56 protein-coding genes (2 of these 56 only partly in view) are annotated in these 56,412 nt (G+C 67.9%); 32 read left to right on the plus strand and 24 right to left on the minus strand.

Annotated elements, in window-relative coordinates:
* Positions 1-777 carry the 3' portion of an aldo/keto reductase family protein gene (locus PJB24_RS08065; protein ID WP_420541911.1) on the plus strand. The gene continues 192 nt to the left of window position 1, outside the view, so 777 of the gene's 969 nt are visible here — the last part of the coding sequence; its start codon lies beyond the left edge, outside the window; the stop codon is at positions 775-777.
* Here PJB24_RS08065 and PJB24_RS08070 read toward each other — a convergent pair.
* Positions 774-1,865, minus strand: coding sequence for a LuxR C-terminal-related transcriptional regulator (locus PJB24_RS08070; RefSeq protein WP_273844623.1), 1,092 nt, complete (start codon positions 1,863-1,865; stop codon positions 774-776). The genes PJB24_RS08065 and PJB24_RS08070 overlap by 4 nt on opposite strands.
* Before the next feature lie 107 nt (positions 1,866-1,972).
* Here PJB24_RS08070 and PJB24_RS08075 point away from each other — a divergent pair, with 107 nt between their 5' ends.
* From PJB24_RS08075 to PJB24_RS08085, 3 genes are all read left to right on the plus strand, one after another.
* Complete coding sequence (locus PJB24_RS08075) at positions 1,973-2,467, plus strand: quercetin 2,3-dioxygenase (RefSeq protein WP_273844626.1); 495 nt, start codon at positions 1,973-1,975, stop codon at positions 2,465-2,467.
* Positions 2,468-2,708: 241 nt separating this feature from the next.
* Positions 2,709-3,557 carry a GNAT family N-acetyltransferase gene (locus PJB24_RS08080; RefSeq protein WP_273844628.1) on the plus strand — a complete coding sequence of 283 codons (849 nt, stop codon included), beginning with the start codon at positions 2,709-2,711 and terminating at the stop codon, positions 3,555-3,557.
* Positions 3,558-3,657: 100 nt separating this feature from the next.
* Entirely contained in the window at positions 3,658-4,719 is a 1,062-nt protein-coding gene (locus tag PJB24_RS08085) for a permease (RefSeq protein ID WP_273844629.1), read from the plus strand.
* A 34-nt stretch (positions 4,720-4,753) separates the two neighbouring features.
* On the opposite strand, the gene PJB24_RS08090 is transcribed toward PJB24_RS08085, so the two are convergent.
* The 4 genes from PJB24_RS08090 to queG are packed head-to-tail and all read right to left on the minus strand — an operon-like array spanning position 4,754 to position 8,803.
* Positions 4,754-5,272: a cupin domain-containing protein gene (locus PJB24_RS08090; RefSeq protein ID WP_273844631.1), complete on the minus strand. Its 519-nt coding sequence runs from the start codon at positions 5,270-5,272 to the stop codon at positions 4,754-4,756.
* A gap of 1 nt (position 5,273) precedes the next feature.
* Complete coding sequence (locus PJB24_RS08095; protein WP_337959011.1) at positions 5,274-6,866, minus strand: M2 family metallopeptidase; 1,593 nt, start codon at positions 6,864-6,866, stop codon at positions 5,274-5,276.
* A gap of 10 nt (positions 6,867-6,876) precedes the next feature.
* Positions 6,877-7,641 carry a J domain-containing protein gene (locus tag PJB24_RS08100; protein WP_273844633.1) on the minus strand — a complete coding sequence of 255 codons (765 nt, stop codon included), beginning with the start codon at positions 7,639-7,641 and terminating at the stop codon, positions 6,877-6,879.
* A gap of 13 nt (positions 7,642-7,654) precedes the next feature.
* Entirely contained in the window at positions 7,655-8,803 is a 1,149-nt protein-coding gene (queG, locus tag PJB24_RS08105; protein ID WP_273844635.1) for a tRNA epoxyqueuosine(34) reductase QueG, read from the minus strand.
* A 126-nt stretch (positions 8,804-8,929) separates the two neighbouring features.
* Between queG and nadA the strand changes: the two genes are divergently transcribed.
* From nadA to PJB24_RS08135, 6 genes are all read left to right on the plus strand, one after another.
* Entirely contained in the window at positions 8,930-9,871 is a 942-nt protein-coding gene (nadA, locus tag PJB24_RS08110; protein WP_273844637.1) for a quinolinate synthase NadA, read from the plus strand.
* Complete coding sequence (gene nadC, locus PJB24_RS08115) at positions 9,868-10,740, plus strand: carboxylating nicotinate-nucleotide diphosphorylase (RefSeq protein WP_273844639.1); 873 nt, start codon at positions 9,868-9,870, stop codon at positions 10,738-10,740. Before nadA ends, nadC begins: the two co-directional genes overlap by 4 nt.
* Complete coding sequence (nadB, locus tag PJB24_RS08120) at positions 10,734-12,206, plus strand: L-aspartate oxidase (RefSeq protein WP_273844640.1); 1,473 nt, start codon at positions 10,734-10,736, stop codon at positions 12,204-12,206. Before nadC ends, nadB begins: the two co-directional genes overlap by 7 nt.
* Positions 12,199-13,344, plus strand: a complete 1,146-nt coding sequence (locus tag PJB24_RS08125) for a cysteine desulfurase family protein (protein ID WP_273844642.1) — start codon at positions 12,199-12,201, stop codon at positions 13,342-13,344. The genes nadB and PJB24_RS08125 overlap by 8 nt, the downstream gene beginning before the upstream one ends.
* A gap of 101 nt (positions 13,345-13,445) precedes the next feature.
* On the plus strand, positions 13,446-14,837 hold the full coding sequence (locus PJB24_RS08130; RefSeq protein ID WP_273844644.1) for an NAD-dependent succinate-semialdehyde dehydrogenase: 1,392 nt from the start codon (positions 13,446-13,448) through the stop codon (positions 14,835-14,837).
* Positions 14,838-14,926: 89 nt separating this feature from the next.
* A complete protein-coding gene (locus tag PJB24_RS08135) occupies positions 14,927-15,487 on the plus strand; it encodes a hypothetical protein (protein WP_273844647.1) in 561 nt (186 codons plus the stop codon).
* Positions 15,488-15,499: 12 nt separating this feature from the next.
* Here PJB24_RS08135 and PJB24_RS08140 read toward each other — a convergent pair whose 3' ends face one another.
* Positions 15,500-15,748: a hypothetical protein gene (locus PJB24_RS08140; protein WP_273844649.1), complete on the minus strand. Its 249-nt coding sequence runs from the start codon at positions 15,746-15,748 to the stop codon at positions 15,500-15,502.
* Between the two features lie 94 nt (positions 15,749-15,842).
* Between PJB24_RS08140 and PJB24_RS08145 the strand changes: the two genes are divergently transcribed.
* The 7 genes from PJB24_RS08145 to PJB24_RS08175 all read left to right on the plus strand — a co-directional run bounded on the left by PJB24_RS08145 (position 15,843) and on the right by PJB24_RS08175 (position 21,576).
* Entirely contained in the window at positions 15,843-16,670 is an 828-nt protein-coding gene (locus tag PJB24_RS08145; protein ID WP_273844651.1) for a M55 family metallopeptidase, read from the plus strand.
* 7 nt (positions 16,671-16,677) lie between these two features.
* Positions 16,678-17,508, plus strand: coding sequence for a PhzF family phenazine biosynthesis protein (locus PJB24_RS08150; protein WP_273844654.1), 831 nt, complete (start codon positions 16,678-16,680; stop codon positions 17,506-17,508).
* 253 nt (positions 17,509-17,761) lie between these two features.
* Positions 17,762-18,913: an FUSC family protein gene (locus tag PJB24_RS08155; protein WP_273844782.1), complete on the plus strand. Its 1,152-nt coding sequence runs from the start codon at positions 17,762-17,764 to the stop codon at positions 18,911-18,913.
* 36 nt (positions 18,914-18,949) lie between these two features.
* On the plus strand, positions 18,950-19,681 hold the full coding sequence (locus PJB24_RS08160; protein WP_273844656.1) for an SDR family oxidoreductase: 732 nt from the start codon (positions 18,950-18,952) through the stop codon (positions 19,679-19,681).
* Positions 19,682-19,696: 15 nt separating this feature from the next.
* Complete coding sequence (locus tag PJB24_RS08165; RefSeq protein WP_273844657.1) at positions 19,697-20,089, plus strand: hypothetical protein; 393 nt, start codon at positions 19,697-19,699, stop codon at positions 20,087-20,089.
* 48 nt (positions 20,090-20,137) lie between these two features.
* Positions 20,138-20,290 carry a hypothetical protein gene (locus tag PJB24_RS08170; RefSeq protein WP_273844658.1) on the plus strand — a complete coding sequence of 51 codons (153 nt, stop codon included), beginning with the start codon at positions 20,138-20,140 and terminating at the stop codon, positions 20,288-20,290.
* 182 nt (positions 20,291-20,472) lie between these two features.
* Complete coding sequence (locus PJB24_RS08175) at positions 20,473-21,576, plus strand: proton-conducting membrane transporter (protein ID WP_273844660.1); 1,104 nt, start codon at positions 20,473-20,475, stop codon at positions 21,574-21,576.
* 52 nt (positions 21,577-21,628) lie between these two features.
* Here the strand turns inward: PJB24_RS08175 and PJB24_RS08180 are convergent, their stop codons facing one another.
* The 4 genes from PJB24_RS08180 to PJB24_RS08195 form a co-directional block, all read right to left on the minus strand.
* Positions 21,629-22,330: an MgtC/SapB family protein gene (locus PJB24_RS08180; RefSeq protein WP_273844662.1), complete on the minus strand. Its 702-nt coding sequence runs from the start codon at positions 22,328-22,330 to the stop codon at positions 21,629-21,631.
* Between the two features lie 21 nt (positions 22,331-22,351).
* Positions 22,352-22,696, minus strand: coding sequence for an HAD family hydrolase (locus PJB24_RS08185; RefSeq protein ID WP_273844664.1), 345 nt, complete (start codon positions 22,694-22,696; stop codon positions 22,352-22,354).
* Between the two features lie 4 nt (positions 22,697-22,700).
* Positions 22,701-23,570, minus strand: a complete 870-nt coding sequence (locus PJB24_RS08190) for an ACP S-malonyltransferase (protein WP_273844667.1) — start codon at positions 23,568-23,570, stop codon at positions 22,701-22,703.
* Between the two features lie 100 nt (positions 23,571-23,670).
* Positions 23,671-24,555, minus strand: a complete 885-nt coding sequence (locus PJB24_RS08195; protein ID WP_273844669.1) for a diacylglycerol/lipid kinase family protein — start codon at positions 24,553-24,555, stop codon at positions 23,671-23,673.
* 121 nt (positions 24,556-24,676) lie between these two features.
* Between PJB24_RS08195 and PJB24_RS08200 the strand changes: the two genes are divergently transcribed.
* On the plus strand, positions 24,677-25,159 hold the full coding sequence (locus PJB24_RS08200; RefSeq protein WP_273844671.1) for a hypothetical protein: 483 nt from the start codon (positions 24,677-24,679) through the stop codon (positions 25,157-25,159).
* A gap of 153 nt (positions 25,160-25,312) precedes the next feature.
* On the opposite strand, the gene thpR is transcribed toward PJB24_RS08200, so the two are convergent.
* Both thpR and larB read right to left on the minus strand, forming a co-directional pair.
* A complete protein-coding gene (thpR, locus tag PJB24_RS08205) occupies positions 25,313-25,867 on the minus strand; it encodes an RNA 2',3'-cyclic phosphodiesterase (protein ID WP_273844672.1) in 555 nt (184 codons plus the stop codon).
* A gap of 2 nt (positions 25,868-25,869) precedes the next feature.
* On the minus strand, positions 25,870-26,649 hold the full coding sequence (gene larB, locus PJB24_RS08210; RefSeq protein ID WP_273844674.1) for a nickel pincer cofactor biosynthesis protein LarB: 780 nt from the start codon (positions 26,647-26,649) through the stop codon (positions 25,870-25,872).
* Between the two features lie 93 nt (positions 26,650-26,742).
* Between larB and PJB24_RS08215 the strand changes: the two genes are divergently transcribed.
* From PJB24_RS08215 to trxB, 4 genes are all read left to right on the plus strand, one after another.
* Entirely contained in the window at positions 26,743-27,762 is a 1,020-nt protein-coding gene (locus PJB24_RS08215; protein ID WP_273844676.1) for a sodium:calcium antiporter, read from the plus strand.
* Between the two features lie 3 nt (positions 27,763-27,765).
* Positions 27,766-28,446 (plus strand): TerC family protein, encoded by a 681-nt coding sequence (locus PJB24_RS08220; RefSeq protein ID WP_273844678.1) that lies wholly within the window; start codon positions 27,766-27,768, stop codon positions 28,444-28,446.
* Between the two features lie 63 nt (positions 28,447-28,509).
* On the plus strand, positions 28,510-29,769 hold the full coding sequence (locus tag PJB24_RS08225; RefSeq protein WP_273844680.1) for an adenosylhomocysteinase: 1,260 nt from the start codon (positions 28,510-28,512) through the stop codon (positions 29,767-29,769).
* A gap of 115 nt (positions 29,770-29,884) precedes the next feature.
* The gene (gene trxB / locus PJB24_RS08230) at positions 29,885-30,883 is read left to right on the plus strand and encodes a thioredoxin-disulfide reductase (protein WP_273844681.1); all 999 of its coding nucleotides are present in this window, start codon (positions 29,885-29,887) and stop codon (positions 30,881-30,883) included.
* Positions 30,884-30,905: 22 nt separating this feature from the next.
* Here trxB and PJB24_RS08235 read toward each other — a convergent pair whose 3' ends face one another.
* The 3 genes from PJB24_RS08235 to PJB24_RS08245 are packed head-to-tail and all read right to left on the minus strand — an operon-like array spanning position 30,906 to position 32,161.
* Positions 30,906-31,343, minus strand: coding sequence for a molybdenum cofactor biosynthesis protein MoaE (locus tag PJB24_RS08235; RefSeq protein ID WP_273844685.1), 438 nt, complete (start codon positions 31,341-31,343; stop codon positions 30,906-30,908).
* Positions 31,344-31,346: 3 nt separating this feature from the next.
* Positions 31,347-31,595 (minus strand): molybdopterin converting factor subunit 1, encoded by a 249-nt coding sequence (gene moaD, locus PJB24_RS08240; protein WP_273844686.1) that lies wholly within the window; start codon positions 31,593-31,595, stop codon positions 31,347-31,349.
* Positions 31,596-31,621: 26 nt separating this feature from the next.
* A complete protein-coding gene (locus tag PJB24_RS08245; protein ID WP_273844688.1) occupies positions 31,622-32,161 on the minus strand; it encodes a hypothetical protein in 540 nt (179 codons plus the stop codon).
* A 143-nt stretch (positions 32,162-32,304) separates the two neighbouring features.
* Here PJB24_RS08245 and PJB24_RS08250 point away from each other — a divergent pair, with 143 nt between their 5' ends.
* The 4 genes from PJB24_RS08250 to PJB24_RS08265 all read left to right on the plus strand — a co-directional run bounded on the left by PJB24_RS08250 (position 32,305) and on the right by PJB24_RS08265 (position 35,850).
* Positions 32,305-33,033, plus strand: coding sequence for an iron-containing redox enzyme family protein (locus PJB24_RS08250; RefSeq protein ID WP_273844690.1), 729 nt, complete (start codon positions 32,305-32,307; stop codon positions 33,031-33,033).
* A gap of 2 nt (positions 33,034-33,035) precedes the next feature.
* Positions 33,036-33,779 carry an Fpg/Nei family DNA glycosylase gene (locus PJB24_RS08255; RefSeq protein WP_273844693.1) on the plus strand — a complete coding sequence of 248 codons (744 nt, stop codon included), beginning with the start codon at positions 33,036-33,038 and terminating at the stop codon, positions 33,777-33,779.
* Positions 33,780-35,195: a dihydrolipoyl dehydrogenase gene (gene lpdA, locus PJB24_RS08260; protein WP_273844696.1), complete on the plus strand. Its 1,416-nt coding sequence runs from the start codon at positions 33,780-33,782 to the stop codon at positions 35,193-35,195.
* A 79-nt stretch (positions 35,196-35,274) separates the two neighbouring features.
* Positions 35,275-35,850 carry a hypothetical protein gene (locus PJB24_RS08265; protein ID WP_273844699.1) on the plus strand — a complete coding sequence of 192 codons (576 nt, stop codon included), beginning with the start codon at positions 35,275-35,277 and terminating at the stop codon, positions 35,848-35,850.
* A gap of 29 nt (positions 35,851-35,879) precedes the next feature.
* Here PJB24_RS08265 and PJB24_RS08270 read toward each other — a convergent pair whose 3' ends face one another.
* Positions 35,880-36,683, minus strand: a complete 804-nt coding sequence (locus tag PJB24_RS08270; RefSeq protein WP_273844701.1) for an SDR family NAD(P)-dependent oxidoreductase — start codon at positions 36,681-36,683, stop codon at positions 35,880-35,882.
* Between the two features lie 81 nt (positions 36,684-36,764).
* On the minus strand, positions 36,765-37,205 hold the full coding sequence (locus PJB24_RS08275; RefSeq protein ID WP_420541913.1) for a TetR/AcrR family transcriptional regulator: 441 nt from the start codon (positions 37,203-37,205) through the stop codon (positions 36,765-36,767).
* Between the two features lie 163 nt (positions 37,206-37,368).
* Here PJB24_RS08275 and PJB24_RS08280 point away from each other — a divergent pair, with 163 nt between their 5' ends.
* The 3 genes from PJB24_RS08280 to lipB all read left to right on the plus strand — a co-directional run bounded on the left by PJB24_RS08280 (position 37,369) and on the right by lipB (position 40,901).
* Positions 37,369-39,054, plus strand: coding sequence for an FAD-binding protein (locus PJB24_RS08280; protein ID WP_273844705.1), 1,686 nt, complete (start codon positions 37,369-37,371; stop codon positions 39,052-39,054).
* Positions 39,055-39,271: 217 nt separating this feature from the next.
* Positions 39,272-40,240 carry a lipoyl synthase gene (gene lipA, locus PJB24_RS08285; RefSeq protein WP_420541917.1) on the plus strand — a complete coding sequence of 323 codons (969 nt, stop codon included), beginning with the start codon at positions 39,272-39,274 and terminating at the stop codon, positions 40,238-40,240.
* Positions 40,241-40,244: 4 nt separating this feature from the next.
* Entirely contained in the window at positions 40,245-40,901 is a 657-nt protein-coding gene (gene lipB / locus PJB24_RS08290) for a lipoyl(octanoyl) transferase LipB (RefSeq protein ID WP_420541918.1), read from the plus strand.
* Here the strand turns inward: lipB and PJB24_RS08295 are convergent.
* From PJB24_RS08295 to PJB24_RS08305, 3 genes are all read right to left on the minus strand, one after another.
* The gene (locus tag PJB24_RS08295) at positions 40,898-41,422 is read right to left on the minus strand and encodes a VIT1/CCC1 transporter family protein (RefSeq protein WP_273844711.1); all 525 of its coding nucleotides are present in this window, start codon (positions 41,420-41,422) and stop codon (positions 40,898-40,900) included. The two genes, lipB and PJB24_RS08295, sit on opposite strands and share 4 nt — an antisense overlap.
* A 112-nt stretch (positions 41,423-41,534) precedes the next feature.
* The gene (locus PJB24_RS08300; RefSeq protein ID WP_273844713.1) at positions 41,535-41,795 is read right to left on the minus strand and encodes a GlsB/YeaQ/YmgE family stress response membrane protein; all 261 of its coding nucleotides are present in this window, start codon (positions 41,793-41,795) and stop codon (positions 41,535-41,537) included.
* Between the two features lie 93 nt (positions 41,796-41,888).
* Positions 41,889-44,627: a bifunctional acetate--CoA ligase family protein/GNAT family N-acetyltransferase gene (locus PJB24_RS08305; RefSeq protein WP_273844715.1), complete on the minus strand. Its 2,739-nt coding sequence runs from the start codon at positions 44,625-44,627 to the stop codon at positions 41,889-41,891.
* 184 nt (positions 44,628-44,811) lie between these two features.
* Between PJB24_RS08305 and PJB24_RS08310 the strand changes: the two genes are divergently transcribed.
* Positions 44,812-45,000: a hypothetical protein gene (locus tag PJB24_RS08310; protein WP_273844716.1), complete on the plus strand. Its 189-nt coding sequence runs from the start codon at positions 44,812-44,814 to the stop codon at positions 44,998-45,000.
* Between the two features lie 55 nt (positions 45,001-45,055).
* Here the strand turns inward: PJB24_RS08310 and PJB24_RS08315 are convergent, their stop codons facing one another.
* Positions 45,056-46,084 carry a class I fructose-bisphosphate aldolase gene (locus PJB24_RS08315; RefSeq protein ID WP_273844718.1) on the minus strand — a complete coding sequence of 343 codons (1,029 nt, stop codon included), beginning with the start codon at positions 46,082-46,084 and terminating at the stop codon, positions 45,056-45,058.
* A gap of 174 nt (positions 46,085-46,258) precedes the next feature.
* On the opposite strand from PJB24_RS08315, the gene PJB24_RS08320 reads away from it, so the two are divergent.
* On the plus strand, positions 46,259-48,310 hold the full coding sequence (locus PJB24_RS08320; RefSeq protein ID WP_273844720.1) for a thioredoxin domain-containing protein: 2,052 nt from the start codon (positions 46,259-46,261) through the stop codon (positions 48,308-48,310).
* A 10-nt stretch (positions 48,311-48,320) separates the two neighbouring features.
* Here PJB24_RS08320 and PJB24_RS08325 read toward each other — a convergent pair whose 3' ends face one another.
* Genes PJB24_RS08325 through PJB24_RS08335 form a run of 3 tightly spaced genes read right to left on the minus strand, consistent with a single transcriptional unit; the run spans position 48,321 to position 53,810 of the window.
* Entirely contained in the window at positions 48,321-49,526 is a 1,206-nt protein-coding gene (locus tag PJB24_RS08325; RefSeq protein ID WP_273844722.1) for a trans-sulfuration enzyme family protein, read from the minus strand.
* 51 nt (positions 49,527-49,577) lie between these two features.
* The gene (locus PJB24_RS08330) at positions 49,578-51,629 is read right to left on the minus strand and encodes a hypothetical protein (RefSeq protein WP_273844724.1); all 2,052 of its coding nucleotides are present in this window, start codon (positions 51,627-51,629) and stop codon (positions 49,578-49,580) included.
* Positions 51,630-51,650: 21 nt separating this feature from the next.
* A complete protein-coding gene (locus tag PJB24_RS08335) occupies positions 51,651-53,810 on the minus strand; it encodes a DUF6077 domain-containing protein (RefSeq protein ID WP_273844726.1) in 2,160 nt (719 codons plus the stop codon).
* Between the two features lie 296 nt (positions 53,811-54,106).
* On the opposite strand from PJB24_RS08335, the gene PJB24_RS08340 reads away from it, so the two are divergent.
* Positions 54,107-56,412 carry the 5' portion of a 2-oxoglutarate dehydrogenase E1 component gene (locus PJB24_RS08340; RefSeq protein ID WP_273844727.1) on the plus strand. The gene runs 535 nt beyond the window's last position, so the window shows 2,306 of its 2,841 coding nt (coding positions 1-2,306); the start codon lies at positions 54,107-54,109; its stop codon lies beyond the right edge, outside the window.

Here is a 56,412-nt window from a genome sequence, read left to right on the forward strand (position 1 = left end):
CGGGCGCTCAAGGGTTTTGCGCGTGAGTCCTACTTCCTGGCCACCAAGGTCTACTTCCCGATGGGGGATGGCCCGAACGACCGGGGGCTCTCGCGCAAGCACATCGTGGAGCAGTGTCACGCTTCCCTGCGGCGGCTCGGGGTGGACTACGTGGACCTCTACCAGTGCCACCGCTACGACACGGAGACCCCGCTCGAGGAGACTTTGCGGGCGCTCGACGATCTCGTGCGGCAGGGGAAGGTGCTCTACGTGGGGGTTTCGGAGTGGAGTGCGGATCAGATCTCCGATGCCCTGAAGATCGCCGACGAGATGGGCTTCGACCGGATCGTCTCGAACCAGCCGCGCTACAACATGATCCAGCGGCACATCGAGCGCCGGGTGATGCCGCTGTGCGAGGTCGAGGGCGTCGGGCAGGTCGTCTTCTCTCCGCTCGGGCAGGGGGTGCTCACGGGCAAGTACCGCCCGGGTGAGGCGCCTGCGGAGGGTACCCGCGCCGCCAACCCCGAGCAGAGCGCCTTCATGCGCGAGCTGATGAACGAGAAGGTCCTCTCGGCGGTCGACGGGCTCAGAGACGTCGCCTCCGACCTCGGGCTCTCGATGAGCCAGCTCGCCCTCGCGTGGGTCTTGCGCCGGGAGAACGTGAGCAGCGCGATCATCGGTGCCTCGCGCCCGGAGCAGGTCGAGGACAACGTGGGGGCCTCGGGCGTCGAGCTCTCCCCGGAGGTGCTGGAGAGGATAGACGGCATCCTCTCCGGCGTCATCCAGACCGGTTCCTAGAGGCCGTCGAGGAAGAGCCGCCGGGTCAGCTCCCTGCGGCTCTTCACCCCCACCTTCTCGAAGGCGTTGCGGAGGTGGTTCTGGACGGTGTACCCGGAGATGTATAGAGAGGCGGAGATCTCACTGGTCGAGGCCCCCTGCGCGGCGAGCGTGGCGACCTCAGCCTCGCGCGGGGTAAGGCCGTAGGCGGCCATGTTGAAGCGAACAACCTCCCCTGGTCCGGCGGGCCCGATGACGATGACCGCCTCTGCGGGCAGCCCCTCGCTCAGGGAGCCGTAGAGCGAGAGCCAGCGCCCCGAGCGCGCCCGGACGTTGAGGCGCGGAAGGAGGTCGAGATCTCCGGAGTTCTCCGGTCTCAGCGCCCGCTTCAGCGCACCCGCCACCATCCGGACCGCCGGAGGCAGATCCTGGCTCTCGGACCAGCCGGGCTTGAGGTCTTCGATCTCCTCCAGCCAGCGTTCGGCCGCTGCGGTGTAATGTGTTACCCGGCCCCGGTGGTCGAGGACCAGCACGCCGGGGGCACCGGTTCCTGTTCGGCCTTCGGCGAGAGCCTGCGAGCGGAGCGCCGCGGCCTTCAGGCCAGCGCCGAGGTGTGGGGCGAGGCGCCTGACGAACGCGACCTCGCGGGGTTCGAAGTCCGGGCGGCCCGCCTCGCGGCTCAGGTCCAGGGTGCCCCAGACATGGCCTCCGGCGGTGAAGACGGCGCGCATCTCGTGCGCCAGACCCAGCGGGCGCAGCATCTCCCTGTAGCGAGGAGACCGGGTGATATCACCTCCGGAGAGCTCGGAGAGCAGCGCAACGGGACGCCTTTCCCGGGTCATTCGCCGGATCTGGTCGAGATCGTGCTCGAAGTAGAGGTGGTCGAGGAAGACGGCGGCCTCCCGCTCCCCTCCCATCTCACCGGTGAGGGCGTGGGTGATCAGGGCGCTCCCCGGGTCCACCGTGGAGGCGCAGTACGCTTCGGAGCTCAACCTCTGCCGCAACCGCTCCGCGACCGCGTGCAGCAGCTCCGGGCCGCCGCGCCCGGAGTGGCACAGGCGTTTTATCTCTGAGAACGCCGGATCCTGTTTGACTCCGCCCGGGCTCATCCTCTCCCGTTCCGGGGGAAAATGACAGGTTTCTGCCATATGCCATCCCCGTTCGCTAGCCTACAGTTTATGACATGGAGGCCGGCGAGAGAAGGGAGAACGCCACGATGATCGAAGCTCAGAGAGGGGCCGGGCCGCACTTCGCCCGTGCGGGCGAAGGCCGTGCCGTCTGGTACGGCGGGTATCTGCTGAGTTTTTTGGCCACGGGCGAGGAGACCGGGGGAAGCTACGCTCTGGTCGAGGAGCTCGGACGGAAAGGGCTGAGCACCGAGCCGCCGCTGCACGTCCACACGCTGGAGGAGGAGTCTTTCTACCTGATAGAGGGGGAGATGGCCTTCTACGTGGGAGATAGGGTCGTCCCCGCACCGGCCGGCACCCTCGTCGTCCTGCCGCGCGGCGTGCCGCACCGGTTCGAGATCGTCTCGGAGGAGGTCAGGCTCCTCAACCTGATCACGCCGGCAGGTTTCGAGGGTTTCTTCCGCGAGCTGAGCGAGCCGGCGCGAGGGCTTACGCTTCCTCCCCCGCCGGAGGGACCGCCGGACGTCGCCCGGCTGGTCTCCGTCGCCGCGAGGTACGGCTGCGAGATCCTGCCTCCCCGCTAGCGCGGGGCCTTCCATCGGGAGGCGGGGTGTTGTAGCATGTAGCGCGTGGGCGTAGACCACATAACACTTTCCGCAGGCACCTCCACCGGGCGGTTCCCCCGACCGTCCCTGCCCCGGACGCCCCGCTTCTAGGGACGCCCGGGGCTTTTGCTGACGCAGAAGCTGAGAAGACGTTCGGTCGTTCGGGGGTAGATTGCTGGCATTCAAAACTCAAGACGCATCCGGCATCCGCATCCGGCGGATGGACGACGAAGACCTGAAGAACGTAAGGGAGCTGCGCGTGGCGGTGCAGTGGGCCGCCGATCCCAGGGCTTTCGAGCTTCTGCGCGGCACGAGGGATGCCCGCTGGGCAGTGGCGGAGCTCCTGGACGGTGCTCTCGCCGGGATGGTCGGGGCCGTGCCGCTCGGCAGGATGGGGGTGCTCTGCCACCTGGCCGTGCGGGACGACCTGCGCAGAGCCGGGCTCGGGACCGCCCTTACCCGTTGGGCGGTGTCCTATCTGCACTCCGTCGGGGTGAGAACCATCCGCCTGTACTCGACGGCGCAGGCCGAAAGCCTCTACCGGACGCTGGGCTTCAGGCCGGTCTGCCGGCGTGCCGTCTACAGGCGGGAGGCCGGAGCTCCGGTACCGAAGGAGGCACCATCCTACGGTCGCTACCGGGTCGACCCTCTCCTCGCCGCCGACCTCCCGGAGCTCTACGGGGTGGATTACTGGTCATACGGCGGCGACCGATCGGCGGTCCTCTTCGCCGTCCTGCGCAGGCATCCGGGTAAGGGCCTGGTCGTCCGGGATCCGACCGGAAGCATGAAGGGATACCTCATCCTCAGCCCCGCCGCGAGCGGCGCGTTCAGGATCGGACCATTCCTCGCCGCAGAAGATGGTGCGGCACGGGCACTCCTCGCACGGGCCCTCGAGGTCGCCGGGGAAGCTCCGGCCGAGCTCATCGTCCCCGACCCGGAAACAGCCCGCCCCCTGCTCGAGGAATTCGGTTTCGAGGGAAGGGACGATCGGCTGCGCATGGAGCTCGGTCCCGCCCCCGACACCCGCGGGATGCTCCAGTACGCGACCACACCCTACCTGGCGACCTGAGCGGGACGCGTTCCCGTCCGCTGCATGGTAGTCTTGGGCTCGGGCCGGTTCGCGCCCCTGTGGCAGGTCTTCGTGCGGCGCAGGGAGGGAAAATTTGGGCATGGGTCACGCTTCGGAGCAGCCGAGGTTCCTCTGGTTTGTGAGAGGGTTCGGGTTACTGCTCCTGCTCGCGGTCGTGGGGCTCTTCTACGTCAAGTGGGCCCCCTACTACCACAAGGTCTTCAATGCCGCATCGAGCCACACGCTCGGGCCTTCGATCCTGAGCGGCAGGGCCGCCTCCCCGCCTGCTCCCTCGTTCTCCTCCGCCCTCGACTACGCCGTAAGCTACTTCGAGTCCATCTGGAAGGCGCTGGTCCTGGCGCTCATCCTCGCCGCGACCGTCGAGACGACCGTTCCCCGGGACTGGCTCGCGCGGGTGCTCGGGAGGGAGTCGCTTCGCTCCTCGGTGCTCGGTGGCGTTCTCGCCCTGCCCGGGATGATGTGCACCTGCTGCACCGCACCGCTCGTCAAGGGGCTCAGGCGCAGCGGGGTCTCCGTCGGTGGCGCCGTCTCCTACTGGCTCGGGAACCCCACCCTCAACCCGGCCGTGCTGGTCTTCATCGTCTTCACGCTGGGGTGGAGGTGGGCCGCCCTGCGGCTCCTGCTCGGGATACCGCTCGTCTTCGGGGCCGGGCTCCTGGCCGCCCGCCTCTCACCGAAGGCTGAGGTGGGCCCCCGGAGGGTCCAGGAGATCGCGACCCCGTCCGCGACGCCGGGGAGCCTGCCGGTCCGCTGGGTGCGCTCGCTGGTGCGGCTCGCGGCCGGGATCATCCCGGAGTACGTCGTGATCGTGATGCTGCTCGGTGCCGCGAGAGCCTTTCTCTTCCCGGCCGCGGGCCCGGAGCTCGGCAACAGCATCCTGATCGTGGTGGGGCTCGCCATCGCGGGGACCCTGTTCGTCATCCCGACCGCCGGGGAGATCCCGATAATCCAGACCATGCTCTCCTACGGTATCGGGGCCGGCCCGGCCGGGGCGCTCCTGATGACGCTCGCCCCGGTGAGTTTGCCCTCCATCGCGATGGTGTGGACCTCCTTCCCGAAGAAACGGGTGCTCGCGCTCATCGCCGGGCTGACCGCACTCGCCGGTGTCGTCGGGGGACTTCTGGGGATGGCCTTTCTGTAGGGCGGGGCGCGGAGGTATCTACGACGGGGTTCGGCTACCTTCGGATACCCCAGCGCTCCACGAGCGGTCCTTCGGGCCCGAAGACGGGGTCGGTATTGGGCAGGGCGACCCGGCGGATGTTCTCGAGCACCCCGGGACGCTCGCCCGGTTCCCCCGTGCGGATGTCGTAGCGCTCCTGCCCGGGCGGGTACGCCCCGACGACGCGGAAGGAGCCGTCCGAGCCCGCGTTGCGGTGCCCGACGCCGGCCGGGATCACGATGATGTCCCCAGCCTCGACGTCGAAGGTCTTCCCGGAGGGACCACCGAGCTCCAGCCTCGCCGTCCCGGATACGATGCAGAGCACCTCGTGGGAGACGGAGTGGTAGTGGTGGTAGGAGAAGACCCCGTTGACCCAGGCCCCACCCCAGCCGTTCTCGCGCAGGAGCTCCCTGCAGCGCCCGGGGTCGCGGTACTCTTCGCCGAGCGCCCGCGGGTAGTAGAGCAGCGGAAGCCCGGGGTTGTTCGGGATGCGCCCGTCGTCCTCGAAGCGGTACTCTTCGACCCGCCGGTCCATCCTACCCCAGCGCCTCCACGAACCTCGTGGTGTCCGGTGGTTCCCCGGTGGCGCGTTCTACAGTGGCTCGCCAGCTCTCGCGGGCTCCGGGCCCGAAGAGCGCCTCGACCAGGTAGAGCCCGGCGGAGCGGCTCTCGTAGAAGGGGCCGCGGGTGACGTAGGTCTCCAGGTGGTGCCGGAGCTGGGCGGCGATGAGGTGCCCGAGCACGTAGTTGTGGTAGTAGACGGGGGAGACGGCGAGGTGGATCTTGGCCGCCCAGTCGTGCTCTCTGCGTCCCTCCGGCCGCTTCACGAGCTGCAACTCCTCGACGAGGTCCCACCACAGCTCGTTCAGGTCGTCCCTGTCCGGGTCGGCGTACAGCTCCCGCTCGAAGCGGTACATCACCAGCGCCCAGCGCACGAAGACGAGCCGGGCGGCCCTCTCGCGCTCTTCGAGTTTCTTCTGGTCCCGCACGGCCTCTTCCGCTCCCGCGATCGAGGAGAGCCAGCCGGCCTCGGTGGCCAGCGCACCCATCATCAGCGCGATGGCCTCCGTCGTGCTGGTGTGGGCCACCGAGCGCAGGAAGTAGGGGAGGGAGGGGTTTATGTTGCGGTCGTAGGCGGCGTGGCCGAGCTCGTGCAGGAGCGTCTCCATCCAGTACGCGTCCGGGCGGAGGTTGGCGAGCACCCGGACGTCGTAGGGATACTCCCGGCCGATGGAGATGCAGAAGGCGTGCTGGCTCTTGCCGGGGCGCTCGTACAGGTCGCTCCGGGCGAGCACCCCCCGCACGTCGAGCCCCATCGCGTCGTAGGTGGCGAGCGCGAGCTCCTCTATCTTCCTCCCCTGGAGGTAGCGGTCCACGTCGAGGTCGGGGTCCTCCGGCGGCTCCTGGAAGAAGGGGTCCGGAAGGTGCCAGGGCCTGGTCTCTCCCGTCCCGAAGCGCCGCCGCGTCTCGGCGTCCATCTTCTCTCGCAGCCTTCTGAAGGGGGCTTCGGTCGCCTCTTGCAGACGGCGCATGGTCTCTTCGAGCCAGAGGGGTTCTATCTCCTGCAGCCTCAGGGCCCTCTCGTAGTGGTTCTCGTAGCCCTGCTCGCGGGCGAGGCGGTTGCGCAGCCGGGCGAGTTCGCGCACCACGCCCTCGACCTCGCGCCCGACGCTCCTGGAGGCCTCCCACGCCGCCCGGCGTTCGTCCTCGTCTTCCGAGAAACGCAGTATCTGCCGGATCTCGTTGTCCCCGATCTTTCGCCCGTCCACGGTCCCGCGGTGGTTGCCGAAGATCGCGCCCGCCTCCGCCTCGAGCTCCTCGACGCGCCCGAGCAGCCTCCGATCTCCCTGCCTGGCGGCGAACTCGGCGTGGAGCACCTCGACCTGCCGCCGCAGCACCGGGCGCTCGATGGAGCTTCGTTCCCCGTACCAGCGGACGATCTTCTCGAAGGCCGCCGGGTCCGCGAAGAGCTCGTCGTGGGCCCTCGCCGCGCGCACGGCCTCCGCACGGGCCTCCCCGGTGCCGGTGGTCTCGAGCCTCCACCACGCCTCGTCCGCCGCCCTCTCCAGCGGCGCGGCCCGCTCTTCGAGCGAGGCGATGAAGCTCTCTATCTCGGAGGATACGGGCAGATCTCCCCTCCTAGCGCCGGCTCCGCTCGCGGCGGCTTCCGGCGTAGATCCAGAGCAGGAACACCACTATCCCGAGCGCGGCGAACTGCAGGAGCCCCTGCGGCCCCCCGCTCTGCCCGACGACGAGCGCGGCGATGAAGACGAGCGCGACCGCGATATACCCCGCGCTCCGGAACGCGAGATATGAGGCGATGAGGCCGACGAGCGCGTAGACGACCGGCATGTACGGCCCGAGCGCCGCCGTCCAGGTGAACGACCCCCGCCCTATCCCCTCCGCCCACAAACCGAGCTGACCGGCGGCGATGAACGCGAGGAAGGCGAGGACGAACGTGATCGTCCCGCTCTTCCACGTCGCCGGCTCGGGGTCGAAGCGGTGCGGCTCGTACCAGCGGGCCTCGCGCACCACGTAGCGCCTCTGCCTCCGCACCCGCGGCTCCTTGCGCCGCAACCTTCCCCGGAGCCTCTCCCCGAGAGAGGGCCCGGACCGCTCGCGCTCCTCGCGCCGGGCGGCGAGCTCGTCCTCGAGGCGGCTGAAGTCCAGCTCCGAGAGCTGGTCTGCGGCGTAGGCCAGGTCGAGCTCCTCGTCGTGGCGTCTGCGGCGCTCGGGGTCGGAGAGCACCTCGTGCGCCTCCTGCAGCAGCGAGAACTCCTCCGGGCTCCCTCCCCGGTCGGGATGGCGCTCCTTGGCCAGACGGCGGTACGCCTCGTGGATCTCCTCCTGCGACGCGTTGCGGGAGACCCCGAGAACCTCGTAGTAGTTGACTCGATCCGACATGCTACGACCTATTCTAACCCACCCTACCTTCCCGGTTCGCCTCCAGCGCGAGGCGTATCTCCTGCAGGCACCACCCATCCTCCTCCGTCTCCGCCGCGCTCCGCAGGGCCTCCCCGGCCTCCTTGCCCCCGATCTCGCCGAGCGCCCACGCCGCGTGCCCCCGCACGAGCGCGGACCCGTCCTCCCGCAGGCACCTTACGAGCGCGGGGACGGCCTCGGTGAGCTTCAGGTTGCCCGCGACGACGCAGCAGTTGCGCAGCAGCCCCTCCCGCCCGGCGCGGGTAAGCGGGGTGTGGCCGAACCGGCGCCCGAACTCTTCCTCGCTCTGGATCCCGAGCACCTCGATTATCTTCAGGTACGGCCCCGCCCCGGCCCCGGCGGAGAACTCCGGCCAGCGGCTCCTCTTCGCCTTGCGCCGGTTGTACGGGCAGACCTGCTGGCAGACGTCGCACCCGAAGGCCCACTCCCCGATCTTCGGACGCAGCTCGCGCGGGATCTCACCGCGGTTCTCGATCGTAAGATACGAGATGCAAAGCCGCGCGTCGACCACCCCGGGGGCCTTTATCGCGCCGGTGGGGCAGGCGTCGATGCACCTCCTGCACCGCCCGCAGGTCCCCTCCCCGGGCTCGTCCGGTTCGATCTCGAGGTCCACCAGAAGCTCCGCGATGAAGAAGTACGAGCCCATCTCGCCGTTTATCAGGCACGAGTTGCGCCCGAAGAACCCGAGCCCCGCCCGCTGCGCCGCCGAGCGCTCCAACAGCGGTACCGCGTCCGTGAACGCCCGCGCCTTCACCCGACACCCGAGCGCCTCCTCCAGCCTCGCCCTGAGCCCAAAGAGGCGCCCCTTTATCACCCGATGGTAGTCCTCCCCCCACGCGTACCGCGCCACCTTCCCCCAACCTCCGGGGTTCTCCGGATGATCGCCGGGGTAGTACGAAACCCCTAAAGAGATGACGCTCCGCGCGCTCTTCTGCAGGCGCCTCGGGTCCGAGAGCAGCTCCACCGGCCGGCGCATGTACCCCATCCCCGCCGCCATCCCCGCCTCCTGCCAACGCCGCAGCCGCTCACCTCCCTCCTCTAGCCGCCCCGCCCGCGTAACCCCCACCAGCTCGAAGCCCGCCTCCCGCGCCAGCTCCTCTATCATCTCCCGCACCTCCGACATGCCCCGATTCTAACTTGCCCCGGCCGGTCCCCCATGCGATACTAAATATAACGATATGTTACAAGCAGCTTACTTTGTAACAAAATTTTGTGGCAATCGGGCAGGCTGACGTTACAAGGAGGCGGAATGCGGGTGATGGAGGGGCTCGATCTCTTCGAGGAGGTCGGGAGGCTCAAGGAGGAGTTGAACGCGGTCATCCTGGCGCACTATTACCAGGAGCCGGACATACAGGACGTGGCGGACTTCATCGGGGACTCACTGGCGCTGGCGCAGAAGGCGCAGCGGACGGACGCCGACGTGATCGTCTTCTGCGGGGTGCACTTCATGGCGGAGACCGCGAAGATCCTCAACCCGGAAAAGAAGGTGATCCTGCCGGACCTCGAAGCGGGGTGCTCGCTCGCCGACAGCTGTCCGGCGGAGCAGTTCGAGGAGTTCCTCCGGCGGCATCCGGGGCACGCCGTGGTCTCCTACGTGAACACCTCGGCTGCGGTCAAGGCGCTCTCGGACATCATCTGCACCTCCTCCAACGCCGAGAAGATCATCGCGACGATCCCGGAGGACGTTCCCATAGTCTTCGCCCCGGACAGGCACCTCGGGCGCTACGTACAGCAGAAGACCGGTCGGAAGATGGTCCTCTGGCCCGGGACGTGCATGGTGCACGTGCAGTTCTCGGAGAAGAAGATCCGGCAGCTCAAGGTACGCCATCCGGAGGCCGAGGTGCTGGCCCATCCCGAGTGCGAGGAGCGGGTGCTCGCGCTCGCCGACCACGTCGGGAGCACCTCGAGCCTGCTGCGGCGGGTCACCGAGAGCCCGGCCAGAACGTTCATCGTGGCGACCGAGCCCGGCATCATCCACCAGATGCAGAAGGCCGCCCCGGAGAAGACCTTCATCCGCGCGCCCGGGGAGGGGCCCGCGTGCGAGGCGTGCAGCGAGTGTCCGCACATGCGCCGCAACACGCTCGAGAAGCTCCTCTCGTGCATGAGGGAGCTCTCCCCGGAGATAGAGATCGACGAGGAGCTGCGCCTCAGGGCCCTCCGGCCCATCGAGCGGATGCTGGAGGTCGGATGATGGAGGAGACGGCGCGAGGGGTGCGTCCGCCGGCGCCGCTGCGCGAGCTCGCCCGGCGGGCGCTCGAGGAGGACGCGGGCAGAGGGGACGTGACCTCGGAGCTCACCGTGGACGAAGGAGCGCGGGCTGCGGGGAGGTTCGTCGCCCGGGAGGGGCTCGTGGTCTTCGGGCTCGAGGCGGCGCGGGCCGTCTTCCACGAAGCCGATCCCGAGGTGCGATTCTCCGCGCTCGTCTCCGAGGGGGAGGAGGTCGTGGCCGGGACGGAGCTGGCAGTGGTCGAGGGCTCCGCGAGGTCCATCCTCGCCGCCGAGCGGGTCGCACTCAACCTGCTGATGCGGCTCTCGGGGGTGGCCACCACCACCCGTCGCTACGTCAGGGAGGTCGAGGGCACGGGGGCCAGGGTGGTCGACACCCGCAAGACCACACCGGGGATGCGCCGGCTCGAGAAGGCGGCCGTCAGGGCCGGGGGCGGGGTCAACCACCGCTTCGGGCTCGACGACGGCATCCTGATCAAGGACAACCACGTCGCGCTCGCCGGCGGGGTTGGGGAGGCGGTGCGGCGCGCCCGCGCCGGGGCCCCGCACCTGCTGAAGGTCGAGGCCGAGGTCGAGAACCTCTCGATGCTCGAGGAGGCGCTCGACGCCGGGGCCGATGCGGTCCTGCTCGACAACATGAGTCCGGAGGAGGTCGCGGAGGCCGTCGCGCTCGCGCGCCGGAGGAGGCCGGAGGTGGTCGTCGAGGTCTCCGGCGGGGTGGACCTCGGGAGCGTGCGCGCCTACGCGGAGGCGGGGCCGGATCTCATCTCGGTCGGGGCGCTCACCCACTCCGCGCCCGCGGCGGACGTCTCGCTCGAGGTCGTACCGTGCTGAGGTTCGACCTCGTCGTCGTGGGTGGAGGGATCGCCGGGTGCGCCGCCGCGCTCGCTGCCGCCCGCGAGGGTGCCCGCGTCGCGCTCCTCACCCGCCACCCCGATACCGAAGAGTCCAACACCCGCTACGCGCAGGGTGGGATCATCCACCCCGACCCCGACGAGCCCCCCGAGCTTTTGATCCACGACATCCTCGAGGCCGGGGGTGGAGAGCCGGAGGCTGCCCGCCTCCTCGCCGCCGAGGGGCCGGAGCTGGTCGAGCGCCTCCTCATAGAAGAGCTCGGCGTCCCCTTCGACCGGGACGAGGGCAGGGCCCTGCACCGCACCCGCGAGGCGGCCCACTCGACCGCGAGGGTCATCCACCGCCGGGACACGACGGGGGCGGCGATCCAGGAAGCCCTCACCCGTGCCGTCCTCGCGCAGGAGGGTGTCCGGGTGTTCGCCGGGGTGCGGGCGCTCTCGCTGCTCTCCGGGGAGGGAGGTTGCGGTGGGGTCGTGGCCCTCTACCGGGGCGAGATCCTGGGCATCGTCGGCCGTACCGTCCTCGCGACCGGAGGACTCGGCGCGCTCTACCGGCACACGACCAACCCGCCCGGAGCGCTCGGCGAGGGGATCGCGCTCGCGCTCCGGGCGGGGGCGAAGGTCGCGGACCTGCACTACGTCCAGTTCCACCCGACCGCGCTCTACGAGAAGGAGGGAGAGCGGCGCTTCCTCGTCTCCGAGGCCGTGCGCGGGGAGGGGGCGGTGCTCGTCGGGGAGGACGGCGAGGAGATCGTCGACCACCCGCTCGGCTCTCTCGCCCCGCGCGACGTGGTAGCCCGCGCGGTATGGAGCGCGATGGCCGAGAGCGACCCTCCATGCGTCTACCTGGACGCCACCGGACACCCCCCGGGTCGGTTCGCGGCGCGCTTCCCCGCCATCTACGCTCGCTGCCGCGAGATCGGGATAGACCCGGAGCGGGAGAGGATCCCGGTCGTCCCCGCCGCCCACTACTCCTGCGGCGGCGTGGAGGTGGACGCGAACGGCCGAACGACGCTGGAGGGGCTGTGGGCCGCCGGGGAGGTCGCGAGGACCGGGCTGCACGGCGCGAACCGCCTGGCCTCGACTTCGCTCCTGGAGGGGCTCGTGTGGGGCTGGCGCGCCGGCAGGGACGCGGCGTCGTCCGGGTGCGCCCGGCCGCCGCTCCCTCTCCCCCAGATCGCCCCGCCCGCCCCAGCGCCAGAGGCGGCCTGGCGCAGGCTCCGGGAGGTGATGTGGGAGCGTGGGGGCATCCTGCGCACCGCCGCGGGGCTGCAGCGGGGAATCGAAGAGTTCGAGGGGCTGCGGGAGCGTTACGGGAGGACGGAGCTCGGCTCACCGCTGCTCGTCGCCCGGGCCATCCTCGAAGGAGCTCTCGCCGAGGGCGAGAGCCGCGGCTGCCACCACAGGGAGGACGCGCCGGTGGGGAGCGGGGTGCGCGGTGCGTGATCCCGTCTACCTCGACTACAACGCGACCACCCCGCTCGACGGGCGGGTCCTCGAGGCGATGCTCCCCTACCTGAAGGAGCACTTCGGCAACCCCTCCTCGGCCACCCACGCCTACGGGTGGAGCGCCGAGGCTGCCGTCGAGGCCGCGCGGGAGGAACTCGCCGCCGCCATAGGCGCCTCCCCCGAAGAGATCTTCTTCACCAGCGGCGCGACCGAGGCGGACAACTGGGCGCTCTTTGGGACGCTCGGGCCCGGAGACCGCCTCGTCACCTCCCCGACGGAACACGAGGCGATCCTGGAGAGCGCCCTCGCCCTCGCCCGGCGCGGGGTGGAGGTCGTCCTGCTCCCCGTCGATCGTCACGGGGTGGTGAGCCCCGACGCGCTGCGCGAGGCTCTCGGGGAGGGGGCCGCCCTCGTCTCCATCATGCTCGCCAACAACGAGACCGGCACCGTGAACCCCGTGCGCGAGCTCGCGGAGGTAGCGCACGAGCATATGGTCCCCTTCCACACCGACGCCGCGCAGGCGCTCGGCAAGCTCCCGCTCGACGTCGGTGTGCTCGGGGTGGACATGATGAGTCTCTCCGCCCACAAGTGCTGCGGGCCCAAAGGGGTGGGTGCCCTGTACATCCGGCGCCGTCCACGGCGGGTGCACCCCGCCCCGCTCCTCTACGGCGGCGGTCAGGAACGGGGGCTCAGGAGCGGGACGCTCAACGTCCCCGGGATAGCAGGCTTCGGCCGGGCGGCCACTCTCGCCGCGGAGTCGCTGCCCGGGGAGGCAGAGCGGATGAGAGATCTGCGGGATTTGCTGTGGCGGGAGCTCTCCGGGCGGGTGCCGGACATGCTTCTGAACGGAGACCCCGAAAGACGTCTCCCCAACACCCTTAACGTCTCCTTCTCTGGGGTTGCCGCCTCGGATCTTCTGGCGGAGCTCACCGCGGTCGCGGCCTCCTCGGGTTCGGCCTGCGCCTCATCCGACCCCGGTCCCTCGCACGTGTTGCTCGCGATGGGTCTCGGAGAGGAGCGGGCCCGCTCCTCCATCAGGCTCAGCCTGGGGCGTTTCACCACCCGCGAGGATGTCCTGCGGGCCGCGGAGGATATTGTCCGGGCGGTGGGGACACTGCGGACCCTCTCAGGGTGACCTCTCGCGCCGGAGGGCACAGATGGCGCCGTCCGGGGGAGCGCACGTGGCCTGAGGCGGGTATATTTTTAGGGCCCGAGAGGAAACCGAAGGAGGGAGCGATGCCCATAACCAGCGTGAACCCGGCGACCGGGGAGGAGATCAAGAGCTTCGACGAGCTCGACGGGCGACAGCTAGACGAGAAGTTAGAGCTCGCCGCGAAGACCTTCCGCGAGTACCGCAGGACCCCGCTCTCCGAGCGCCGCGAGAAACTGTTGCGGGCGGCGGAGATCCTCGACGAGGAGGCCGGAGAGTTCGGGCGCATCATAACCTCCGAGATGGGTAAGACGCTCGCCTCCGCCGAGGGTGAGGTGCACAAGTGCGCCCGCGGCTGCCGCTACTACGCAGAGACCGCGCAGAGGTTCCTCGCCGACGAGGAGATAGAGCTCGAGGGAAGGGCCTTCGTCCGCTACCAGCCGATCGGCCCGATCCTGGCGGTGATGCCGTGGAATTTCCCGTTCTGGCAGGTCTTCCGGCACGCGGCCCCGGCGCTCATGGCGGGCAACGTCATCCTGCTCAAGCACGCTTCGAACGTCCCGCAGTGCGCCCTGGCCATAGAGGACGTCATCCGCCGCGCCGGATTCCCGGAGGGAGCCTTCCAGACGCTGCTCGTGGGCTCCTCGCGGGTGGCGGAGATAATAGAGGACGAGAGGGTCAGGGCCGTGACCCTCACCGGGAGCGAGGGGGCGGGGAAGAGCGTCGGGAGCGCGGCCGGGAAGAATATAAAGAAGAGCGTGCTGGAGCTCGGCGGTTCCGACCCGTTCATCGTGATGCCCTCGGCGGATCTCGACCGCGCGGTGAGCACCGCGGTGACCGCCAGGACGCTCAACAACGGCCAGTCGTGCATCAACGCCAAGCGGATCATCGTGCACCAGGACGTAGCCGACGAGTTCACCCGCCGCTACGTCGAGCAGATGCAGGCGCTTAAGGTCGGCGACCCGATGCAGGAGGAGACGGACATGGGGCCGCTCGCGATGCCCCAGATCCTGGAGGACGTCGACGCCCAGGTCAGGAAGAGCGTCGAGATGGGGGCGAAGGTCCTGACCGGGGGCAAGCCCGTCGACGGGCCCGGCAACTTCTACCCGCCGACGGTCCTCACCGACATCCCCGAAGATTCCCCGGCCTACCGGGAGGAGATCTTCGGTCCCGTGGCCTCCCTGTTCGTCGTGCGGGACATAGACGAGGCGATCCGCATCGCCAACGACTCGTCCTTCGGGCTCGGCTCCTCGGCCTGGACCAACGACCCCGAAGAGCAGGAGCGATTCATAGACGAGATAGAGGCCGGGATGGTCTACATCAACAAGATGACCGAGTCCACCCCCGAGGCTCCCTTCGGCGGGGTGAAGAACAGCGGCTACGGACGCGAGCTCTCGCACTTCGGCATCCACGAGTTCATGAACGCGAAGACCGTCTGGATCGGGGACGGCGGGAGCGCGGCGGGCGCCGTGGAGTGAAAGCTCTTGCACCGGCCGGGAGGGAGGTAGTATAACCTCTCTGCTACGTTGAGGATCGTGCAGGCCAGAGAGCGCGCCGGGAGGAACCCGTGAGCTATACGCTCAGGTTCATAGGCCTCGGCGCGCTCTATGGTTTCGCTTTCGCGCTCGTCAAGGCACTCTTCCCGGAGCCCTTCATCCTCTTCGTGCTGAAGGGCGGACAGAGCAGCGAGGGCAACCTGGCTTTCGTCTCGATCTTCTATATAACGGCGGGCTTCATAGCCGGGCTTATCGCCGGTCCCCTCTTCGGCGGGCTGCTCCGGCTGCGGCGCTCCAGAGCCGGCGACGCCTACTTCGAGCCGAAGCCGACGATGCGCATAATCCTGAGCCTGCTGTTCGCGCTGCTCATGGGCCTGATCTCCGGCCTGATCATCCTCGGGGCCTACTACACCGGCGTGCTGCCGCCCGGGAAGATCCTCGACCCGTTCCCCTCGGTCCACAACGTCCTGTTCCCGATAGAACCTGCGCTGGTCGTGATCTGGGCCATCGCCCGTGACGTTCTGCCGGCGGGGTTCACCGGGCTCCTGCTCGCGCCCATAGGCGGCGGACCGCTCCTCCGGCTGTACGCCGCGGGTAGACACCTGGCGCAGAAGCACTACGAGGATTTCTAGGGGAGCAGGCTCCTAGAGGATGTTGACGAGCGGAGAGAGCTTGCACTCGTTGAGGCCGTAGCTCCTGCGGCCCCTGACCGGACGCACCAGGTACTCCAGGCAGTTGCCCCGGCAATCCACCCTGCCGCAGGGGTTCTCGGTGGTACCGAGGTTCTCGACGACCTCGACGACAGGGTTTTTGCGCTCCTGCGGGCGCACGTCTTTGCGCAGGGCATACTCGCCCTCCTCGAAGTACCACCGGCCGTAGCGGAACTCTGCCATACACCGGTAATTGTACACCAGCGATTTGATCCAGGTCACATCCACCGCAGGACCAGTGCTGTCAGAATGGGCCGGTAAGTAAGGAGAGGACGGTATGAGAGTCTACATCTCGGCGGACATGGAGGGTGTGACGGGGGTGACCCACCCGGACGACGTCATCCCGGGGCGCCCTCGCTACGAGGCTTTCAGGAAGCTCCTCACTGCGGACGTGAACGCCGCCATCGAGGGAGCGCGGCGGGCCGGTGCGCGAGAGTTCCTGGTCAACGAGGCGCACGACGGGATGCGCAACCTTCTCCTCGAGCGGCTAGATCCCGAGGCGGAGGTGATCGTGGGTTCCCGCAAGCCTCTCTCGATGATGGAGGGCTGCAACGAGGCGGACGTGGTCTTCTTCGTCGGCTACCATTCGGCGGCCGGGACGGGCGGCATCCTGAGTCACACCTTCACCGGTCCCTCGACGCTCGTGAGGCTGGAGCTGAACGGCGAGGTGTGCAGCGAGGGCCGGATGAACGCTGCCCTCGCCGGGCTCGCGGGCATCCCGGTGGGCCTGGTGACGGGAGACGACCTGATCTGCGCCGAATCCGAGGCCCTCTACCCGGGCGTCCGCACCGCCTGCGTCAAGACCGCCGTAGACCGCTACACCGCCCGCTGCCTCTCGCCGGAGGCGGCCCGCGAGCGTATCTGCCGGGCGGCCTTCGAGGCCGTGAGTCGCCGGGGGGATCTCTCGCCCTACGCCCCGGAGGGTCCGTACACCTTCACTGCGGAGTTCGCGAGCGCGAGCACGGCCGAGAGCGTGATGTACTTCCCCGGCCTGAAGCGGCTGGACGATCGGCGCGTCTGCTGGACGCACGAGGACTACGAGACGGCGTTCAGGATGTTCATCGGGGTGATGCGCCTCGCCCGCACCGACCCGGACTACGGATAGAGAACCGATGAGCCACACCTTCTACATCGTCGACGTCTTCGCCGAGGAGAAATACGCGGGCAACCAGCTCGCGGTGGTGCTGGAGGCCGGCGACCTCTCCTCCGGGGAGATGCAGAGGGTGGCCTCCGAGATGAACTACTCCGAGACCTCCTTCGTTCTCTCCACGGAGAGGGACGCCCACCGGGTTCGCATCTTCACTCCCAGGGAAGAGCTTCCCTTCGCCGGTCACCCGACGCTCGGGACGGCGTATGTCATACGGCACGAGGCTCCGGAAGAGCCTGCCGGTCGCCTGGTGCTCGAGGTGCCCGCCGGGCGCATCCCGGTGGATTTCGGCGAGGAGCTCTGGATGCACCAGCTCCCTCCCGCCTTCGGAGGGGAGCACGACCGGCAGGAGACGGCCCGCTCCCTCGGGCTGAAGGAGCGCGACCTGGACCCGGAGCTGCCGGTCGAGACGGTCTCGACGGGCATCCCGGTCGTCATCGTTCCCCTGAGAGACCTGGACGCCCTCCGGCGCTGCCGACCTCTCGGGGTGAGAGAGAAGAGCGTATACGCCTTCTGCCCGGGCTCGCACGGTGACGGGCCGGGGGACCTCTCGGCCCGGATGTTCGCCGGCGGCATCGGCGTCACCGAGGACCCCGCGACCGGGAGCGCCGCCGGGTGCCTCGCCTCCTACCTGGTCGAGCATCGCGGTGGCCCGGTCGATCTCCGGGTCGAGCAGGGCTACGAGATCGGACGCCCCTCACTGCTCTACCTGCGGGCGGGAAGAGACGAAGCCGGTACGATGCGGGTCTCGGTCGGCGGCAGGGTGCAGCTGGCGGCGAGGGGAGAGCTTCTGTGAGGAGGTTCGAACGCCGCCGCGGCGCGCTGGCTCGAAAAACCCGCCCCGGGATCCCCCCTCGAAGAGCTACGCCTCGCGCCTCCGGGTGAACCCCCGGTAACATTTCGGTAACGCAGGGAGCTTTCGCCCCAAACCCCCTTGCCGGGCGCACGAAGTGTGCTAACTTCCAGATTCCGGTCTCTATATGCCCGGAGCATTTATGTGAGAAGAGTGAGCTGCAGGCGAACCGGAGAAGGGAGGTGATCTCTGCGTGATGGGAGCGGGTGTGTTCAGGGATCTGTGGTTCAGGGCTGGTGCTCGGACGTTCCGCTACCGGATGGCGGGGGCGTTGGGGCGGCTGCGGGCGAACGGCGGGCTCATACTGCGCAAGGCCGTGGCCGCGGGTGTGGCGTGGGGTGTGGCGCACGTTTTGCTGGGGCACCAGAACCCGTCGTTTGCGGCGATCGCGGCGATCATCTCTTTGGGGGCCGCCGCCGGCAGGGAGGGGCGGCAGGCGGTCGAGCTGGTTCTCGGGGTGGCCTGCGGGCTCGCCATAGCGGACGTCTTCGTCTCGGCGATAGGCTCGGGGGCGGTCCAGATCGGGGTAGTGGTCGCGCTGGCGACGGCGGTGGCGCTCCTCATCGGGGAGAGCGAGCTCCTGGTGACGGAGGCCGCGGTCTCGGCCCTTCTGATGGTGACGCTCGTGCCGGCGAGCCCGGCGCCGTTCACCGGGCGTTTCCTGGACGCACTCATCGGCAGCGGGATGGCGCTCGCGGTGCGCGCCGTCTTCCCGGAGAACCCGCGCAGGAAGGTGCGTGAGGCGGCGCGTCCGGTCTTCGGCGAGCTCGCCGGTGTTCTTGAGGAGGTGGCCGGGGCGCTCGAGGCGGGGGATCTCGAATGGGCCGAGAGGGCGCTCGGACGGGCGCGGGCGATGGACGGCAGGGTCGAGGATCTCAGGGAGGCGCTCTCCTCCGGGTACGGGGCGAGCCGTCTCTCCCCGGCGCGCCGGAGGGCGCTCGGCGAGCTCGGGTTCTACTCCACCGCCGCAGGACAGCTCGACCTGGCGGTGCGCAACGTGCGGGTCCTGGCGCGGGCCGCGAGGGCGCTGATAAGGAGCGGGCATCTCCGGGCGCAGGGCCTTCCCGCCGCCGTGCGGCAGCTCGCCGGGTCGGTGGGGGCTCTGGGTGTCTACCTCGAGCGGCTGGAGAACCCCGGTGAGGCCCGCGCGCTTGCCCTCGAGGCCGCCGCCGGGGCGACCGCCGTCCTTGTCGAGCACAAGGAGCTCGAGACGAGCATGCTCGTCGGGCAGATCCGGTCCACCGCGGTGGATCTTTTGCAGGCCTCCGGAATGAGCTACACCGAGTCGCTGCAGGCGCTGGACGAGGCCGCGATAAGGCGCACCAGCGAGGTGCAATCCGCCCGTTAGAATCTTTTCCTCTGTAACCGGAGCGGGAGGTCTCGGATGGAAGGTCGCGTCGCGCTCGTCACCGGGGCGGGAAACCCGCGAGGGATCGGAGCCGCCGTCTGCCGCGAGCTGGCGGACAAGGGGATGGACGTGTTCTTCTCCTGCCTGGAGGGAGAGGATCCGTCCCCCCTGCTCGCGGAGCTTAAGAGATGCGGGGTGCGCGCGGGATGTTTGCGGATCGACCTTGCGCCTCCGGACTCGGCGGAGCGGCTGCTCGATGCGGTGGAGGAGCAGATCGGTCCGCCCTCCGTCCTCGTCAACAACGCCGCCCGCTCGGAGCGCGACGGCTACGAGAACCTGGATGCCGCGACGCTCGACGCCCACTACGCGGTGAACCTGCGGGCGACGGCGCTGTTGTGCGCAGGGTTCGCCCGCCGCTTCCGGGGGACATCGGGCAGGATCGTAAACCTCACCTCCGGCCAGTCGCTCGGGCCCATGCCCGGCGAGCTCGCCTACGCCGCGACCAAGGGCGCCCTCGAGGCGTTCACCCGCACCCTCGCCGCCGAGCTCATGCACAGGGGTATCACCGCCAACGCCCTCGACCCCGGCCCGACCGATACCGGCTGGATGTCGCCGGAGGTGAGAGAGGATCTCGCCGCCAGGTTCCCGGCTGGAAGGATGGGCCGTCCCGAGGACGCGGCGAAGGTCGTCGCGTTCCTCGCGGGGGAGGATTCGGCCTGGATCACGGGCCAGACCATCCACGCCGAGGGCGGGTTCCTGCGCGGATGATATAACGTATGCAGCATGAGGCTGCCCCCCGCCTGCAGGCGCTTCCTCTCCGTCCTCCTCGCGAAGAAGGAGGACGAGCTCAACGCCTACGTCCGCGGCCCTCTCTTCCCCCGGAGGGTATTCGTGGTCCTGCTCGGCCTCTTCGTCGCATCGTCCATGCTCACCGCCGACTGGTTCGGGCTTTTGCTCCTCAACGCCGGCGGCGTCGCCCGGCAGATAGGGATCCTCTACACTCTAAGGGTGACCTCAGTCCTGCTCGGGGCCGTCTCGTTTTCCTCCCTGCTCCTCGCGGCTCACTATGCCCGTCTCTACACCTACACCTCCGAGGAGAACGTCTTCTTCACCACCTGCTTCGCGCTGTCGTTCTTGCTCGGTTTCCCCTGCGCCCTCACCTGGGTCTTCGGATGATCCTCCCACGGCCGTTGTGCGCCCGGCCTTCTCGATCCTCTTCCGCGGATGCTCACGCCGCTCGCGACAGGACTTTTGTGGGCGCTTTCGGGGGTGTTCTTCTCGAAGCTCCAGTACCGCGAGGGCATGCCCGGCATCCTCGACCCGCTCTACCAGCTTCCCCACGCCGTCCACTTCGGCCCCGGAGGCGTTCCCTGTTAACCTCTCGCTCGCGGTCGCCGCGTTGGCGCTGTGCTTCTCCTGCCTCGTCGGGGGATGGAGGATGCGCCGGGCGGATCTTTAGGACGCCACTGGCCACACAAAGGATCAAAGTGTATACTGCCTGTAATGCTTAGGCGAAGATTGTAACTGTAAGCACCTGGGGAGCTCACGGAGGGAAAGTCGTGGTCGAGTTGAAGCGGCGCAGTCTCGAGGAAGTAAAGGCGCTAAGCAAAGAGGAAGCGGTCGAGATCATGCGCCAGGCCGGCATCGTCGGGGCGGGGGGAGGAGGATTCCCGACGTACTTCAAGTACAAGAACCCGCAGCCGATGCTGCTGGTCAACTCCACCGAGAGCGAGCCGGGCTACTGGGCGGACAAGCTGATCCACCGGATCTACATCGAAGATTTCCTGAAGCTGTACGAGGCGATGAAGGCGATCTTCGGTTTCGAGCAGATCCGGATGGGGGTGCACGAGAAGGACCGGGAGTGGTACTCCGACTACGCGGAGCACGCCGACGGCCTCTTCGACATCGCCTACGTCCCGGACAAGTACTCTCTGGGCGAGGAGAAGACTCTGATCAAGCACGCCACGGACAAGAAGGTGCCGCGCCGCGTCGAGATGCCGGACGGCTCCAAGCGCCCTGGGCTGCCGCTGGATGCGGGGATCATCGTCAACAACACCGAGACGCTGCACAACATCTACAACGCGCTCTTCCTCGGCAAGCCGGTGACCACGAAGTTTTTGCAGGTCTTCGGGCCGGAGTTCGAGCTGAAGGTCTTCGAGGTGCCGCTCGGGGCCTCTGCGACGGAGGTCTTGAAGATCGCCGGGGTGGACGTGGAGAACTCCTCGCACCTGTCGGTCATCGACGGCGGCCCGTACCTCAACGAGATGGGCATCGAGGAGCTCGGCAAGGGCGACTGCTTCGTCCGGCGCACGACGAACGGGTTCCTCCTGATCCCCAAGGGCGTGCCGAGCAAGGAGTTCGCCGACATAAAGACGAAGCCCCCGGAGAACGGGGTGGTCTCGCTGGTCGGCAAGGTCAGCGGGGTGAACGTGCCGCTCGGGGGGCGGTTCCTCAAGCCCGCCACCCCGCTCGTCTCAGAGGGCGAGCGCGTATCCTACGAGCAGAAGATCGGCGATCCGGTCGACGAGGGCTTCTCGGTTGGCGTCTGGGCGAGCGCGGAAGGGGAGGTCACCGCGGTCGAGGACGAGGTTGTTTCGATCTCCTGTGGTTCCGAGTCCAGGGAAGCCGCCGAGGCCGAGGCGAGAGCCGAGGCGGCCAGGTAGGCTTCGCCTTCCGGGTGGAGAGGAGCGGGGGCCTCTGGGGCCCCCGCTTTCGCTATTCCAGATCTCTGAGGCCGGTGGCCGCCACGCGCTCGACGCCGCTCTGGCGCGCGATCTCGCCGAGCGCCGCGTGCAGGTCGTGCGGCGGTCGCACCCGCACCTGCAGGTGGTAGGTCGCCCTCCCACCCTCTATCTCGGCGTCCAGCGTACGCACGGTGGCGTGGTGCGCTTCGAGGATGGAGATGAGCGGTGACGGGTCGGCGTCCGGACGAGAGAAGGAGACTTCGAGGTCGGAGACCTCCAGGCGCAGCCGGGAGATGAAGGCTGAGCGGAAGCGCCTGAGCGCGAGCAGGGCCGCGAGCACCCCGACGGTCGCCGCCGTGGCCCCGAAGAGGTATCCGGCCCCGACGGCCATGCCTATCGCGGCGGTCGTCCACAGGCTCGCCGCGGTTGTGAGCCCCCGGACGGTTACGCCCTGGCGCAGTATGGCCCCGGCACCGAGGAAGCCGATGCCGGAGACGATCTGGGCGGCTATCCTGGAAGGGTCGAAACGTACGGTCTTCTCGCCGAAGAACTCCTGAAAGCCGTAGGCCGAGACCATCGTGAAGAGGGCCGAGCCCAGCCCGAGGATGATGTGGGTCCGAAAGCCCGCCGGCTGGTCGCGCACCTCGCGTTCGAAACCCACGGCGCCGCAGAGGACGAAGGTTGCCGCCAGGCGCAGTATTATCTCCGCGTGGGATATGGTCGGGGCGTCCACCTCCTCCGCACCCCCGCCTCTCTAGGACCAGCGCAGGATCTCATCCAGGGCGAGGTAGAGGGTGTCGTCCTCGGGATCGCCCGTGTAGGGAGCGACGGTGAAGCAGCCGACCTCGCCGTCCACTATGGGGCTGTCGTCGACGGTGAAGTCCACCTCCACCGGCGGCGAGCTCTTGTCACAACAGCCACTCACCAGGTCCGAGACCCCGAGACGCTCGACGGCCTCCGCCGCATAGGAGGCGCCGCCCCCCGACCAGACATAGACGCTGTGCCCGACCTCCACGAGCCTGCTGAAGACCTCTCTGACGTACGGCCGTATACCGCTCTCCGAGATCAGGGTACCCTGTACGTCGAAGAAGACGTTCACCGTTTTATTCGCTGTCGGGATCTTCCTGCCATGGGACGCCGGGGAACAGGTTTTGTGCCTGCCTGCCAATTCGGGCCCGGAGGTCTTCGAAGGTGATGCCCCTCAGCGAAGGAAGGTCGAAATCCCGGAGCATCCTGGTCAGCACGCCGCCGCCGCCCAGCTCGACCCATTCCTCGACCCGCATGCGAGCCAGCGTCTCGACGACCTTCACCCACCGCACCGGTGCGACCATCTGCTCCTTGAGCGCCTCCCTGACCGCCTGCGCGCTCGTCAGAACCGAGCCGTCGACCGCACTGACCATCGGGACCTCCGGTTTCCTGAACTCGATCGAGTCGAGCACCTCGCGCATCCTCTCGCCCGCCGCGGCGATGTAAGGCGAATGCGCGGGGAAGGAGACGTTCAGGCGCACCTTGCGGCCCCTGATCTTCTCCACCGCGTCCCCGAGCGCCTCTTTGAGGCCGGAGACGACCGTCTGACGCGGCGAGTTGTAGTTGGCGACGACCGAGCCCGGCGTGTCCTCCAGCGCCCGCTCGACCTCTTCCGGAGGAGCCTTGAGGATCGCGATCATGCCTCCCGGGGTTTTCCGTGCCGCCTCGGCCAGGAACCTGTCCCTCTGGGCCACGAGCCACAGGCCGGTCTCGAAGTCGAAGCAACCCGCCGCGTAGGCCGCCGCGTATTCTCCCAGGGAGTGTCCGGCGACCACATCGGGACGAAGGTCCAGCTCGCGGCTCTCGTTCGTATCCTGAGCGGCCCGGACGAAGTGCTTGACCTGATCGGGTATCCGCTCCCCGACTATCTCGCGTATCTTCGGGAGGAGCTCACGTGCCGGCTCGCTTGTTCTGCCACCCTGACCGGGAAATACGAACGCTCTCATCTTCCTCCGAAACCCTTCCTGCCATTTCTCTCGAGGCTGCAGGGCCGCTCGTCGAGAGAAAACCTGAGGAAATATTTCTACCACAAACCTGGGGACGCCGTCAGCTGGGACAGAGCACGCGCAGGGCGCCCGGCAGCACTCGGGCGCGGTATGTGAGGGTGGGGTCGAGAAGCTCCCCGTCGGCGTGGGCCGGGACGTAGTATTCCATCTTTACCTCTACCTCGCGTGCCCTCTCCAGATGCGCCTTCGGATGTCTGAGGAAGGTGCCGCGCAGCGCCGAGGGTATGAGCCGCAACACTTCGCCGCGCGATATCTCGGTCGAGAAGACGACGTCGAAGAGCCCGTCGTCGAGACGGGCCTGGGGTGCGAGTCGGAATCGGGCGCCGTAGGTGGTACCGAGAGCGATGGCGACCAGTATCGTCTTCGTCTCGATCTTTCGGTCCCCGTCGAGGCGTAGCGTGGCCTCGTGGCAGGTGAACCCGGCGAGCAACCTGAGGACGGAGTAGGCGTAGCGTCCGGAGCCACCGAGCCAGCCCGGGGCCTTGACGACCCCGGCCGCGACCTCGGCGTCGAAGCCGATGCCGACGCCGTTGATGAAGATGGAGCCGTTGATCTCCCCGGCATCCACCGCGCGTGCCCTGCCACCGGCTATGGTCTCAAGCGCTGTTTTCATGCCGGTTCCCACGCCGAGGGCCTTCACGTAGTCGTTGCCGCTCCCGGCCGGGAGGACACCGAGCGTCTTGTCGGTGCCCACGCACGCCGAGGCGACCTCCCGCGCCGTACCATCGCCACCCACCGCGACGACCACGGAACCCTCGGGCAGCCCCGCGGCGATGTCCGCCGCCTCGCCGGGGGCGACGCTCACATGCCAGACGGGATGGATCCCCCTTGAAGACAGAAAGCGCGAGACGTCCCCCCTGCAGGAGGCGGCCTTCCCGCGCCCCGCCGCCGGGTTCAGGACGAGATGTACTTCCTGCCGGGTCATGCTGTTCTGCGGAGGATAGCATCCTGCGGCCGCTGGCGCCCGGATGGCCCGGGGGAGTAAAATGGCCTGCGCTATGGAGGGATCCGGAGGGGGATGCCGACACGGGGACGGATTGCGACCGGTGGCCGGGTTCGGCTTCAGGTGCGCCATCTGCGGGGAGGTCATGGACCTTGATGGTCTCTCCCGCTGGGTGGCTGAAGCCGAGCGCCACCGGGATGACGCCTGCTCCAGGAGCGGTTCCTTCGCCCACGCCGACCGCGAGTTCTGGCAGAGGGAGGTCTACCGCCGGAGACGCATTCTCTATGAGGCCCGGGAGGTGCCACCGGCCACGGTGAGGCCTGAGATGATCCTGGTGCTCTACGATGCTGCGGAGGATGTCTATCGCTGCCGAATCTTCTACAGGGAGCCCCGGCCGCCGAACATGGTCGAGAGCGTGGACGTCAGGGACAACCCCGGGGAGCTGCTCAGGCTCAGGACCGACCCGGACCCCGGGGTGAGAATGGCGGCGGAGCGGGTGGAAGAGTTCGGGGCCGTGAGGAAGAGGGCTCTGGAGGACGGTCTGTACGCCCCCCTCCGCCGGGTGTTCTATACGAACGGGATGTGAAAGGACGGCTTCCCGGCGGGCTCCAGGGCGTCTAGAATAAGGCCTCTGGTGGCCTACTCGGTTGAAAGGCGTGGTGAGATGAGCTCCAGCAACTTTGTGATGATAGTGGTTGTGATACTCACGATACTCTTCATCATCATAGCCGTAGGGCCCCTACTCGCCGCCTTTTGAGAGCTCCGCGGCTGCGAGCGTGAGGTAGGTCGCGCCCTCCGGACCCAGGACGCTCCTGACGAGCTCGACTCTGCGCGCCGTGAAACGCCGTTCTCCCGGCGGATCTCTTTCCGCCGGTCCCAGCGAGACCGGTCTCTTGCGCGCGCGCCCGAGCGTGAGGTGCGGCCTGTAGGGCCGCCGCTCTCGGGCGAAGCCCAGACCGTGCAGCGCGTGTTCGACGTCCCCGGCCAGCTCCGCAAGCTCTTTCGCACCCTCGCCCACCCCGGCCCAGACGACCCGGGCCCGCCTGCGCGAGGGGAACGCACCGAAGCCGCTTATCTCCACGCCGAAACTTTCGTGGCGTCCGCCGATCTTCTCGATGGCGCGGCATACCTCGTCCACCCTCTCCTCCGAGACCTCTCCCAGAAACTTCAGCGTGAGATGGACCCCCTCCGGCCGCACCCAGCGGACGTCCCCGCCGACCTCCAGCATGCGGGCCGCCTCGATCAGATCGCGCCGCACCTCCTCAGGCGGGAAGACGGCCACGAACAGGCGCATCCCTAGCGGTGGCTCCTTCTGGCGGCCCGGTTGGCGATCATCGCCGCCACCACGCCGGCGCCCACGCCGTTGTCCACGTTGACCACCGAGAGGCCCGGCGAGCAGCTCTGCAGCATGCTCATTATCGCGGCGGTGCCGTCCCCTCCGAGCCCGTAGCCGGTCGAGGTGGGCAGGCCTACCACCGGCACCGAAACCAGCGCGCTCACCACGCTCGGGAGCGCCCCCTCCATCCCGGCGGCGACGATGACGCAGTCGGGATCGAGGCTTTCGATGTCCTCCAGGGGGCCGGCGAGGCGGTGTATCCCCGCAACGCCGACGTCGTTGAAGGTCTTGACCGCGACCCCCATCTCCCGGGCCACGGCCACGGCCTCCTCCAGGATCGGGATGTCCGAGGTCCCGGCGCTTATCGCGGCCACCCGCCCTCCGGTGGGCTCCGGCTCCCCGTCGCCGACGACGAGGGCTCTGCCCGCCCGACGCAGCGGGGTGTCGGGGAGGTCGTGCCGGATCCTCTCCTCGTGCTCCGGGGAGGCGGCGCTCACCAGCACCCGGTCGTGGGCGCGCAGGATCTCGGCGCAGATCGCGGAGGTCTGCCGGGGGGTCTTGCCCGCCGCGTACACGATCTCCGGGACGCCCTTGCGGGACGCGCGCCCGGCGTCGAGCACGGCGAAGGGGTCCAGGTAGCGCACCTCGAACCTGCCAAGTTCCTTCTCTGCCGCCTCGGGCGAGAGCTCCCCGCGGGCCACGGCGGAGAGGATCCCGGTGATCCTCCCATCTCTGCTCAAAGCTCCTCTCCTCTCATAAACATGTAGAATCTACCACGACCGCGAGCCGGCGGGGTCTTTTGTGCAGGTACACGGAAGGAGAACCATTCCCGCATGACCGCATTGGAACTCATGATCTCGCTCGTCGCGATTCTGGTCGCGGCCTCCCTGTTCACCAACGCCGTGGAGATCGTCGGGTCGAGGCTCAACATGGGGCAGGGGGCCGTGGGGAGTGTGCTCGCCGCGGTCGGCACGGCCCTGCCGGAGACCATGATCCCGATCGTCGCGCTCATCGGTGCCTTCGTCAGCGGGGAGGACGCCGCTGCCTCCGGGGAGATAGGTATAGGCGCCATACTCGGCGCCCCGTTTCTCCTCGCCTCGCTCGCGATGTGCGTGGTCGGGGCTTCGATCGTCGCCTTCAGGGGACGCCGGGAGAACGGCGTGAGGCTGGGGATAGAGCGCGTGACGACGCGCAGGGACCTCGGTTTCTTCCTCGTCTGCTTCGCCCTGGCCGCGGCGGCGGGGCTGGTCACGCTCCCCTTCTACGCGAAGGCCGCGCTGGCCGTCCTTCTCATCGGCGCCTACGCGTTCTACGTGCAGCGCGTCCTGCGTTCCGGGGGAGCGATGCTGGAGGAGGTCCCGGAGCGACTCACCCTCTGGCGACTGGGCTCCAGACCGCCCGCGTGGGCCGCGGTGGCGCAACTTTTCGGCTCGCTCGTCGTGATGGCGCTCGGCGCCCACTTCTTCGTCGAGGGTATCGAGCGAGCCTCGCACGCCCTGGGCATCCCGGCCGGGCTCATCGCGCTCGTCCTCGCTCCGCTGGCGACCGAGCTGCCCGAGAAATTCAACTCCATACTCTGGGTTCGGGAGGGCAAGGACACCCTGGCGCTCGGCAACATAACCGGCGCAATGGTCTTCCAGAGTACGATCCCGGTCTCCATCGGCCTTCTGCTGACCGAATGGGAACTCGGCGCGTTGAGCGCCTTCTCGGCGGCGCTGGCGCTCGTCTCCGGGTTGATGCTCTACGCGCTGCTCCGGAGCAAGCGACCGCTGCGGGCCTGGCCGCTGCTCGGCGGCGGGGCGGTCTACGCCGTCTTCGTCGTGGTGGCGGCGGTCTCCGTGGCCCTGCTCTGAGCCTTGCCGGATCTGCTTGGCAGCGAGGCCCTGCCCCGGCTCGCCGGTGTGCTCGCCGTCAACCTGCTGCTCTCCGGGGACAACGCCGTGGTGATAGCGCTCGCCGTGCGGAGGCTCAAGGGTGCGACCCGCCGGCGGGCGGTGCTGCTCGGCGCGGGCGGGGCGGTGGCGCTGCGGATCGTCTTCGCCGTCGCGGTGACGTTTCTGCTCGAGATCCCGCTGCTGCAGGCGGCGGGTGGGCTGCTCCTGTTCTGGATCGCCTGGCAGCTGGTGCAGGGAGACCAGGAGGAGGCCAAAGAGCACGTCAGCGCCGGCGGGGGGCTCTGGCAGGCTGTGAGGATCATTATCGTGGCCGACGTGGTGATGTCGCTGGACAACGTGGTCGCGCTGGTGGGGGTCTCGGGCGGACACCTCTTCATCCTCGGCATCGGGCTTTTGCTCACGATCCCGCTCGTGGTGTGGGGCGCGACGCTCCTGAGCTCCCTCCTCGACCGTTTCCCCTGGCTGGCTTACGCGGGCGCCGGGCTGCTGGCTTACGTGGCTGCGGAGATGATCCTGGGCGACGAGATCGTCCGGCGGTACGCCGGAGCGCTCTCGCAGGGCCTGGAGGCCCCGGTCTCGATTGCGTCGGCCGTCGTCTTCGTGGGTATCATCCTGGGCTGGAAGAGGGTGCGCGGCGGGTAGTGGAATGCCGGCGGGATCCGTTCTCTGGTCCCGGGTCTGGAAGTTCGTGTAACATCGTCGCTGATGGAGTCCTCGATCAGAGACCCCTCGCTGGCCCCCGAGGGGCACAGGAAGATGGACTGGGCCGCCCGGCACTCCCCGGTGCTGGACGCCGTACGGGGGCGCTACCTCGAGGACGGCTCGCTGAAGGATCTCGGGGTCGCGATCTGCCTCCCGATAGAGGCCAAGACCGCCCGCCTGGCCGATGTGCTCGCCGGGGCCGGAGTCCGGGTGGCCGTGGCCGCCCCGCTGCCCTTCGTCGTGCAGGACGACGTGGCGGCGGCGCTCGTGGAGCGCGGGGTGACGGTCTTCGCCTCCTCCGAGAGCCCACCGGAGGAGGCGGACCGGGACCTCGAACGGGCGCTCGATGCCGCCACGGCGGATGGCGAGGCGCTCCTGATAGACGACCGGGCGGCGCTGGTGCGCATCGCGCACACCACCCGCCGGGGGCTGCTGCCGCGCATACGCGGTGCCTCCGAAGAGACGACGAGCGGGGTCGCGAAGCTCCGGGCGATGGAGCGCGGGGGTGAGCTCCGGTTTGCCTGCATCGCCGCGAACGACGCCAGGTGCAAGCACCTCTTCGACAACCGCTACGGCACCGGACAGTCCGCGCTCGAGGCGATCATGCACGCGACGAACCTGATGCTCGGGGGCAAGCGGATGGTCGTCGCGGGTTACGGCTGGTGCGGGAGGGGTATCGCCCGGTACGCGGCCGGGCTCGGGGCGCGGGTCGTGGTCTGCGAGGTCGATCCGGTGCGCGGGCTCGAGGCGTACGCCGACGGGTTCGAGGTGCTGCCGGCGCTGGAGGCGGCAGAGGTCGGGGAGATCTTCGTAACCGCGACCGGGAACAGGGGGGTGCTGGGGCGTGAGCACTTCGCGCGGATGCGCGACGGTGCGATCCTGGCGAACGCTGGAGGGGTGGACGTGGAGATAGACGTCGAGGCGCTGAGGGCTTCGGCTTCCGAGGTCCGCCGGGCACGCCGCGACCTCAAGGAGTTCGTCATGCCCGACGGCAGGAGCCTCTTCCTCGTCGGTCGGGGGATGGTCGTGAACCTGACCGCCGGGGACGGGCACCCGGTCGAGATCATGGACCTCACCTTCGCCATACAGGCGCTCTGCGCGCATCACCTGGCCAACGAGGGTGCGTCCCTCTCCCCCTCCGTGCACCTGCTGCCGCGCGAGATAGACGACGAGGTCGCCCGCATCAAGCTCGAGGCCGTCGGGATGGGGATCGACGAGATCACCCCGGAGCAGCGGGCCTTCCTCGAGAGCTGGAGGGACTGATGGCCTCGGGGGCACCCGATGTGAATTTGCGGACGCGTCCCGTCTGAGACGGGTAATAAAATATAGAAAGATTTAGAATAAAAGAGATTTCTGCGAGAGAGGGAGTTTTTATATCGTGGCGGATGTGATCTATGACGTAGCCGTAATAGGGTCCGGGCCCGCCGGGTACACGGCGGCGCTCTACGCCTCGAGGGCCAGCCTCAGGACGGTGGTCTTCCAGGGTTACGAGGCCGGGGGGCAGCTCATGCTCACCACCGAGGTCGAGAACTTCCCCGGCTACCCGGAGGGGGTGATGGGCCCCGACATGATGGAGGACTTCGAGAAGCAGGCCTCCCGCTTCGGGGCCGAGATGCGCCCGGACGAGATAGAGCGGGTCGACTTCTCCGAGAGGCCTTTCAGGCTGTGGCCCGAGGGTGAGGAGGAGCCTACCCTCGCCAGGGCGGTGATCATCGCCACCGGGGCGAGGGCCCGCTGGCTCGGGCTCGATAACGAGCAGCGCCTGATGGGCCGGGGGGTGAGCGGCTGCGCCACCTGCGACGGGTTCTTCTTCAAGGACAAGAAGGTCGCCGTCGTGGGGGGCGGGGACACCGCGATGGAGGAGGCGCTCTACCTCACCAACCACGCCTCCGAGGTCGTGATCATCCACCGCCGGGACGAGTTCAGGGCCTCGAGGATAATGCTCGCACGGGCGAGGAAGAACGAGAAGATCTCGTTCATCACCGACACGGTCGTCGTCGACGTCCTCGGCAAGGACTCCGTCGAGGGACTGAGGCTCAGGAACGTCAAGAGCGGCGAGGAGAGCGAGCTCGCCGTCGACGGCCTCTTTGTCGCCATAGGCCACGACCCGGCCACCGCGCTCTTCAAGGGCAGCGTGGAGATGGACGAGGGCGGCTACATCCTGCAGAAGGAACACACAATGACGAGCGTGCCCGGCGTCTTCGCCGCGGGGGATGTGGCCGACCGGCGCTACCGGCAGGCCGTGACCGCCGCCGGCGACGGCTGCCGGGCCGCGATAGACGCCGAGAGGTGGCTCGCCGGGCAGGGCGAGGCCGAGGGGGCCGAGGACCCCGGCGTGTGGAACTCGGCCAAGGACAGGGACCCGGCGAACCTCTGAGCGAGTTTTTGCGCCCCTCCCCTCACTCCTTCGGGGAGGGGCGCGTCCCGGTCTGGCTCCCGACCCATACGTAGCCGTCGGACCAGACCTCACGCTTCCAGATCGGGACGATCTCCTTGATCCTCTCTATCGCGTATCTGCTCGCCGCGAAGGCATTCCTGCGCCGGGGGGCGCAGACGGCTATCGCGACGCTGGGCTCGGCGGGCTCCACCCGCCCGAGGCGGTGTACGATGGAGACCGCGCGCACGTCCCAGCGCTCTTTCACCTCTTCGGCTATCTCTTCGAGCTTGCGGTCGGCCATCGGCCGGTACGCCTCGTACTCCAGGTACTCGACGCACGCGCCCCCGGACTCGTCGACCCGGGTGGTGCCCAGGAAGACCGAGACTGCCCCGCAGTCGGGACGCCGGACCGAGTCGATGACCCCCCCGACGTCTATGGGATCTTCGGTGATCTCGATCATCGCCTATCCGCCGGAGACGGGCGGCAGTACGGCGATCTCGTCCCCGGGTGAGAGGACCTCGTCCATGCCCGCGTACTCCCCGTTTACGGCGAAGGCGAGGGTCTCACCCATCTCGGAGAGGGAGGGATGGCGCCCGGCCAGAAGCTCCCAGACCTCGCCGAGCGTGGTCCCTTCCGGCGTCTCGAGATGCACCTCCCTCGTCCCCGCCCGGTCGGCTGCCGCCCCGAACAGAAGCACTCTTATCTCACCCATGGTCGTCAAATGCTAGCACGTGAGGATCAGGAGGCCCTCGCCTCCGGCGTCTGATCCGGACGCGAGAGCCACGCTGCGGGCAGCCACAGCTCCCTTCCGCTAGAGAAGAGCCTCACGACCGCGTTCGCGCCGTCCCCGGAGACGTAGCACACCTCGCCGCTCCCGGCCGGGGTCTCGACGCTCTCCCCGACGGAGAGCCGGGGCAGGAAGGCCTCCCGCAGCGCCTTCACGTAGGCGAGGGCGAGCGAGGTGTCGCGGTGGGCCCCCTCGTCGCGGCGGTCGGCGACGAGGATGCCCGCGATGCGGTAGAGGTTCGCCCGGCTGACCTGCGAGATCAGGGCGGCCCTGATCGTCTGCCTGACGAGCTGCTCCTCGAACTCCGAGTAGCTCTCCCCGCTGCGCCTCAGGATGTCCATCACGCGGGGGAAGGCCCGCCCGGTCGCCTCCGTCACCGTCAGCCCGTTCATCCCCCGTTCGTAGACGTGCGGATCCAGCCTCTCGTCCTCGCTGCGGCGCGGGACGGAGAGCCAACCCTGTCGTCCTGCTGGCGTTGGTTTCTCTCTCACGCAGGGATTATACCGCCGTGGATAGGGATGACACCGGTGAATTTCCTGCAAAAGCCGGGATTTGATCGGCATGGGAACGCCGGGAGCCTCAGGACCGGCAGGTGGAGTAAACTTTTGCTGGCGTAGGCTTTCAGGAGGTAGAGTTGGACTCGGGAGAGTTTCTTGAGCGTCTGAAGCGGGAGGTCATAGGACACCCTGCGCTCACGCACCCGTTCCTGGAGAGGTTCGGGGATGGGGAGGTGAGCGCCGAAGGGGTGAGGACGTTCGCGATCCAGTACTACCGTCACGTCCGGGTGAGCCGGCTGTACCTGGCCGCCCTGATCTCGAACTGCCGCGACGACGAGCCGCTGCAGCTCGCGCTGGCCTCGGTGCTCTTCGACGAGTACGGCAACCTCGATCCCGAGGAGACCCATCCCGCGCTCTACCGCAGGTTCATGCGGGCGCTGGAGATCAGCGAGGAGGAGTGGGAGGCCCCGCCGACCCTGCCCGAGATAGAGCTCTACATAAGCGCCCACTACGACTTGTGCCGCAACCCGGACATCCGGCTGGGGCTCGGGGCGATGGGACCGGCGAGCGAGTGGCCGGTCCCGCCGATCTACGCCAGGATCGCCGAAGGTCTCAAGAAGGCCGCCGGTCTCGACGACGAGGCGCTTGAGATGTTCACCTCCCACGTCACGATGGACGTCGAGCACGCCAGGATCATGATGGAGGCCGTGGCCCCCTACGCGGAGGACGAGGAGGGCCAGCGGCGGGTGCGCGAGGGGACGATGCGCTCGCTCGACGCCCGCTCGGTGATGCTCGACGGCCTCTACAAGGCCGTCTACGGCGAGCCCGCGCCCCTCACCGGGGCTGCGAGGGACGCGGCCGGGTAGAGATGCCCGAGCTGCCCGAGGTAGAGACGATAAAGAACGACCTGTGCGGGCTCGTCGTCGGGGCGGGGATAGAGCGGGCGGAGCTGAGAGACGAGCGGCTCGTCGAGGAGCCCTCGCCGGAGGATTTCGTCCGCGGGCTCGGGGGCGTCCGGATCACCGGCGCCAGACGCCGGGCCAAGCACCTCGTCGTCGAACTCTCGTCGGGGGAGGCGCTCGTCTTCCAGCTCAAGATCGGGGGGCAGCTCTTGCTCGTCCCGCCGGTCGAGGAGCCGACGAGGAACGTCATGCTCGTGCTGTATCTGGACGACGGGCGCCGACTCTTCCTGCGCGACCAGACCGAGTTCAGCCGGGCGCGGTTGCTCGGGCCCGAAGGGCTCGAGAACCGGCTCGCCGGGCTCGGTCCCGAGCCCTTCTCGGAGGAGTTCACGGTGGGCTACCTGCGGGAGAGGATAGGGGCGCGCCGGGCGCAGATAAAGCCTCTTCTGCTCGACCAGAAGGTCGTCGCGGGCATCGGGAACATCTACGTCGACGAGATCCTCTTCGACGCCCGGATCCACCCGCGACGCAGGGCGAGTACGCTCTCGGTGGAGGAGTGGGCGAGGCTCCACGCCGCGATAAGGAGGAACCTGGCGGCGGGCATCGAGCACCGGGGGACGTACCTGTGTCCCGTCTGCCAGCCGGAGGATGGTGGTAAGGGGGATCAGAGTTTACCATTGGAAGTGGAGTCGAGAGAAGGAGAGGGATAAGTGGCAGAGAGCTTCGACCTCGTGATCATCGGTGGAGGAAACGCAGGCTACATACCCGCGATCCGGGCCAGCCAGCTAGGGATGAGCGTCGCGCTCGTCGAGAAGCGTGAGGGGGGACACCTCGGGGGCACCTGCCTGAACGTGGGGTGCATCCCGACCAAGGCCCTTCTCCAGACGGCTTCCATGCTGAGCGACTTCAAAAACGGCGAGGAGTTCGGGATAAAGGCCGGCAAGGTGGAGTTCGACTACCCGCAGGTGGCCAAGCGGCGCGATGCGGTGGTCAACCAGCTGCGGCGCGGGGTCGCCGGCCTGATGAAGAAGAACAAGGTCCGCGTCTACAACGGCGTCGGCAGCTTCGTCGAGCCGAAGAAGGTAAAGGTCGCTCTGAACGACGGCGGCGAGGAGGAGCTCGAGGGCAGGTTCGTCCTGATAGCCTCCGGATCCGAGGTCAACACGCTGCCCGGCCTCGAGATAGACCACGAGAAGGTCATCTCCAGCGACGACGTGGTGACAGAAAACGAGAGCGTACCCTCCTCGATCATCATCCTCGGCAGCGGGGCCGTGGGGGTGGAGTTCGCGAGCATGTTCAACGACTTCGGCGCCGAGGTGACGATAGTCGAGGTGCTCGAGAGGATCGTGCCGCTGGAGGACCCGGAGGTCTCCGCCCAGCTCCAGAAGGAGTTCGAGGGACGGGGCATCCGGGTGCTCGCCGGGACCAAGGCGGACATAGAGAGCCTGGACAAGAGCGGCGACGGGGTGAAGATAAAGGTCGAGGGCAGGGACGGCGAACAGACGCTCGAGGCTGAGAAACTCCTCGTCGCCGTCGGGCGCAAGACCGCGATCGAAGAGCTCAACCTCGACGCCACGAAGGTCGAGGTGAGCGACCGGGGCATCATCCAGGTCGACGAGTTCTACCGTACCGCCGAGGACGGCGTGTACGCTGCGGGGGACGTGATCGGGGGCTACTGGCTCGCGCACGCCGCCGGGCACGAAGGGATCGTCGCGGTGGAGCACATGGCCGGGGAGGATCCGATGCCGCTCGATCAGGACATGATCCCGCGGGTGACCTTCTGCCGTCCGGAGATAGCTTCCTTCGGCCTCACCCGCGAGCAGGCCGAGGAGCAGGGGTATGAGGTCAAGGAGGGTAAGTTCCCCTTCCGCGCGATCGGGAAGGCCCTCATCGAGGGCGAGCCCAACGGGTTTGTCAAGGTGGTCGCCGACGCTGAGACCGACCTGATCCTGGGAATGCACGCCATCGGGCCGCACGTGACCGAGCTGATCGCGGAGGGGGTCTTCGCCAAGCTGGTCGAGGGTACACCGCAGGAGATCGGGATGGCCGTCCACGCCCACCCGACGCTCGCCGAGGTGATGAGTGAGGCCGCGCTCGCGGTCGACGGGCACGCGATCCACTTCTAGCGCCTGCTCCTTCGACCCGGCCCGCGACGGGTTCGGTTTCGCCAACCCGTCCGGGCCCTCCGGGGGCCGGCTGGAGTCTTTGCTGTACGGGCGGGGGCTGTGCTTCGGGATGGCCGCCGCCTCGCTCGCGGCCTTCTGCGGCGTGGAGCGCCGGTGGCCGCGGCCGCTCTCCCGGCTCTCTCCGGACCCTGCTCTGATCGGGGAGCTCCGGCGCTACCACCTGCTGCAGTTCCGCCCGCGGACGATTTTGCGGGTGGTGTGGGAGTGGATGCGTGCGCGCGGCGGCCGTCCCGAGCGCGTGGCCGGGCGCATCAGGGTCGCCGGGGACCCCGACCCGCACATCCTCTGTCTCGGCCCCCGGGCCGGGCGGGGTTTCTTCGAGCGGCTCGCGCTGGCACACGCCGTCGTGCCATACCGGCTGGAGGAGGTGGAGGAGAGGCTTTTCGTCTACGTCTACGATCCGGAGTTCCCGAAGGATCGGAAGAGGAAGATCGTCTTCCGGCGCGGGGGTGGGGAGGGATTCGGGCGCTTTCGCTACGGCCGGTTCGACAGCCGGGAGGGGTGGGGGATCGTACCCCTGCAGCTCTCGGCTGTTCTGTCGATGCCTGGGCGGGCTTCGGTGTGTGATCCGGTATCCACATTGGAAGAGACGTAGCCTGAGCGCCTCGCGCCCGCGGCTCCTGCTCAGGGGAGCAGCGTCTTCATCTGGTGCTGGATCAGATGTGTGGAGAGTTTCGGAGCTGCACGGTTGAGGATGCCCATCGCCACCGAGTCTCTCCCCACGTAGATGTGAAGACGGTTCTTCTGGATACCGTCGAGGATCACCCGGGCTGCCTCCTCGGGCGTGGTGGTGGGCAGGCGAGAGCCCTGCGCGTTGCCCGAACCCGGAGCGTCGACGTCCGAATTGGAGGCAATATCGGTTTCCACGCCTCCTGGCATCACCACTGAGACCCCGACGTGAGTCTCGAGGAGCTCGGCGTACAGGCCCTCGGTCATCAGCTTCACCGCCGCCTTGGTGGCGCCGTAGATGGTCTGGCCGGGTACGGGCAGGAAACCCCCCATGCTCGAGACGGTGGCTAGGTGTGCTTCGGGACGATTGAGCAGGTACGGAAGGAATGCCTTGACTACGTGGATAGTGCCCCACAGGTTGACGCTCAGCACCCGTTCGATCGTCTCGTATTCTAGATCGTTGAGCCGAACGAATGGCTGGATGATGCCGGCGACGTTGACGACCACGTCGGGCGGGCCGAGAGCTTCGGTCACCCGGGCCGGCAGGGCTTCGACGGCCGCCCGATCGGTGATGTCGACCACGAAGGTGACGAGCCGGTCCCCGGCCGAGGCCAGGCGGACAGTCCCTTCAAGGCTTTCCCTCCTGATGTCCACCGCCGCCACACAACCCCCGCGCCGCAGTGCTTCCAGCACCACCTGGCGCCCGATCCCGTTTCCGCCGCCGGTCACGACCAGAACCTTGCCACGAACGTCCATCATGCCTCCTCCGGATCCCCCACTGCGATGCCATGTTACCAGATCACCGGACAACGCTGTCCGGTGATCCGATCAATCCGTCGGCTACACCAGGCCCTTGCGGACCAGCGACCACGCCCGATCGGCCACCTGGCGTCTTTGCTCCAGCGGAGTTCGAGCGACGAGCGTGGCGATCATGGCCACGCTCAGGAAGAGATCTTCAGCGGTAGTGTCGGACGCGACCTCACCACGCTCGATAGCGGGCTGGACCTTGGCCGCCAGCGCCTGGATGACCCGATCGGTGACCGCGGTCAGCCGTTCGTCATCGGTGGTCGGGGCGATCATGTCGATAAAGGCCACCGATTCGATGGACCGGTCCGTGATGCACTCCAGCAACTCCCCGAGTGTCACTGCCGGATCCGAGGCCAGGCGTTCCAGCTCGGCGACGTTGTCTTCGAACGCTGCCAGCGCCAGTTCAATGCGGTCAGGGAAGTGCCGGTAGAGACTGCCCTGCCCCACCCCGGCAGCCTTTGCTACCGCGCTCAACGGTGCCTCCAGACCCCCGGTTGCGAATACCCTTCGCGCAGCTTTTACCAGCGCTGAACGGTTCTCGGCCGCAGCACCCGGCCCCCGATTTCCCCTACGCTTCACCACGATGTATGGTAGCATGGCAACCGGACACATCTGTCCGGTATATGGAGGAGTGTGGATGGTGGGATCCTGGGACCGTGAGGTCGATGTGCTGGTGGTGGGAACCGGTGCGGCGGGGCTTTCTGCGGCCGTCACTGCGGCCGATGCCGGCCTTGAGACGCTGGTTATAGAAAGCACCGGCAAGTGGGGAGGGACGACCAACCTCAGCGGTGGAGGTTTGTGGATGCCCGCCAATCCGCTGATGACGACCTTTGGGGTCTCCGATTCGGTGGATGAAGCGCTAACCTACATGGAAGCCTGCATCGGCGACGTCGGGCCTGCGAGTTCTCCGGAGCGGCGTCGGGCGTTCGTCGAGTCGGTGCCGGAGGTGTTCCGATTCCTTGAGCGGCTTGGTGTGAGATGGACCGCTGCCAGGGACTATCCCGACTACTACCCGGATCTGCCGGGCGCCAAGATCGGGCGCTCGATCGAAGTCGAGCCGTTCGACGTTCGCGTGCTTGGGGACTGGTTCGAACGTTCGCGCAGTCGGGAGAGTGGTCTTCCTCCCGTTCCCCTCAAGACCGACGATGTTTGGCTGTTGTCCCGAGCCTGGTCGACCCGTGATGGCTTCGCCAGAGGGGTCAGGCTGGTAGGTCGCACGTTGAGTGGCTTTGCCAGGGGGAAGCGATTGTATGGGATGGGCGCCGGGTTGGTGGCCAGCCTTATGGCGATCGTTTGCAGACAGGGCACCGAGGTATTGCTCTCTTCGCCGCTGACTGAGCTCGTGGTGGAGAACGGTTCGGTAGTCGGTGCGGTGTCCCGCCGTTCCGACGGGTTCTCGGCCAGGATCCGCACCCGGCGGGGCGTGGTCCTCGCCGCAGGGGGCTTCGCTCACAATGAGATTATGCGCAAGGAGAACCACGGCATCCCCGGTTACAGCTCGGCGGCGGACGGAGACGTGGGATCGGTGATCCGGATCGCGGCCGGGCTGGGTGCCCAGCTGGCCCTGATGGACGACGCCTGGTGGGGTTTGTCGGTGCCCGATCCCGGCGGCAAGCCGGCGTTCGTGCTCGCTGAGCGCTCCATGCCGTTCAGCATAATCGTGGACCAGAGAGGCGACCGGTACATGAACGAGTCTGCCAGCTACATTGACGTCGGGCACGCCATGCTGGAGCGCGACAAGGTGACGCCGGCCGTACCGTCGTGGCTCATCGTGGACGCCCGTCACCGGAGACGGTATCTGTTCAGTGCCTTTATGCGGGGCACCGCCAGGCTGCGGGAGGCAGGGATCGTCAAGAAGGCCGACACTATCGAAGACCTGGCACGAAAGCTGCAGATGGATCCTGCACGGCTTCGGGCCACCGTCGATCGGTTCAACGGGTTCGCCCGCACGGGAGTCGATGTCGACTTCGGACGCGGCAACACCGCCTACGACAACTACTACGGCGATCCCACCGTCAAGCCGAATCCAAATCTCGGACCGCTGGAGAAGGCACCGTTCACCGCGGTTCAGCTGGTACCCGGAGATCTGGGAACCAAAGGCGGCTTACTGACCGACGCCGATGGCCGGGTCCTCGACACCTCGGGAAACGTTATCCCCGGCCTGTATGCGGCTGGAAACACCACCGCCTCGGTCATGGGGCGGACCTATCCCGGTCCGGGTTCGACGATCGCCCCGGCGGTGATCTTTGCCCACCGGGCGGCACGGCATCTCGCCGGCGGTGGGAGCTGGGCGGCGGGCACGCGAAGCGCGACCGGCGGATGAACTCGCCGCGATACTTCACCGGCGTCGGAGGTCGAGGACGGGCCGTACCCGTAAGTTGTTCGAGATCGGGGGTGCGTGTCCTTACGATGGGACATGGCGGCTGCGATGTTTCTTGCGGTACCATATGCTGGCAGGTCGAGGGAGACAGAGGAGAGCCGTGGTCCGCAGGAGAAAGATCGAGCTGAAGGTCCTGGAGGACGGGACCCGCACCTACACGATACGCCACCGATGGGAGGACCGCCCGGTCGCCCCGCCACCCGACGGGCGTCCCACCGAGTATCTGCCGTTCCGGCAGGAGAAGGGGGCGCACGGGCGTCCCGCCTGGCTCAAGGCGCGCGTCCCGGACGGCCCGGGCTACCGGGACATCAGGCAGACCATGCGCGGTCTCTCGCTGCACACCGTTTGCGAGGAGGCCCGCTGTCCGAACATCGGTGAGTGCTGGAACAACCGCACGGCGACGTTCATGATCCTGGGCAACGTCTGCACCCGCTCGTGCGGCTTCTGCGCGGTGCTCACCGGCAAACCGCAGGGGCTCGACCTGGAGGAGCCAAAAAGGGTCGCCCACGCGGCGAAGGAGATGGGGCTCAAACACGCGGTGATCACCAGCGTGAACCGCGACGAGCTGCCCGACGGTGGGGCATCGGTCTTCGCGGCGACGATCCGCGAGATACGCAAGGCCATCCCCGGGTGTGCCGTGGAGGTTCTCACGCCGGACTTCAAGGGCGACCGCGACGCGATAAAGACCGTCATAGACGCGAAGCCCGACACCTTCAACCACAACATCGAGACCGTCCCGCGCCTCTACCCGGCGGTGCGCCCGCAGGCGAAGTACGAGCGCTCGCTCGAGGTGTTGCGCTACGCGAAGGAGCTCGACCCGGACGTCCTGACCAAGAGTGGATTCATGGTGGGCCTCGGGGAGGTTGAGGAGGAGATCCACCAGACGATGCGCGACCTCAGGGAGCACGGGGTGGACATCCTCACGATCGGCCAGTACCTGAGGCCGACCGAGAACCACCTGCCGATGGCCCGCTACTACGAGCCGAGGGAGTTCGCGCTGCTCAGGCGTTACGCTCTCGACGTGCTCGGCTTCAAGCACGTCGAGAGCGGTCCCCTCGTGAGGAGCTCCTACCACGCCCACGAGCAGACTGAGGAGGCGCGCCGCGGCGCGCTCGGTGCCCGCGCCTGAGACCGTGCTCGAGAGCAGGGAGGAAGCGCTCGAGGTCCGGCGGCTTCCGGGGTTGACGCCCTACGCCGAGGCGTGGGAGCTGCAGCGGGAGCTGGTGAGAAAGAGGAGGGCGGACGAGATCCCGGACACCCTCCTCCTGCTGGAACACCCGCCGGTCTACACGGTGGGCCGGGCGGCGAAGGACGCCTCGAACCTGGGGGCCGGGGAGGAATACCTGCGCTCTTTGGGGGCGGAGGTATTCTGGATCGACCGCGGCGGGGACGCGACCTTCCACGGTCCGGGCCAGATCGTCGGGTACCCCATAATCCGGCTGAAGGTGCGCGACACCCACCGCTACCTGAGGGACCTGGAGGAGGTCGTGATCCGCACGATGGCCCGCTACGGGCTATCTGGCTGGCGGCACCCGGAGTACACCGGGGTCTGGGTGGGGGACAAAAAGATCTGCGCGATCGGGGTGAAGTTCTCCTCCGGCTGGATCACCTCTCACGGCTTCGCGCTTAACGTGAACACGGATCTCTCCTGGTTCGACCGCATAACCCCCTGCGGCATCCGCGAGTACGGCGTGACGAGCCTGGCGCGGGAGCTCGGACGAGATCTCCCGCTCTCGGAGGTCGAACGGGAGATCGTCCTTCGTTTCCGGGAGGTCTTCGGCCTGCGCTAGGCGTTCCCGATCAGGACGCCCGAGGCGAAGACCAGCCCACCGCCGACCATCACCTGCAACGCGCTCATCCAGAAGCTCATGCTGAAGTAGCGGTAGCGGATGAGCGAGATGACGAGCAGCTCGGCACCGACGACACCGAAGGCCACGTAGAGCGCGAGCGTCACGTGCGGGATCAGGAACGGCAGCGTGTGAAAGATCCCGCCGATGAAGGTCGCAACGCCGGTGATCACCCCGCGTACCATCGGGTTGCCCCGCCCGGTCAGCGACCCGTCGTCCGAGAGGCCCTCGGAGAACGCCATGCTTATCCCCGCCCCCACGGCCGCCGCCAGACCCACCAAGAGCGTGTACCGGCTGTCGTGCGTGGCGAAGGCCGCAGCGAAGATCGGAGCCAGCGTCGAGACCGACCCGTCCATCAGGCCAACCAGCGAAGGCTGCACCACCTTCAGCACGAAGTCCTTGTTGTGCCCCGATGTGGTCATCTCATTGCTACCAAAGCCCAATCTCTCCAGTATCGGTGCCATCCGACGCCTCCTGCTCTCTCCTTCGGCTCGCCACGCAGCAATTCTAAACGGGATTCAGGATAAATCAAGAACAGTTCTTATTCTTGTTTATGAGAGTCGTTTGCAGTAAGGGTCAGAGGCGGCGGCCGGAGAGCAGGCGGTAGAGGACGAGGAGGAAAATGGCGCCGAGGACGGAGACGGCGATGCTGCCGGTGTCGAAGCGGGTGGTGTAGGCGGGGTTTATGAAGTGGCTGTAGGCGTAGCCGCCGATGATGGCGCCGGCTATCCCGATGAGGGTGGTAAGGATGCAGCCGCCGGGGTCGCGGCCTGGGGTGAGGAGTTTGGCGATGACGCCGACGATGAAGCCGAAGACTATCCAGGCGACGATACTCATCCGTCTCCTCCTCGGGTGGTTTTGGACATGAGGCTACATGATAGCCCGGATATGGGGGTATGGCGGGCGCCCGTGCTGGGGCGCCCGCCGGGTTCAGACAGCCTGACGCAGGTCGAGGTCGGCTTTCATGACCATCTCCTGGGTGTCTCGGCGGAGCTTGAAGCCGAGGTCCCTGCTGAGGCGCTGCATCGGGCGGTTGTCGAAGAGGATGTCGGCGGTGATGTGCTCGAGGCCTTCTTCGCGGCCGACCTCGAGGAGCTTCTGAAGCAGGAGCCGACCGAGGCCGCGGCGCTGGAAGCGGTCGCTTATGAGGATCGAGAACTCGGCTTCTTCGGGGGCGAAGGGTCTGCGGCTCAGGCGTCCGACGCCCATGATCTCGCGCTCGCCGGTCGCGGGGTTGCGGCGTTCGGCGACGAGGGCCATCTCCTTGTCGTAGTCGATGAAGCAGATGCGGGTGAGGCGTTCGTGGGCTATGCGCTGGTTGAGGCCGAGCATGTGGAAGTAGCGCATGTAGACGCTCTCTTCCGAGAGGGTCTCGTGGAATCTGACCATGAGCGGCTCGTCTTCGGGGCGTATGGGGCGTATGGTCACCGGCTCGCCGTCCCTGGTCTGCTCGTGGAAGACGTAGTGGGTGGGGTAGGGGCGGATCGCCGGGTGCGGGAGGTCCTCCTCGGCGGTGTCGGGGTCGTGCAGCACGATGCGGGCGTCGAGGGCTATCTGGATCTCGGAGGAGACGAGCAGCGGGTTTATGTCCAGCTCCCGGATCCAGGGTTGTTCGACGATGAGGTGGGAGAAGCGCACCAGCAGCCGCTCGAGCGCCGGCAGGTCCACCGGGTCCCGTCCGCGCACGCCCTTGAGCGCCCGGTAGATCCTGGTCCGCTCCATCGTGCGTCGGGCCAGGGTGGTGGTGAGCGGCGGGAGGGCGAGCGCCCGGTCGCGGTAGACCTCGACCAGAGAGCCGCCCGATCCGAAGAGCAGGACGGGCCCGAACTGGGGGTCGATGCTGCTGCCGACGATCAGCTCGTAGCCGTCGGTCTCGACCATCCTCTGCACCGTGGCGCCGTCGAAGCCTTCGGGTATGCTCCGCTCCATCTCCTCGTACGCCCGGCGCACCTCGTCGGCGCTGCGCAGGTCCAGGCGTACACCGCCCACGTCGGTCTTGTGGGTTATCGTCTCGGAGTTGAGCTTGAGCACGACCGGGTACTCCATCCTCTCGGCGTGCTCTGCCGCCTCACGGGCGCTCCTGGCGAGACGTGTCTCCACCACGGGGATGCCGTAGGCTGCGAGGACCTCCTTGGCCTCGTACTCGGTGAGGAGCGTCCTGCCCCGGCTCCTTACGTCTTCGATCACCTCGCGCACCCGCTCACGGTCTATCTCCCCGCCCGCCACGTCCACGGCGAGCTCCGGGGTCTCGTAGATGCCGCGCAGGTTGTAGGTGTAGCGCCACATGTTGGCGAAGGCGCGGGCGGCGGAGTCCGGAAAGTCGAAGGTGGGGATTCCGGCACCGTTGAGGATGGAAGTACCGGCGGCGACGTCGGTGCCTCCCATCCAGCTGGCCAGCATCGGCTTGCCGGTCTTTCTGGCGTACGGGGCGAGCTTCTCGGCGGTAGCGGTGGGGTCTGTCATGTCCTGCGGGGTGAGGACGACAAGCAGGCCGTCGCTGTTCGGGTCGCCGGCGGCTATCTCGAGCGCCCGGGCGTAGCGCTCGGGGTCGGCGTCACCCAGGATGTCCACCGGGTTGTTGTGGCTCCAGGCCGGGGGCAGTATGTCGTCGAGGGCCTTCCTGGTCTCGGGGGAGAGTTCGGTGAGCCTGCCGCCCCCGGCGATGAGGGCGTCGGTGGCGAGCACGCCGGGCCCTCCGGCGTTGGTGAGCACCGTGAGGTTTGGCCCCTTCGGGCGCGGCTGCTTGCCGAGCACCTCGGCCATCGAGAACAGCTCGGAGATGTCGTTCACCCGTAGGACGCCGCTGCGCCGGAAGGCGGCGTCGAGCACTTCGTCGGAGCCGGTGAGGGAGCCGGTGTGCGAGGCGGCGGCCCTCCCGGCGGCGGCCGTACGGCCAGGCTTTATGACGATGATCGGCTTGGTCATCGCGACCTCGCGCGCCGCGGAGAGGAACGAACGGGCGTCCCCGACGCTCTCCATGTAGATGACGATGCTCTGGGTGTGGGGGTCGTCCCCGAGGTACTGGATTAGGTCTCCCCAGCTGACGTCCATCATCGAGCCGACGGAGACGAAGGCCGAGAACCCCACGTTCTCCTGGAAGCTGCGGTCCAGAATCGCGGTCATGAGCGCCCCGCTCTGGCTCAAAAGCCCGACGTTGCCGGGACGGGCCATCCCCTTGGCGAAGGTGGCGTTGAGCCCGGTGTGCGGGTTCATGACCCCGAGGCAGTTGGGCCCGATGACGCGCATGCGGCCCCTGCGGGCCTCCTCCATGACCCGACGCTCGAGCCCGGCTCCCTCCGGTCCGATCTCTTTGAACCCGGCGGAGATCACGATCGCCCCGCCGACCCCGGCTTCGGCGCACTCACGTATGACCCCCGGTACCGAGGGCGCGGGAGAGACCACGACCGCGAGATCCACACGCGTCGGTACCTCGGAGATGCTCGGATAGGCCTTTATCCCGAGCACGTTCTCCCGGTGCGGGTTCACCGGAAAGACCGTCCCCCCGAAGGGGTTGCTGATCAGATTCCACATCAGCGTCCGCCCCACGCTCCCCACCCGCTCCGTGGCCCCTATCACCGCCACGGCCCCTGGACGGAAGATCGCATCCAGCGGCTGCCGCTCGTAGCCCAGCACGTCGTGCGCCGGATCCCCACCCTTCATCCTGCTCATCTCTCTCCCATCTCCAGTTCCCGAACTCCTGGAATTTAACTCCTGCATCCGCCCTCCTCTACCTGCGTATCGTATCTTCATACTGCACTTAGATTCTTAATACACATTGCTCTGGAAGTCCGTGAACCGTTCAACGGGGTGGGGTTAGACTGAGGGTATGGCCTTTTTGCGCAGGATCTTCTTTGTGGTGGTTGCGGGCGTCTATTTCCTTTTGATGTGGGGGTTTCTCACGGGGGCGGTGGCGATTCTGGGGGCCTTTGCGGTGCGGGCTTTTGGGGTCGAGGGGGTGGAGGTGCCCGTTCTGCTGGCCTCTGCTTTGATCGCGTTTTTCCTCAGCGCGGCCCTCTTGAGGTTCCTGCGCCGCCGGGCATGAAGGAGGCGACGGGGTAGCCCGTCGCCTCCTTCGGGGTGGCTGGGTCTCTGAGCCTTTAGGCGGCCTCCTTCTCCAGCTCCTCGGTGTAGCTGCCGGAGCGGGCGGCGCTGTTCATCTTCGCCCGGTGGCGGAAGATCTTCTGGGCCTTCTCGACGTTCTCGGGCTTGCCGGCCCAGATCTCCATCGGCTGCTGCTGCAGGGCGCGGGCGTAGGAGAAGGAGAGCTCCCACGGCAGGCGGCCCTTGTAGATGCGGTTCATCGCGTTGAGGTGCTCGGTCGCCTGGATGTCACCCTGGCCGCCGGAGAGGAAGACGACGCCGGGCACCGCCGCCGGGACGCTGCGGAGCAGGCACTCCACCGTGGCGCGGGCCACCTCCTCCACGCCGGACTGGACCGGGGCCTCCTTGCCCGAGATGACCATGTTCGGCTTCAGGAGCGTACCGGTGAGCTCGACCCGCTGCTCGTAGAGCTGCTGGTAGGTCGTCTTGAGCATCCACTCGGTCACCTCGAAGCACTGCTCGATCGAGTGGTCGCCGTCGATGAGGACCTCCGGCTCGACGATCGGCACCAGGTCCGCCTCCTGGCAGAGCGCCGCGTAGCGGGCCAGGGCGTGGGCGTTGGCCTCGATGCAGCGGCGGGTCGGGATGCCGTCGCCGATCGCGATAACCGCGCGCCACTTGGCGAAACGCGCGCCCATCCCCCGGTACTCGGCGAGGCGGTCTCTGAGGCCGTCCAGGCCCTCGGTCACCTTCTCTCCCGGGGAGAGCGCCATGTCCTTCGCGCCCTTGTCCACCTTGATGCCCGGGATTATCCCCTGGTTCTCGAGCACCTTCGGCAGCGGGGTACCGTCGGAGGCCTTCTGGCGGATCGTCTCGTCGAAGAGGATCACGCCGGAGAGATATTCCCCGATGCCCTCGGTGGTGAACAGCATCTCGCGGTAGGCGCGGCGGGTGTCCTCGGTCGACTCGATGCCGACCGCCTTGAAGCGCTTCTCGATCGTACCGAAGCTCTCGTCGGCCGCGAGGATGCCCTTGCCCGGCGCCACCAGGGCCCGGGCGGTCTTCTCCAGTTCCTGCAGGTTCACTCTCGCCTCCTTCTCTTCTGGCTAACGCTTTTTCTTCGAAGGCCCAAGCAATTCATAGACTAATCTATTTTATTCCCCGGCAAAACTCCAATCCCAAACTCTCCGCGGGGATAGTAGCCGACCGTGTGATACGTTTTGGAGAAGAGTCCCAGGCGAGCACAGGAGAGGCGCACAGTGGCGAACCGTTTGGCCCGCGAGAGCAGCCCGTACCTGCTCCAGCACAAGGACAACCCCGTGGACTGGTACCCCTGGGGGGAGGAGGCCTTCAGGAAGGCGCAGGAGGAAGACAAGCCCATACTCCTCTCCGTGGGTTACTCGGCCTGCCACTGGTGCCACGTCATGGAGCGCGAATCGTTCGAGGACGACGCGATCGCGGCCTTCATGAACGAGCACTTCGTCAACGTCAAGGTGGACCGGGAGGAGCGCCCGGACGTCGACTCTCTCTACATGTCCGCCGTGCAGGCGATGACCGGCAGCGGCGGCTGGCCGATGACGGTCTTCCTGACGCCGGAGGGGGCGCCGTTCTACGCCGGGACCTACTTCCCGCGCGAACCCCGGGGCGGGATGCCGGGCTTCCTGCAGGTTCTGGCGAGCGTCGCCGACGCCTACGAGAACCGCCGCGAGGAAGTCCTCAGGAGCGCCGGGAGCGTCCGCGACTACCTGCGCCGGGCCGTCGAGGCCGCGATGCCGGAGGGGACTCCCGGGGTTTCTCTGCTCGAGAGAGCGGGTGAGGAGCTCACCTCCGAGATAGACCGGCGCCTCGGGGGCTTCGGCGGCGCGCCGAAGTTCCCCCAGCCGATGAACCTGGAATTTTTGCTGCGATATCACCTGCGCACCGGGAGCGAGGAGGCGCTCTCCGGCGTCGAGCTCACGCTGGAGGCGATGGCGCGCGGTGGGATCTACGACCAGCTCGGCGGCGGGTTCCACCGCTACTCGGTCGACGCCCGCTGGCTCGTGCCGCACTTCGAGAAGATGCTCTACGACAACGCGCTCCTCTCCCGGCTGTATTTGGATGCCTACCGGCTCACCGGGCGCGACCTCTACCGCCGCGTGGCCGGGGAGACCCTGGATTACGTCGCGCGCGAGATGACCTCGCCCGAGGGCGGCTTCTACTCGAGCGAGGATGCGGACTCCGAGGGCGAGGAGGGGAGGTTCTACGTCTGGAGCGTGCGTGAGATCCGCGACGTCCTTACCCCCGGGGAGGCACACCTCGCCGAGGTCTACTGGGGTGTGAGCGAGAGGGGCAACTTCGAGGGCAAAAACATCCTGCACGTGCCCCGTCCCCCCGAGGAGGTCGCGCGCGAGCTCGGGATCTCCCCGGAGGAGCTCGGGCGGCGCGTGGAGGAGATCCGGACGAAGCTCCTCGCCGCGCGCGGGCGGAGGGTGCGGCCGGGGCGCGACGAGAAGATCCTCGTCGCCTGGAACGGGCTCATGCTGCGTTCGTTCGCGCTGGCCTCGAGGGTACTAGGCCGGGAGGACTACCTGGAGATCGCGCGGAGAAACGCCGCCTTCCTGCTTGAAAAGGCGCGCCCGGACGGGAGGCTGCGCCGCTCTTACAAGGACGGGCGTGCGGGAGAGGTGCCCGGCTACCTGGAAGACTACGCCTGCCTCGTGGAGGGACTCCTGGCGCTGCACGAGGCGACGCTCGAGCCCCGCTGGCTCGTCGAGGCCAGAGATCTCGCCGAGGAGATGGTCGCGCTCTTCTGGGAGGAGGACGAAGGCCGCTTCTACGACGCACACGCCGGCCACCAGGAGCTCATAGCCCGCCCGCGCGACCTCTACGACAACGCCACCCCCTCGGGCAACTCGGTCGCGACCGGCGTGCTCCTCGAGCTCTCCCTGCTCCTCGATCGTCCGGATTATCGCGAGAAGGCTGAGAGGGTCCTCTCCTCCATGAGCGGCGCGATGGAGAAGGTGCCCGGGGCCTTCGGGTGGCTGCTCTCGGTGCTGGACTTCTACCTGGCGGATCCCTGCGAGGTCGCCGTGATCGGGGAGCCCGGGGCGGAGGACACCGGGGAGCTGCTTAGGGCGATGGGCTCCCGCTACCTGCCGCACAGGGTCGTCGCCGGGCGCTCCCCCCGCGACGAGCGAGCCGCCGCGCTCAGCCCGCTCCTCGAAGGGAGAGAGGCGCGCGGCGGGCGGGCCACCGCCTACGTCTGCAGGAACTACGCCTGCCAGAGCCCGACGACCGACCCCGACGAGCTCCTGCGGCAGCTCGGGGGGTAGCCGGGCGGCCTCAGACCTCCTCCAGGGCCCGGGCGATGTCCTCTTTTATGTCCTCCGGATGCTCTATGCCGACCGAGACGCGCACCAGGTTCTCGCCGACCCCGAGGCGCTCCCGGCGCGAGGGTGGGAGGTCCCGGTGGGATGAGGTGGCCGGATGGGTGGCCAGCGTGTAGACGTCCCCCAGGCTCGGGGTGCGCACGCACACCTCGAGCGCGTTCAGGAACCGGAAGACCCCCTCGCGCCCTTCGGTGTCCAGCTCGAAGGAGAGCAGCCCGCTCGGCCCCGAGAGGGTACGCCGGGCGACCTCGCGGTCCGGGTGGTCCTCCATCGAGAGGTGGTTCACCCGGCGCACCTTCGGGTGCTCCGCGAGGAAACCCGCCAGCCGGGTGGAGTTCTCGCACTGGCGCTCCACGCGCAGCGGCAGCGTCTTGAGCCCCCGCAGGGCGAGCCAGGCCTCGAACGGGCCGAGGATGCCCCCGGTGAGCTTGCGCACCTGGTCGAGGGCCGCGTCGTAGGGGGGACCGGCGGTGACCACACCGGCCGTCAGATCCCCGTGCCCCGAGAGGTACTTGGTCGCGCTGTGGACGACGATGTCCGCGCCGAGCTCCAGCGGGCGCTGCAGGTAAGGGGTGCCGAAGGTGTTGTCCACGATCAGGGCGGCTCCGGCGGAGCGTGAGAGCTCCGCCAGGCGCGGCACGTCGGCGACCCGCAGCAGGGGGTTCGAGATCGACTCTACGACGAGCGCGCGGGGGTTGAGCTCCTCGACCCGCCTCTGCAGGCTCTTCAGATCGTAGAAGTCAGCGAAGCGCACCTCGACCCCGCTCGAACCGAAGATCTGTACCAGGAGCGTCGCGGTCGAGCCGTAGAGCTGTTCGGCGGCCAGCACGCGCCCCCCGGGAGAGAGCTCGGCCGCGAGAAGCGCCGCGTGCAGCGCGGCCATGCCCGAGGCGAAGGCGAAGGAGCGCGCCCCGCCCCGTGGGCTCTCCAGGGCGGCGATGGCCTCCTCGAAGGCGGTGACGGTCGGGTTGCCGTAGCGGGTGTAGCTGTAGCCCGCCTCCTCGCCGCCGAGCACCCGGTCGGTGGTCTGCACGTCCGGGTGCCAGAAGGTGGTCGAGGCGTAGATGGGCGTCGAGATGGGGTTGCTGGTGTCGGGCTCCCGCCCACCGCCGCCGCGCCGCTCGCCGGCGTGGACGGCTCTGGTCTCGAAGCGTCTCAAAAAGGGTCACTCTCCTCTCGCGATGCTGCTCCGGACAGGGGAATTCGTATGTTAAACCACGCCGCCCGGCGTTTGGGCGTTCTTCGGGGCGAAGATCACGATGGCCCGGTTCTCGTACACCCTGCGGTAATCCGGGGCGTCCGCGAAGGCGCGCCAGTTGACGCCGGGGTACCGCTTGTATATGACGATGTACCGCACGTCGTTTTCCCGCAGGAACCTCGCGGTGCGCCCGCCCCTGGGATGGTGCAGCACCCACTGCGAGACGAGGAGAGGTCTCTTGCCAGCGGTCGGCAGGGAGCGGGGGTGCTCTATGCGGTGCTCGCGGTAGGACTGCAGCCCGGTGTAGCCGCCCAGCGCGAGGACCGCCCGGTTGGAGATCCCACGCCCCAGGTACGGGGTCGAGATTATGTTGCCCCCGCGGTTGTGTTCCCTCAACCACGCTCCGGCACGTGCCAGGGAGGGGGTGAGGACCGCCTGCCCCGGCAGCCGCGCGGCATCCAGGCCGAGCGCGGCCTGGATCACCACGACGGTGCAGAGCAGGACGAGGGTGGTCTTCGAGAGCAGCCGGGGTAGGCCGGCCTGCCAGGCCGGGCGTACGAGCGAGACCGAGGCGAACGCCGCCGCCGCGACGAGCGGGATACTCAGGTCGCGGCTGAAGCGCTCGGGGAACCCCGAGAGAGAGGTCCGGCTGCCGGCGAAGAGGATCAGGACCCACAGCAGCAGCGTGGCCCGCGCGGCGATCTCCTTGCGGGAGGGGGTATGCAGCGCCAGGAGCAGCAGACCGAGCAGACCGAGCCAGAGGACGGGGGGTGAGAGCTCCGCGAGCGTGCCACGGAAGTCCGGCGGGCTCTGGCTGCCGATCGTCACGGCGACGGCCCGGCCGGTTCCTCCTGGGCTGCTGATACCAGAGAGGAGATGTGGCAGGTCGTAGGTCCTCCAGGCCCAGAGCACCGAGAGTACGGCCGTGAGCGAGAGGGAGAGGACGAGTGTGAGAGCCTCCCTGCGCTGGGCGGTGAAGAGCAGGTAGGGCACGATCAGCACCGAGACGCAGGCCAGGAGGAGGGCCATGTAGAGCGTCCCGACCGGGTGGTACAGAACGACTGAGGAACCGAGGAGCCCGGAGAGCAGCGCACGCCGGGCCGAGGGGTTCCGGTAGAGGTCGAGCAGCGCCGCGACCGCCAGCACCATCAGGAAGTAGGCGGAGAAGAAATTCGGGTAGCGTGCCTGGGCGAAGTCGTCGTAGGAACTGCTGGCGACGACCCCCGAGAGGAATGCTGCCGCCACCCCGAACTCCCAGCCCCACAGGCGGCGGGACAGCGCGTAGGCCGCCAGCGCCCCGAGGGCCGGCAATGCCGGGGCGAGTACCGGGAAGAGCTCCAGCGGGGTGAGCCTTCCGAGGCGGCAGATCACGGCCGTAAGCGTCGGGAAGCCGGGCGGGTAGATGAGATAGGAGGAGTAGGAACCGTGCCAGAGCATCTGCTCGGCCATCACGGCGTGGGAAAACTGGTCGCCGCCGCGCAGGTAGGGCCAGTCGTGGACCACTGGTCCCCAATAGCCGCGCGCGAGCGTCACGAGCAGCGCCGCCGAGAGGAGCCCCGCGGAGAGCAGCGGCTTCCGCGGGCTCTCGAAGGTTCCAGCGGTCTGTCCGCCCCCCAGAGCCCCGCTCGCGACCACCCCCGCGACGACAAGCAGCACTACGATGGGTGGCGCCGAGGTCGCGGGGGAGATGAAGCCCAGCATGGAGATGACGACGAGCGCCAGCGCCATCCCGAGGGCGCCCATCGAGAACCCGCCGAACGGGGGTGGGGTGGAGAGCAGCGGCTGCTCCTGGGCCCGGGCCGGGCCCAGGAGCAGCCGCGCCCCGAGCCCGCAGAGGAAGACCGCAAGTACCGCCGCGAGCGCCACCGGAAGCGTCACCCCGCCGCCCGTGATCCAGGAGATGGCTAGGGTGGCTGCGGGGACGAGCAGGGAGGAGATGGCCGCCGAGCAGGCCAGACGCTCGGGGACGTCGCGCCTGCCGGAGAGGGTTCGCTCCCAGAAGTATCCCGGGAGCAGGCCTGCCAGTAGCGCCGCCAGGATGGCCCTCGTCAGCTGATCGGCCAAGCAAGCCTCCCGGTCCCTGGGTCAGGGGTTGGCCGGCGGGCTGACGCCGAGGTGGCCGGCCAGGGTCCGGTAGTCCACCCTGTAGAGGCTGTACCGCTGGCTCGGGGTTGGAATGTGTACGAAGCCCGGCAGGTGCATCATCTGGTCGTTCAGCGGGGTCTCGGCGTAGACCAGGACGTACTTTACGTGATAGTGGCGCAGTATACGGTATGCCTCGAGCAGCGTCGGACCCGAGTAGAACTTGTGCACGTCGAGGTCGCGTCGGGGGACCCTGATCTTGTCGCCGGAGAGTTTCTCGAGCTGACCCAGATGTTCCAGGATCGGGTCTCCGCGAAAGCTGATCACGTTGAGGTAGGAGGAGTAAGCCGGGATAGCGATGTTGTCGTGGTCCGGAGCCATCACGACCGCCGGCTGGCGGATGTTGTGCTGCATCCAGCGGAAGATCGGGTCGAAGAAGAAGGAACGGTCGAGCGGGGGCGGGCCGCTGTCTATCTCACGCGCGCCGCTCGTGGCGGCTGGTGCGGCAAACCCGGCGAGCACGACCACGAGCACCACGGCGAGCAGGCCGCTCGAGAGCCCCCGCAGTCCCCTCCCAGTCAGGGTGCCGGAGAGACGCCGGAGGAGCTCGGACGCCATCCAGGCGTCGGTCAGGACGGTGGCCAGCGGTATCGGCCAGGCCATCCGGTATAGCTGGCCGGGGGCTATCACGTCGTTGCCGACGAAGGTCGCCAGAGGGGGTAGATAGCACACCAGCGTCGAGACGGCGAGGGTGCCGAGGAGGAGCCGGGCCGGGAGGCTCCGGCGGAGACGCAGGGCCAGGAAGGGCACGCCGGCCACGTAGCCCAGCGCTATGGCCGGTATGAGCAGCAGGTACGGGTGCATGATGTAAAGCCCGTCTCCCAGCCTGAAGATGTGCCGCCACTCCGGGCGGACGAAGACCATGTTCGCCAGCACCTCGGGTGGGGTGCCGCCTATGTCGGCGTCGTAGAGCTTGGCTGTCGGCGGGATCCCCCTGAAGAGGACGTAGAGGAGCGGACCCAGCGCCAGACTCACGAACGGCAGCGCGAGCCCTGCGGTTTCGAGCCAGGCTTTCCGCTCCCTCAGTCCGCACAGAAGGTGTACGATCCCGAAACCACCGACCGAGATGGCTATGACTGCCAGGCCGACCGGGTGGACCGTAACGACGGCCCAGCACAGAAACGCGAAGCCCAGCAGGTGGCGGACTCGCCGGGTCCGGACGAAGCAGAGGGCGAGCGCGAGCGCAACCGGCAGGAAGAGATAGCGGGTGAGGAACTTGTCCTGCACCACGCGCGCCACGATTTCACCGCCGAGGCTCTGCGGGGTGGGCTCCAGCTGGCCCAGGAGGAACAGTACGTAGAAGGTGGCAGCGAGGAGCGCCGTCCGGTGGCCGCCGAAGAGGGCGACCCCCAGGGCGTAGAACGCCAGGAGGGCCACCACCACGAGCGTCGGCTCCAGGTAGTGCAACACCAGCGTGACCGGGTCGATGCCGGCGACGCGCGAGAGGGCTGCCTGCTCCAACAGCCACCCGTTTATCTTCACCCGGGAGATGGCCGCCACCCTCTCCCCGAAATACGGGTCGTAGAGGGTCAGGTGCCGGGTGTTCAGGTATTCACGGATCCATGCCAGGTAGTCCCAGGTATCCCCGTCCACCATGGGGTACCTGATGTGGGCCAGGTAACCCAGCGTGATCGCCCCGCACGTAAACGGGACCCAGAGCCACCAGGCTGCCTCCGAGAGGTCCTCCCCGGAGACCGTCCGTGCGGTGTCGGACGCTGGGCGCTTGATCAGGACGTCCACCAGCGAGAACGCGATCGCTAGCGCCACGACTACGCCGCAGAGGAAGAGGTAGGCGGAGAGGCTCTCGTGCAGGATCAGGAACGGAACCCCCAGCACGCCGAAAAGCGAGACGCTGAAGGCGAAGGACGCCGGGATGGCCCCTGCCCCGCCTAACGCCTGTGAGAACCACCTCTCGTAGATCACGTACCCCGGGATCAGAAACAGAACCAGCGCCGCCCCGAAGCGGAGCATCGGCAGCCCGTGCAGCGTCTGCTGGAGCGGACCCACGGCTGTCCAAGACGCCACCGCGAGCGGTAACAGGAGGATGTTCGGGAGCCACCGGGCCCCGCCGTGTTTCCTCGATACACCTGCAGAACTCTTCAACCTCGCAGCCTCTCTCGACGACGGTCGGACCCTCGAGCGGCCGCCACCACACGGCCGGCCGGGATGGAGGAGCCATATCCGGGTAATAATACGATGTGAGAGGGCGTACGTTACGGACGGGAGACCGCTACATGGAAGTGAGTTATCATTAAGAAGGCAAGGGCCGTTGTCTGTCTACCTCGACAAAACGGGGCGGTTGCGAGATGGCGCGGGATGGGCTTCGCGCCCCGGTGGGCACCAGAGAAGAGTCCATGCCGCACGGAGAGATCTTACGACGTGTGAGGGTGTGATCCGCTTTGTCTGAGATATCCGAGAGAGAGTTTTACGGGCCGAACCTGGGATACGTGCTCGAGCTCTACGAGCGGTTCAAGGAAGACCCCGACTCCGTCGACGAACAGACCCGCAGGCTGTTCGAGCACTGGAGGCCGCGCGAGGTCTCGCTCGACGGGCAGGGCACGGTCGCCGCGGCTCCGGCGGCGGACGTCGAGAAGATCGTCGGGGCGACCAAGTTCATCCGGCACATAAGGGATTTCGGTCACATGGCCGCGCACCTGGACCCGCTCGGGAGCGAACCGCCCGGCGATCCCACGCTCGACCCGGCTTTCTACAGGATAAGCGAGGAGGATCTCGCGGAGCTTCCCTCCTCGATCGTCGACGGGCCGGTCGCCGGGAGGACCTCGACGGCGAAGGAGGCCGCGGACGAGCTGCGCCGGCTCTACTGCTCGACCACCGGGTACGACTTCGGGCACGTCCATGATCCAGAGGAGCGCTTCTGGTTGCGCGAGGCGGTGGAGAGCGAGCGCTTCGGCGGGAAGCTGGATGCCGGGGAGGCGAAGCGGCTCCTGAAGCGCCTGACGCGCGTTGACACCTTCGAGAAATTCTTGCATCGGACGTTCCTCGGGCAGAAGCGCTTCTCGGTCGAAGGCAACGACATGGTCGTGCCGATGCTCGATCGGCTGCTCGAGCTCGCGGCCGACTCGGGGATACCGGGGGCGGTCCTCGGGATGGCCCACCGCGGCAGACTCAACGTGCTCGCCCACGTCCTGGGCAAGCCCTACGAGAAGATCTTCGCCGAGTTCCAGCAGCCGGAGAAGGGCGAGCAGCCCTCCGTGGCCGAGAGCCCGGGAGAGGGCTGGGTCGGGGACGTGAAGTACCACCTCGGAATCCGGGGCTACCACCTCGAAGAGGGTGAGGAGGACAGCCGGGTCGAGGTCACCCTCGCCCCCAACCCGAGCCACCTCGAGCATGTCAACCCGGTCGTCGAGGGGATGGCCCGCGCGGCGCAGGAGGATCGCGGGAAACCAGGAGCCCCGGAGCAGGATGTGGACGCCTCGCTGCCGATCCTGCTGCACGGCGACGCGGCGTTCCCCGGCGAGGGGGTGGCCGCGGAGACGCTGAACCTCTCGCGCCTGAGGGGGTATGCGACGGGCGGCACGATCCACATCATCACCAACAACCAGCTCGGCTTCACCACCGAGAAGGAGGACGCCTACTCGACGACCTACGCCAGCGACCTGGCCAAGGGCTTCGAGATCCCGGTCGTCCACGTCAACGCCGACGATCCGGAGGCGTGCCTGGCGGCGGTGAGCATGGCGTATGCCTACCGGCAGAGATTCCACAAGGACTTCCTGATCGACCTGGTGGGCTACCGGCGCTACGGGCACAACGAGGGGGACGAACCCTCCTACACCCAGCCGCTGATGTACGAAAAGATAAGGACCCACCCCTCGGTGCGCGAGATCTGGGCGAAGGAGCTCGAGGAGCGGGGCATTATCGAGGAAGGGGAGGCCGAGCGGCTGGTCGAGGAAGTCTACTCGAGGATGCAGGAGATCCACAAGAACCCCTCCCTCGGGAGAGCCGAGGAGGAGGGGATGGGGGATGCGCCCTACACCCCGCTGGTGGAGATCCCCGAGACCGCCGTCCCGGCCGGGAGGCTCGAGGCCCTCAACGAGGCGATGCTCGAGAGGCCTGAGGGGTTCAACCCAAACCCCAAGCTCGAGCGGCTCTTCCGGCGCAACCGGGGCAGCCTGGAGCAGATAGACTGGGCCCACGCCGAGGCGCTGGCCTTCGCCTCGCTCATCGAGGACGGCGTGCCGATCCGGCTTACGGGCGAGGACACCGAGCGGGGCACCTTCTCGCAGCGCCACGCGGTGCTGCACGACGTGGAGACCGGCGAGCGCTACGTGCCGCTGCAGAACATCCCGCAGGCGAAGGCGTCCTTCGCGGTGTACAACAGCCCGCTCTCGGAGGTCGCGACGATGGGCTTCGAGTACGGCTACTCGGTGGGGTCGCCGGAGGCGCTCGTGCTGTGGGAGGCACAGTACGGGGACTTCGCCAACGTCGGGCAGGCGATGATAGACCAGTTCGTCGTCAGCGGGCAGGCCAAGTGGGGGCAGGCCTCCGGGCTGGTTATGCTGCTGCCGCACGGGTACGAGGGGCAGGGGCCCGAGCACTCCTCGGCCCGGCTCGAGCGCTACCTGCAGCTGGCGGCGCGGGAGAACATCCGGGTGGCCAACTGCACCACCGCCGCGCAGTACTTCCACCTCCTGCGGGCGCAGGCGATGCTCACCGACAACCGCAGGCCGCTCATCCTCATGACGCC

The sequence above is a fragment of the Rubrobacter calidifluminis genome, assembly GCF_028617075.1.
GTDB classification, from domain to species: domain Bacteria; phylum Actinomycetota; class Rubrobacteria; order Rubrobacterales; family Rubrobacteraceae; genus Rubrobacter_E; species Rubrobacter_E calidifluminis.

Coding starts and splice junctions, on each gene's coding strand:
- PJB24_RS08215 (WP_273844676.1), top strand. CDS start 26,743: ATGACCGCATTGGAACTCATGATCTCGCTCGTCGCGATTCTGGTCGCG.
- PJB24_RS08090 (WP_273844631.1), bottom strand. CDS start 5,272: ATGGACCGGCGGGTCGAAGAGTACCGCTTCGAGGACGACGGGCGCATC.
- PJB24_RS08305 (WP_273844715.1), bottom strand. CDS start 44,627: ATGAGCAGGATGAAGGGTGGGGATCCGGCGCACGACGTGCTGGGCTAC.
- PJB24_RS08165 (WP_273844657.1), top strand. CDS start 19,697: ATGAGGCTGCCCCCCGCCTGCAGGCGCTTCCTCTCCGTCCTCCTCGCG.
- nadA (WP_273844637.1), top strand. CDS start 8,930: ATGCGGGTGATGGAGGGGCTCGATCTCTTCGAGGAGGTCGGGAGGCTC.
- PJB24_RS08085 (WP_273844629.1), top strand. CDS start 3,658: ATGGGTCACGCTTCGGAGCAGCCGAGGTTCCTCTGGTTTGTGAGAGGG.
- PJB24_RS08075 (WP_273844626.1), top strand. CDS start 1,973: ATGATCGAAGCTCAGAGAGGGGCCGGGCCGCACTTCGCCCGTGCGGGC.
- PJB24_RS08295 (WP_273844711.1), bottom strand. CDS start 41,422: ATGGCACCGATACTGGAGAGATTGGGCTTTGGTAGCAATGAGATGACC.
- PJB24_RS08190 (WP_273844667.1), bottom strand. CDS start 23,570: ATGAGAGCGTTCGTATTTCCCGGTCAGGGTGGCAGAACAAGCGAGCCG.
- PJB24_RS08280 (WP_273844705.1), top strand. CDS start 37,369: ATGGTGGGATCCTGGGACCGTGAGGTCGATGTGCTGGTGGTGGGAACC.
- queG (WP_273844635.1), bottom strand. CDS start 8,803: ATGTCGGAGGTGCGGGAGATGATAGAGGAGCTGGCGCGGGAGGCGGGC.
- PJB24_RS08070 (WP_273844623.1), bottom strand. CDS start 1,865: ATGAGCCCGGGCGGAGTCAAACAGGATCCGGCGTTCTCAGAGATAAAA.
- PJB24_RS08140 (WP_273844649.1), bottom strand. CDS start 15,748: ATGGCAGAGTTCCGCTACGGCCGGTGGTACTTCGAGGAGGGCGAGTAT.
- PJB24_RS08255 (WP_273844693.1), top strand. CDS start 33,036: ATGCCCGAGCTGCCCGAGGTAGAGACGATAAAGAACGACCTGTGCGGG.
- PJB24_RS08270 (WP_273844701.1), bottom strand. CDS start 36,683: ATGATGGACGTTCGTGGCAAGGTTCTGGTCGTGACCGGCGGCGGAAAC.
- PJB24_RS08100 (WP_273844633.1), bottom strand. CDS start 7,641: ATGTCGGATCGAGTCAACTACTACGAGGTTCTCGGGGTCTCCCGCAAC.
- PJB24_RS08150 (WP_273844654.1), top strand. CDS start 16,678: ATGAGCCACACCTTCTACATCGTCGACGTCTTCGCCGAGGAGAAATAC.
- nadC (WP_273844639.1), top strand. CDS start 9,868: ATGATGGAGGAGACGGCGCGAGGGGTGCGTCCGCCGGCGCCGCTGCGC.
- PJB24_RS08300 (WP_273844713.1), bottom strand. CDS start 41,795: ATGAGTATCGTCGCCTGGATAGTCTTCGGCTTCATCGTCGGCGTCATC.
- PJB24_RS08195 (WP_273844669.1), bottom strand. CDS start 24,555: ATGACCCGGCAGGAAGTACATCTCGTCCTGAACCCGGCGGCGGGGCGC.
- PJB24_RS08155 (WP_273844782.1), top strand. CDS start 17,762: ATGGGAGCGGGTGTGTTCAGGGATCTGTGGTTCAGGGCTGGTGCTCGG.
- PJB24_RS08235 (WP_273844685.1), bottom strand. CDS start 31,343: ATGATCGAGATCACCGAAGATCCCATAGACGTCGGGGGGGTCATCGAC.
- PJB24_RS08145 (WP_273844651.1), top strand. CDS start 15,843: ATGAGAGTCTACATCTCGGCGGACATGGAGGGTGTGACGGGGGTGACC.
- PJB24_RS08170 (WP_273844658.1), top strand. CDS start 20,138: ATGCTCACGCCGCTCGCGACAGGACTTTTGTGGGCGCTTTCGGGGGTG.
- PJB24_RS08160 (WP_273844656.1), top strand. CDS start 18,950: ATGGAAGGTCGCGTCGCGCTCGTCACCGGGGCGGGAAACCCGCGAGGG.
- PJB24_RS08080 (WP_273844628.1), top strand. CDS start 2,709: ATGGACGACGAAGACCTGAAGAACGTAAGGGAGCTGCGCGTGGCGGTG.
- PJB24_RS08225 (WP_273844680.1), top strand. CDS start 28,510: ATGGAGTCCTCGATCAGAGACCCCTCGCTGGCCCCCGAGGGGCACAGG.
- thpR (WP_273844672.1), bottom strand. CDS start 25,867: ATGCGCCTGTTCGTGGCCGTCTTCCCGCCTGAGGAGGTGCGGCGCGAT.
- moaD (WP_273844686.1), bottom strand. CDS start 31,595: ATGGGTGAGATAAGAGTGCTTCTGTTCGGGGCGGCAGCCGACCGGGCG.
- PJB24_RS08130 (WP_273844644.1), top strand. CDS start 13,446: ATGCCCATAACCAGCGTGAACCCGGCGACCGGGGAGGAGATCAAGAGC.